Genomic DNA, 57671 nt, shown 5'->3' with positions numbered 1-57671 from the left:
CGGATTGTAGTGAATGCGCTGTGCAGGGAGGGTGCCGGGGCAAGGCCAGCCGGAGTCAGGAGGCTCTGGGCTCTGGACGTTGGCCGTGCGCTCAACCGTCGCGATCGATCAGCGAGGTCTTCTTGGTGTCGGGCATCCAGACGTACACCAGCAGCGAGCACGCGATGCAGACGGTGACGTACCAGTAGAAGCCGCTCTCCAGGCCGATGTCCTTGAACCACAATGCCACCAGGTCGGCGGTGCCGCCGAACACCGCGACGGTCAGCGCGTAGGGCAGGCCGACGCCGAGCGCGCGGATCTCGACCGGGAACAGTTCGGCCTTCACGACGGCGTTGATCGCGGTATAGCCGCTGACGATGACCAGTGCCGACAGGATCAGCCAGAACGCCTGCGCGGGGCTGGTGATCGACTGCAACTGGCTCAGGATCGGCACCGTGAACAGCGTGCCTAGCACGCCGAACGCGATCAGGATCGGGCGCCGGCCGATGCGGTCCGACAGGGCGCCCACAACAGGTTGCAGCAGCATGTACACGAACAGCGTGGACGCGTTGATCAGGCTTGCGGTCTCCGCGGCCATGCCGGCGCTGTTGACCAGGAACTTGTGCATGTACGTGGTGTAGGTATAGAACGCCAGCGTGCCGCCCATGGTCAGGCCGATGACCGTCAGCACCGCGCGCGGATGCTTCAGCAGCGCGCGCAGCGTGCCTTCCTTGCGCTGCACGCCGGTGTCGCCTTCCTGCTGGCGCTTGGTGAACGAGTCGGTCTCGACCATGTTGCGACGCAGCCACAGCGCGACGACGGCGGCGAGTGCGCCGATCGCGAACGGGATGCGCCAGCCCCAGTCGCGGAGTTGTTCGTCGGTCAGGAACACGCGTTGCAGCGCGATCAGCACGCCCAGCGCGATCAGGTGCCCCATCACCAGGGTGACGTACTGGAAGCTGGACCAGAAGCCGCGATGCTCGCGCGTGGCCATCTCGCTGAGATAGGTCGCCGAGGTGCCGTACTCGCCGCCGACGCTCAAGCCCTGCAGCAGGCGCGCCAGCACCAGCAGGATCGGTGCGGCGACGCCGATGGTGGCGTAGCCCGGCGTGACCGCGATGATCAGCGAGCCGGCGCACATCATCACCACCGACAGCATCAGCGCGCGCTTGCGCCCGTGGCGGTCGGCGTAGCGGCCGAGCAGCCAGCCGCCGAGCGGGCGCATCAGGAAGCCGACCGCGAAGATCGCCGCCGTGCTCAACAGCTGCGAGGTCAGGTCACCGTCGGGGAAGAACACCCGGGCGAAGTACAACGAGAACGCGGCGTAGACATACCAGTCGTACCACTCGACCAGGTTGCCGACCGAGCCGCTGAAGATGCTGCGCAGCCGTTGCGCGGGCGTCATCGTCGGTGCGGCCTGGGGCGTGGTGGACGTCTGCATGGGGCGTTCCGCGGGAGGTCGGGGGCCATTCTGCCCCAGGCGGGGCGGGGGACGGTGGTAGGCTTGGGTATACAGGAATTTCTCCCGCCCCGTCCCCGCCAGGCCGCCGTGTCCAGCGCCACCACCTTCGAGCTCCATGTCCGCAGCTATGCCGTCGATACCGGGCATGTGCGGCATGCGTTCGCGCAACTGGTACTGCCGCTGCACGGTGCGTTGGCGGTCGATATCGAAGGCCGGCAGCGCGAACTCGACGCGGCCACGGCGGCCTTCATCGAACCCGGCGCCGCGCACAGCACGCTCGGCCTGCGTGCCGATCGTTCGCTGATCCTGGATCTCGACGCCGCCATGCTCGGAGACGATGTGGCCGGGGCCGATCTGATCGGAGCCCTCGCCCGGCGTCGTTTCCTGCAACGCAACGAGGCGGCGTCGCGGCTGGTCGACTACATGCAACGGGTCGTCGATGGCGGCCGCGATCCGGCCACGCTGTTGCCGATGTGGGTGCCGCTGCTGCTCGACAGCCTGGCGGCGACGCCGGTGCGTCCGACGTCGCGCCTGCAGGCACTGCTGGCCTGCCTCGAGGCCGAGCCCGGCCTGCCCTGGACGACCGCCACGATGGCCGCGCGCGCCGCGCTCAGCATCAGCCGGCTGCACGCCCTGTTCGATGCCGAGCTGCAGACCTCGCCGCGCGCCTGGCTGGCCGGGGTGCGCCTGCGCCATGCCCGCGAACTGCTGGCCCGGACTGCGTTGCCGATCGCCGAGATCGCGCAGCGCTGCGGCTATGCCGACCAGAGCGCCCTGACCCATGCGATGCGCCGGATCGACGGTATCACGCCGGCCGCGCTGCGGCGCGCAGCACAGGAGTCCGCGACAGCAGACCGGTAGTCCCGGACAAGCGCGCGCGCCACGGCGTGGCGCATGCTGGCGGCTGGTTCGGTTCTCCGGAAGGCAGTGGGCGGCATGGCAGGTGGCAGGGTGGGTGGCGGCACAGGCGGCGTGACGGGTGGCGTGACAGGCGGAGCCCACGTCAAGGGAATCGTCGCGGGCGCGGTGGCCGGCGCCGCCTGGGGCGTCGTGTTCCTGGCGCCGGAACTGGTGCGTGCGTTCACGCCGTTCCAGCTTGCGGTTGCGCGCTACGTCGCCTACGGCCTGTTCGCCTTGCTGCTGGTGGCACCGCGGCTGCGCACGCTGGTGGCGCGGATCACGCCCGCGCAGGTGTTCGCGCTGGTCTGGCTCAGCATCCTCGGCAACCTGCTGTACTACGTGCTGCTGGCGACGGCCGTGCAGTTGGGGGGCGTGGCGATGACCTCGCTGGTGATCGGCTTCATGCCGGTGGCGGTGACCTGGATCGGCAGTCGAGGCGAAGGTGCATTGCCACTGCGGCGACTGGCGCCGTCATTGCTGCTCGGGATCGCCGGTATCGCCTGCGTGGCCTGGCAGTCGCTGGCGCAGGACGCCGGCCCGGAACGCACGTCCGGCCTGATCGGCCTGCTGTGCGCGATCGGTGCGCTGGTGTCGTGGACGGCGTATGCGATCGGCAACCGGCAATGGCTGCAGCGCCTGCAGCACGTCTCGGCCTACGAATGGAACCTGCTGACCGGGCTGGCGACCGGCGCGATGGCGCTGCTGTTGCTGTGGCCGGCCTTCCACGATGTTGGCGGTCGCCATGACGCCGCCGGCTGGTGGCACTTCATCGGCATTGCCGCCGGCCTCGCGCTGGTGGCGTCGATCGTCGGCAATGCGTTCTGGAACCGCGCCAGCCGCCTGCTGCCGCTGACGATGATCGGCCAGATGATCCTGTTCGAGACGCTGTTCGCGTTGCTCTATGGATTTGCATGGGAAGCGCGCTGGCCGACGCCGCTGGAACTGGCGGCGATGGTACTGGTGTCGGCCAGCGTGCTGACGTCGGTGTCGGCGCATCGCACGCCGGCATCCGCCTGAGCAGGTCGGGCGGTGCGGCTTCGATGATGCGGCCCATGCAGGCATGACGGCATCGTCGCGGGAAACCGTCTAGGCTGTCTGCCTCTTCCCTCCGGGCTGCCGCCGCGCAGCGTCTCCGCCATGACCGATTCCGAGAAGCGCCTCGCGCTGTTGATCGATGCCGACAACGCGCCGTCGTCCAAGATCGACGTGATCCTGACCGAGGTCGCGCGCCACGGCGCCGCCAATGTCCGCCGTGCCTACGGCGACTGGGCCAGCGACAACCTGCGCGGATGGACGCGCCAGCTGCACGAGTACGCGATCCGGCCGATCCAGCAGTTCGCGCAGACCAAGGGCAAGAACGCGTCCGACATCGCGATGGTCATCGATGCGATGGACCTGTTGTACGCGCGCAACCTCGACGGCTTCGCGATCGTGTCGTCGGACGCTGATTTCACGCCGCTGGTGATGCGGCTGCTGACCGAGGGCGTCAAGGTCTACGGTTATGGCGAGCGCAAGACGCCGATGCCCTTCGTCAACGCCTGCTCGACCTTCACCTACCTCGAAGCGCTGGCCGCGCCGAGCACCAGCCAGGCGGCCGGTGCCGAGCCCGACCCTGCGCACGCGGTCGCCAAGCCGCGGACCCAGAAGGAGCTGCGCGGCGACACCCGGTTGCTGCAGCTGCTGCGCAGCGCGGTCGAGGCCGCCAGCGACGACGAAGGCTGGTCGCACCTGGGGCAGGTCGGGCAGCAGATCGGCAACCAGGCGTCGTTCGACCCGCGCAACTATGGCTACGGCAAGCTCAGCAACCTGGTCGACGCGATCGGCCTGTTCGAGATCAAGCGCGAGGGCAAGCTGGTGCTGGTGCGCGAGAAGCAGAAGGGCCGGGCGAAGGCGGGCTGAAGGCGACAGCCTGAACGGCTTTGGCCAGCGCCGATGTTCCGTACTTCTGCGTACTGGCTGGCGGCAGGGCGCGCGACTAAGATGCCGCCAGCACATTCCACATTTTCGATGAGGTAGATACGTTGGTCATCCATCCCAAGGTCCGTGGCTTCATCTGCACCACCACCCATCCGCTGGGCTGCGAGCGCAACGTGCTCGACCAGATCGCCTCGACGCGCGCGCGTGGCGTGCGCAGCGATGGGCCGAAAAAGGTGCTGGTCATCGGCGCCTCCAGTGGCTACGGACTGTCCGCGCGGATCGCGGCGGCCTTCGGGTTCGGCGCGGACACGCTCGGCGTGTTCTTCGAGAAGCCGGGCACCGACAAGAAGCCCGGTACGGCCGGCTGGTACAACTCGGCGGCCTTCGACAAGGCGGCCAAGGCCGAGGGGCTGTACAGCAAGTCGATCAACGGCGATGCGTTCTCCAACGAGGCACGCGACCAGGTCATCGAGCTGATCAAGTCGGAGATGGGCGGCCAGGTCGACCTGGTGGTCTATTCGCTGGCATCGCCGGTCCGCAAGCTGCCCGATACCGGCGAGGTCAAGCGCTCGTCGCTGAAGCCGATCGGCGCGCCGTATGCGTCGACCGCGATCGACACCAACAAGGACGCGATCATCCACGCGACCGTCGAGCCGGCGACCGAGGAAGAGATCGCCGACACCATCACCGTGATGGGCGGGCAGGACTGGGAGCTGTGGATCGATGCGCTCGAGCAGGCAGGCGTGCTGGCCCCGAAGGCCCGCACGGTGGCCTTCAGCTACATCGGCACCGAGATCACCTGGCCGATCTACTGGCATGGTGCGCTGGGCAAGGCCAAGCACGACCTCGACGACACCGCGCAGCGTCTCGACAAGCGCCTGTCGGCGATCGGCGGCGGCGCCAATGTCGCCGTGCTGAAGTCGGTGGTGACCCAGGCTAGCGCCGCGATCCCGGTGATGCCCCTGTACATCTCGATCGTGTTCAAGGTGATGAAGGCGCAGGGCCTGCATGAGGGCACGATCGAGCAGCTCGATCGCCTGTTCCGTGAGCGCATGTACCGCGCCGACGGCCAGCCGGGCGAGACCGACGACCAGAACCGTCTGCGTCTGGACGACTGGGAACTGCGTGCGGACGTGCAGCAGGCCTGCGAGGCGATCTGGCCGACGATCACGACCGAGAACCTGTTCGAACTGACCGACTACGCGAACTACAAGCACGAGTTCCTGAAACTGTTCGGCTTCGAGCGCAGCGATGTCGACTACGATGCCGACGTCGATCCGGACGTCAGCTTCGACTGCATCGAGTTGTGATGCCCCGCGCCATGGCCTGACCCGGAGATCCCCTGCCTTGCAGGGGATTTTCGTTTCCGGGTCCGCGCTTTGGGTGCATCGCGCTGGCAGGCCGTCGCATCCGCGCCGCTCAGGCGGTCGGCGCGACGTTCGCATGGCGCTGAGGCCTGCGCTGGAGCCACAGTCCAACGGCGGTGCCGGCGATCGCGGCGGCCACGCAGGCCATCGCCTGCAGCCACTCGAGTAGGATCGGCCCGTCAGCCACCAGCCAGATGCCGAGAATCCGGTTGATGGCCTCGGTCAGCAGCAAGGACGAGAGGAGCGTCAGGCTGGCGTGCAGCAGCGGACGTCCAACCTGTCTGTAGACCAGGCGAGCGAACAGCGACGACCAGGCTGCGAATACCGCGAGCAGGGCCGCAGCCTCAAGGATCAGTTGCGCGCGGATGGACTGGGCCGGGTCGTCAACGATCCCCTGCGTCACGTGGATCAGGAACCGCAGCGCGAACAGCGTCGCTGCATAGCCCATGATCCTGCCCCATCGAATGGCGGCGCGGGGTCCGAGGTTGTTCACCTCGCTGGACGGTGGGGCGTATGGATCCCTGCTCATGGTGGGGATCCGCGCAGCAGTCGCCATGCCGCCTGCGCTGTCGTCCATACCCTAGGCATCAGGGTGCCGTCGCCGTCGCCGCCGCGTCCAGCGGCAGCCGCACGATCGCGATCGTCAGGTCATCGGGATCCGGCGTGACCGAGAACCCCAGTTGCCGGCACATCGCCAGCATCGTGGTGTTCTCGCGCAGCACCTGGCCTTCGATCGTGGTCAGGCCCTGCCAGCGGGCGTACTCGATCATGATGCCCATCAGCTTCCAGCCGATGCCGCTGCCCTTGAGGTCGGAGCGGACCATGATCCCGTACTCGCCGGTGTCGTAGTTGGCGTCGGCCAGCAGACGCACGGCGCCGAGCATCTCGCCGGTGTCGGGATCGATCGCGGTCAGCGCCATCGCGCGCGCGTAATCGAGCTGGGTCATCCGCGCGATGAATTCATGGCTGAAATGGCGCACGGCGTTGAAGAAGCGCAGGCGCAGGTCTTCGTTGCTGACCTTGGCGAAGAACGCGCGCAGCAGCGCGTCGTCCTCGGGGCGCAGCGGGCGCACGAAGACCGGCTTGCCGTTGGACAGCAGGATCGTGCGCTCCCATTCCTTGGGATACGGAAAAATCGCGAATCGGGGATGGCCGCGTCCCTTGTGCAGCGCGCGCGAGGGCGCGACGGCGACACGCGCATCGACGACGATGACGCCGTCGCGGTCGGCCAGCAGCGGGTTGACGTCGAGCTCGCGGATCTCGGGGATGTCGGCGGCCAGCTGCGCCAGCTTGACCAGCAGCAGCGCGACCGCGCGCTCGTCGGCGGCGGGCACGTCGCGGTAGGCCTTGAGGATGCGCGACACCCGCGTGCGGCCGATCAGCTCGTGCGCCAGGCGCAGGTCCAGCGGCGGCAGCGCGAGCGCCTTGTCGTCGATGACCTCGACCGCGGTGCCGCCACGGCCGAACACGATCACCGGGCCGAACACCGGGTCGTCGGCGATGCCGGCGATCAGCTCGCGCGCTTTCGGCCGCACGATCATCGGGTGCACGGTGACGCCATCGATGCGTGCGCCCGGATGCGCGGCGCGCGCGCGCTGCAGGATGCCGTCGGCGGCTTCGCGCACGGCCTGCACGCTGAACAGGTTCAGGACGACGCCGTCGATGTCGGACTTGTGCGGGATGTCCAGCGACGCGATCTTGACGACCACGGCGTTGCCGGCCGCCAGCAGCGGTTCCGCCGCGCGCGCAGCGGCTTCGCCATCGGCGGCGGGATGGGCCGGTGTGATCGGAATGCCGTAGGCGCCCAGCAGTTGTGCGGTCGCGACCGGGCCCAGCCAGGTCTGGCCTTCGGCGAGGGCGACATCGACGACGGCGCGCGCGCTGGCGGTGTCGACGCTGAAGTCCTCCGGCAAGCTCGGCGGCGTTTCCATCAGCGCGGTCTGCGCTTCCTGGTATCGCGCGAGGTACATGAAGCCGCGCACGGCATCGGCTTCGCTGGCATAGGCCGGGATGCCGGCGTCGCCGAGGGTCTTCAATGCGGCCGCATCGTCGCCGAGCCAGACCGCGAGCGTGGGCTTGCGCGCGGCCTCGGCGCGGTGGGCCTGCAGGGTGCGTGCGACGGCCTCGGCGGTCTCGCGCGGTTGCGACAGGATCGTCGGCACGTTCATCGCCAGGATCGCGTCGTTGTGCGGGTCTTTCAGCAGGGCCTGCAGGGTCGCCGCGTAGCGCTCGCCATCGGCATCGCCGAGCATGTCGACGGCGTTGCGTCGCGACCAGCCGCGGACCAGCGCGGCATCCAGCGTTTCGAGCGTGTGCGGTGACAGCGTCGCGCGCTCGCCGCCGAGATCGGTCAGGCGGTCCAGCGCCAACATGCCGACACCGATGCCGTTGGTCATCACCGCCAGCCGCTTGCCCGGCAGCGAGCGGATATGCGCGAGGGTCTCGACGGCGGCGAACAGTTCATCGAGATCGTGCACGCGCAGCAGTCCGGCGCGACGGAACGCGGCGTCGTAGACGGCATCGGGACTGGCCAGCGCGGCGGCATGCGTCTGCGCGCCACCGCTGCGGCGGGCATGCCGTCCGGGCTTGACGACGACCACGGGCTTGGCGCGGGCAGCGGCGCGCGCCGCCGACAGGAACTTGCGTGCGTCCGGGATCTGTTCGACGTAGAGCAGGATCGCGCGGGTATGGCGATCGGTCGCGAAGTAGTCGAGCAGGTCGGCGAAGTCGACATCCAGCGCGTCGCCCAGCGAGGCGACGGCCGAGAAACCGATGCCGCGCGTGCGGCTCCATTCGATCATGCCGGCGGCGACCGCGCCCGATTGCGAAATCAGCGCGAGATCGCCGGCGGCCGGCGCATGCGCGGCGAAGCTGGCGAACAACCTGGCGTGCGGGGCCAGCACGCCAAGGCAGTTGGGGCCGACGATGCGCAGGCCGCGTTCGCGTGCGACCTCGGCGAGTTCGGCATTGTGCGATCCCGGCCCGCGGCCCATGTCGCGCGTCAGCACGATCGCCGCCTTGGCGCCCTTGTCGGCCGCGGCGCGCGCAACGCCGACGACATCCTGCGGCGGCGCCGCGATGACCACCAGTTCGGGCACGAACGGCAGCGCGTCCAGCGTGGCCACGGCGGGCACGCCATCGATGATCGGGTAATGCGGATTGACCAGCCCGATCCGACCGGCGAATCCACCCTCGCGCATTTGTTGTAGCACCAGCCGCCCGAGCGAGCGCGGGCGCGGGCTGGCGCCGACGACGGCCACCGAGGCAGGGCGGAACACGGAATCGAGTGCGTACAGTCCCATCGGCATCCATGGCGGGCATCCGGATGACACGATACACGCTGGCGGCGTGGGTGCTGTGTTGCTGCGTGCTGTGTGGTCGTGTTGCCGTTCCCGCGACGCGGTGCGCGCGTGGCGCGTCAGTACAGATCCACCGGATCCACGTCCAGCGACCAGCGCACCTTGCGCGCTTCGGGCAGGGCATGCAGTTGCGCGACGACCTGTCCCAGCGCGCGATGCAGTTCGCGGCGGTCGGCGCACGACACCAGCAATTGCGCGCGATGCATGCCGGCGCGGCGCGGCATCGGTGCCGGCATCGGGCCGTTGAGCTCCAATGCGAGCGCGAGCGCGGCCGCGGCCTGCGGTGTATGGCCTGTGGATGCGCGCGCGGCCGGCGCGCGTCGCCCGGCCCAGGGCTCGAACAGTTGCCGGGCCGTGCGCAGGAACTGCAGCGGTGCATCGGCCTGCTTGGTTTCGGCGCGCAACAGCGCCAGGTGCACGAACGGCGGGAAGCCGGCATCGCAGCGCTGCTGCAGCTCTTCGCCGGCGAAGGCGTGGTAGCCGCCGTTGATCAGCGTCAGCAGCAGGGGATGCTCGGGGTGATGGGTCTGCAGCAGCACGGTGCCGGCCTTGTGTGCGCGGCCGGCGCGGCCGGCGACCTGGATCAGCAGTTGCGCCAGTTTCTCGCGACTGCGGAAGTCGGCCGAGAACAGGCCTTCATCGATGCCGACCACGCAGACCAGGGTCAGGTTGGGCAGGTCGTGGCCCTTGGCCAGCATCTGCGTGCCGACCAGGATGCCCGGTTGCGTGCCGAAACTGGCCAGGTGCTGTTCGAGCGCGTCCTTGCGACGCGTGTTGCCGCGGTCGATGCGCAGCACCGGCACGTCGGCGAACTGTTCGGCCAGCAGTTCCTCGATGCGCTCGGTGCCCACGCCCTGCGGTTGCAGGGCGAGGCTGGCGCAATCGGGGCAGGCCATCGGCACCGACTGTCGGTGTCCGCAGTGATGGCATTGCAGGCGGCGTCCGCCGGCATGCACGGTCATCGGCGTGGCCTGGTCGGGCGTGCTGCAACGCGGGCAGGCCGCGCTCCAGCCGCAGTCGTGGCACAGCAGCACCGGTGCGTAGCCGCGGCGGTTCTTGAACACCAGCACCTGGCCGCCGGCATCGAGTGCGTTGCGGACCGCTTGCAGCAGCTCGGCCGACAGCCCGGCCTGCAGCGGGCGCTTGCGGATGTCCTGCACGCGCACGACCGGCGGCCGTGCATCGCCGGCGCGGCGCGACAGCCGCAGGTGCGCGTAGCGGCCGCTGGTGGCGTTGTACAGCGACTCCAGCGAGGGCGTCGCGCTGCCCAGCAGCACCGGCACGTCCAGCGCCTTGCCGCGCACCAGGGCGAAATCGCGGGCGTGGTAGCGGATGCCGTCCTGCTGCTTGTAGCTGCCGTCGTGTTCCTCGTCGACGACGATCAGGCCGGCCGCCGGCAACGGGATGAAGATCGCCGAGCGGGTGCCGACGATGACGCGGGCCTCGCCGCGCCAGGCCGCGGCCCAGACGCGCGCGCGTTCGCCATCGTTGAGGCCCGAGTGCAGCGCGTGCACCGGCACGCCCAGGCGCGCGCGGAAGCGCGTCAGCATCTGCGGGGTCAGGCCGATCTCGGGCACCAGCACCAGCGCCTGGCGGCCGCGCGCCAGGCAGTCGGCGATCGCCTGCAGGTAGACCTCGGTCTTGCCGCTGCCGGTGACGCCATCGAGCAGCAGCGCGGCAAAGCCCTGGCAGTCGCGCACGCAGTCGATCGCCCGGGTCTGTTCATCGTTGGGGGGCGGCCCCGGCTGCGGGGTCGGCGCCAGTTGCGAGGCCGGGATCGCGATGCGTTCGGCATAGCCGCGCTTCTCGAGCGCGCGCGCGGCGCTGCGCCAGTCCTCGAGCAGGCCCGGCAGTTGTTCTTCGTCGCGCGGGGTCGCCAGCAGCGTGGCCAGCCGCTGCGGGCGGGTGCCGTTGCGCAGGCTGGCGGCGCCGGTCTGGCCGGCCTCGGTCAGCCGCCAGGCCCAGGCGTGGGTGTCGGGCAAGGGCTCGCCGCGCCGCAGCGACGACGGCAAGGCAGTTGCCAGCACCTCGCCCAGCGGCGCATGGGTATAGCGCGACAGCCAGTGCAGGGACTCCAGCAGCTCGCCGCCGAACAGCGGGCCGTCGTCCAGCCATTCCAGGGCGTCGCGCAGCTCCGGCCCGGCCTCGCCATCGGCCGCGGCCGGCAAGGCCGACGCGACGATGCCGACCAGTTCGCGAGCGCCGAACGGCACCCGCACCCGGCGGCCGACATCGGCGGCGCCGGCGGTCTGGCCGGGCGGGGCGCGGTAGTCGAACAAGCGGGGCAGCGGAACCGGCAGGGCGACCTGCAGATGGAGGTTGGCGGTGTTGCTCACGCGCAAAGTCTACCCACTGCGGGCGGGGTCGGCAGGGCCGGACACCGGTTGCCCGACTTGCGCGCACAAGTTGCCCCCGGGCACACCATATTCACGCAACTCATCGCCACGCATAGGATTTTGGTTTATCCACACAAACTGTGGATAAGTCTGTGCATGGACGCCGGGCAGCATCGTCGCGAGCCGGTAATCCCTGCGTTCATGACGGTTTGGTGAAAAAAGCGCCATGCGACTCATTGCCTTTGGAATCATGCACTTATCTGTGAAACATGAGTGAAACATGGTGCACCACGGCGAAGTCCCGCGATCGCCCCCCGGCTTGGGTCCGATTGTGCACAACCGCGGACGAAAGGAACTGTGCGAACCCCATCCGGAGGCAAACGTCAAGGGCGCGGGCGATGCCGGGGGCGGCTTATGATGCCCACCTGCATCCCCCTGTTTGCCCCCTGGCTGGCCCTTGAACCCCCGTGCTCCTTCCGCAGCCCTGACCGCGTTCCTGCGAGGCGTCGAACGCCGCGGCGCGGTGTTCGCGCAGTGGCAGTGCGGCGATGCCGCGACCGGGGATATGGCGCTGGCGGCGACGCTGAAAGCCTTCGTCGCGGGTGCCGGTACGGTCGCGTTCGGGGAGTGGCCGCAGCGGTTCTGGTCGATGCTGCTGGCCGCCCCGGCGCTGCGTACGCCCCCGGGCAGCGCTCGCTGGCCCGACGCGCTGGCATCGCTGGCGACGCTGGGCACCGGTCCGCGCGCGGCCCTGCTGCTGCGGCTGGTGGCCGGCTTGTCCGAAGGCGAAGGGGCTGCCGTGCTGGGCGTGTCGCGACCGACCTATCGGCTGGCGCTGCAGCGGGCGCTGCCGCACCAGGCCGACGGCAAGGCCGATCCTGCGCAGTGGCAGGCCCTGCACGAGGCCGCGCAGCAGGCGATCCGTGGGCTGCCGGCCGAACGCCTCGACGCGCTGACGCGGCCGCCGCCGCCTCGACCGTCGCGCTGGAGCGCCGCCAAGGCGCGCCCGGCGGCCAAGGCCGCGACTGCGGCCACGCCGCGCGCGCGCTGGATGTGGCCGTGCATCGTCCTGGTCGCTCTGGCGACGGCGCTGTTGCTGGCGGCCACCTGGTGGATGCCCGAGCGCTTCGGCGCGCTGGTCGTCGACGAGCACACGCCACGCATCCAGGTCGAGTCCTTGCCCGAAGCTGCGGATCCGGCCGGCCGCTACGACGCCGAGACCGCGCTGCTGACCCATCGCGACCTGCCGCTGCTGCTCGACGCCGGTGCCGGCGCCGCGCCGCCGGACGATCCGGCGTTCCTGGCCTGGCTGACGGTGATCCTGGAAACCCCCGGCGCGCTGGATGCGGCCAGCAGCGCGATCGAACCGCCGGCAGGCGAGACGGCGTCGGAGACGCCCGCCGACAGTGCCGAGCCCGGCACGGAGATGCTCGATGACCCCTGAGCGCAGCCTCCGCATCGTGCCGGCACGGACCGTGCTGGCGTCGACCATGCTGTTGTCGATCCTGCTGACCTGCACGGGCGTGGCCGCACAGACCCTGCCTGAGCACCTGCCCGCAGCGTTGCGCGAACAACTCGTCGCGCTGCAGGCGCGCCTGGCGGCGCTCGATGCGCCGCAGCGCGAGCAATTGCGCCAGCGCGTCAGCGACTGGGACGCGTTGCCGCCGGCCGAGCGCAATGCGCGTCGCGAAGCCTGGCAGGCGTGGCAGGCGCTGCCCGACGCCGAACGCCAGCAACTGCGCGCGACCCATGCGAGGTGGAGCGCGATGTCGCCCGAGCAGCAACGGACATTGCGGCAACGCTTCGATGCGCTCGATGCCGGTGTCCGCCAGGGCTGGTTGCTGGGGCCGGTCGTCGGCACCGAATGGGCGGGACTCAATGGCCTGCACGGCCTGCTGATGCAGGTGCCGGTCGCGCATCGCGACGCCTTGCTGGCCGCATTGCGCGGATTGCCGGCGCAGGCGCGCGCGGACCTGGCGACCTTGTCGCTGCGCACGCCACCGCAGGACCGGGAGGCCCTGCGTACGGCCTTGCTGCAAACGCCTGATGCCGAACGCGCCGCCTGGCTGCGGGAGCGCGTGTCCGGTCCTTGACCGGCATCCCGTGATCCGCGTGTCCGGCGATGCGGGCTTGCCGGCGTTCATCGGCCTGCAGTGATTCGACGGTAAGATGACGCACCCTCACGGCCCGGCGCCAGCGCCCGACATTGGATCGGCAGCACGGCCGCAGCCGTCGACGCGAGTCGTCCATGTCTTCCCAAACCCCTCCCGTGCGCTTCCGCAGTGAAGTGCGCACCACGGCCGTTCTGGCCGCACCGCTGGTGGCGGGCCACCTGGCGACAGGCCTGATCGGCTTCGTCGACAGCGTCATCGCCGGCCACCACGGCACCAATACGCTGGCATCGGTCGCGGTCGGCACGGCGCTGTTCTGGCTGCCGATGATGATCCCGATGGGCACGCTGATGGCGTTGCCGGCCTCGGTATCGCAACTCGATGGTGCCGGCCGCCGCGAAGAGATCGGCCCATTGTTCCGGCAGGCCTTGTGGCTGTCGGCGGCGCTGGGCCTGCTGTTGTTCGGCTTTCTCAGCGGCGTGGTGCAGGTGCTCGAACCGATGGGCATCGCGCCGGAAATCCGCCCGGGCGCGACCGCATTCCTGCACGGCATCCGCTGGGGCGTGCCGGCGCTGACGCTGTACTTCTGCATGCGTTATCTCAGCGACGGACTGCACTGGACCTTGCCGACGATGGCGTTCGGTTTCGGCGGCCTCGCGCTGCTGGTGCCGCTGGGCTACGTCTTCACGTTCGGCAAGTTCGGCATCCCCGAACTGGGCGCGGCAGGCCTGGGCTATGCGTCGTCGATCATGATGTGGGCGCAGGCACTGGCGTTCGCGTTCTACCTGTCGCGCTCGCGCCGGTTCGCCGACATGCGCCTGTTCGGCCGCTTCGATCCGCCGCGCTGGGAGACGATCCGCGGCCTGCTGCGCACCGGCCTGCCGATCGGCATCACCGTGGCGATGGAGGGCAGCCTGTTCATCGTCACCGCGCTGCTGATCGGTCGCCTCGACGGCGTGTCCGCGGCCGCGCACCAGATCGCGATCAACGTCGCCAGCCTGTGCTTCATGATCCCGTTCGGCGTCGCCGAGGCGACCACCGTGCGCGTGGGCCATGCGATCGGCAGCGGGCGCGGCGCCGAGGGCGTGCGTCGCGCGGCGTTCGCAAGCCTGGTGCTGGTGCTGGCGACGCAGACGCTGTCGGGCATCGCGTTGCTGCTGGGGCACGACCACGTCGTCGGCCTGTACACCCAGGATGCGGCAGTGGCCGGGCTGGCGGCATCGCTGTTGTTGTTCGCGGCCGCGTTCCAATTCCCCGATGGCGTGCAGGTCCTGTCGGCGGGCGCGCTGCGCGGCCTCAAGGACACGCGCGTGCCGATGTTCATGGCGATGCTGGCCTATTGGGGCGTCGGCATGCCGCTGGGCGCCGGCCTCGGGCTAGGCCTGGGCTGGGGACCGCGCGGCATGTGGCTGGGCCTGATCGCCGGGCTGACGGTCGCCGCGATCCTGCTCGGCAGCCGGTTCCTGCGCAGCAGCCGGCGCGAGGGCATCGTCGGGGCGCGCAGGCTGGACGCGCCGGATGGCCCCGATTGCCCGGACGGCCCAGTGACCTCCGGGGCATGAAATCACCCCGCGTGGAGGTTAGGCTGTCGATCATGGCGGCCAATCCCGTCCCGCCACCGTCTTGCGGCCCCTCAGGCCAGGTCTTCCCGGAGTGTCATCCCCATGAGTGAAGCGTCACAGCGCGGTCCGATCCTGCGCGGCATCGTTGGTGTCTGGAACGGCATGAATTTCGTGCGCAGGCTGATCCTCAACCTGCTGTTCTTCACGTTGCTGCTGATCGTGCTGGCGATCGCGCTGGGCAGCCGAAGTGGTTCGCTGACGCCGCTCGACGAGCGCACGACGCTGGTGATCGCGCCCGAGGCCGAACTGGTCGAGCAGTACCGCTCCGATCCGGTGACGCGCGCACTGACCCAGAGCATGGGCCAGACCGTCGGCGAGCTGCAGTTGCGCGACCTGCTGCGCGCGCTGGAGGCCGCCCGCACCGATACGCGCATCGAACGCGTGGTGCTGCGGACCGACGCGATGATGTTCTCGGGCTACGCCTCGATCCGCGAGGTCGCCAAGGCGGTCGCCGCGCTGCGCGCAGCCGGCAAGCAGGTCGTCGCCTTCGGCGAGACCTTTGGCCAGGCGCAGTACTTCCTGGCGGCGCAGGCCGACGAGGTGTTCCTCGATCCAGAAGGCATGATCGAGATGACCGGGCTTGGCCGCTATCGCCAGTACTACCGCGAAGGCCTGCAGGACAAGCTCGATGTCGACGTGCACCTGTTCAAGGTCGGCGAATACAAGTCCGCCGCCGAGCCGTACATCCTCGATGCGGCGTCGCCGGAATCCAAGGAAGCCGATCTGTTCTGGATGAACGACATCTGGCAGCGTTACCTGGGCGATGTCGCGGCACTGCGCAAGACCACGCCGGAAGCGCTGCTGGCCGGTATCGAGACCCTGCCCGAAGGCGTCACCGCGGTACAGGGCGATACCGCCAAGTACGCCGTGCAGCAGAAGCTGGTCGATGGCCTGAAGACGCGCGAGGAATTCGAAGCGCTGCTGCTCGAGCGCGGCGTCGCCGACGAGGATGCCGAGGGCGGCTTCCGCCAGGTCTCGCTGGACGACTACCTGCGCCATGTCGACAGCGCGCTGAGCCCGATGGACCCGCGTCCGCAGGTCGCCGTGGTCGTGGCCGAGGGTGCGATCAGCGGCGGCGAACAGCCGCCGGGCAACATCGGTGGCGTGTCGACCGCTGCGCTGCTGCGCGAGGCGCGCGACAACGAGGACGTCAAGGCGCTGGTGCTGCGCGTGGACTCGCCCGGTGGCGAAGTGTTCGCGTCCGAGCAGATCCGCCGCGAGATCGATGGCCTGAAGAAGGCCGGCAAGCCGGTGGTGGTGTCGTTCGGCGATGTCGCCGCGTCCGGCGGCTACTGGATCAGCATGAACGCCGATCGCATCTACGCCGACGAGTCCACGATCACCGGGTCGATCGGCATCTTCGCGCTGATCCCGACGTTCCCGCGCACGCTGGAGAAAATCGGCGTGCGGACCGATGGCGTCGCTACGACAAAAATGGCCGGCATGTTCGATGTAAGCCGGCCGCTGGCACCGGAGCTGGGTACGCTGATCCAGTCCATCATCGACAAGGGTTATCGCGACTTCACCGGCAAGGTCGCGCAGGCGCGCAACCGCAGCGTCGAGCAGATCGACGAAGTCGCGCGCGGTCGCGTCTGGAGCGGTGCGCAGGCAAAGGAACGTGGCCTGGTGGATGCGTTCGGTGGCCTCGATGTCGCCATCGCCGATGCCGCCAAGCGTGCCAAGCTGGGCGAGGCCGACAAGTGGCAGACCCGCTACGTCGAGCGCCAGGCGTCGCCGTTCGAGCGCTGGTTCACCGGCTTCGTGCAGGGCCGGATCGGCCAGGCCTGGCTGGCCGACAGCGATCTGACGCGCACGCTGCTGATGCGTGCGATGCCCAACGCCGGGCAGGACCTGAAGATGCTGGAAGCGGCGATGACGCCGACGCCCGGCAAGCCGGTCAAGGCGCTGGCCTACTGCTTCTGCGGCCTTTGAGGCAGCAGGTATCGAGGCAGAGGCGTTGAGGCGGAGGCGGCGGGCCTGACCTGCTGCTTCCGACACAGCGTGCAGGAAGTAGCGTGAAAGAGGCGGTGCGCCCGATGCGGCCGACACGCCGCCAGCGTGCCCGACAGGGCCGCCATTGATTCGATGACACCTCGTGCGTGACGCCGACGCCGGACGCATTGTCCGGCGTGCCGTTGACGCCGTGCGGATGGTTGCCGTCAGCGCTTCACGTCGAGGCGTTCCTCGCGCATCAGCGCGCTGACATCGTCGACGCCGACCAGGTTGAAATCGCCGGGGACCGCGTGCTTCAGGCAGGCCGCGGCCAGTCCGAAACGCAGGCTGTCGGCGTCGTCGAAACCGCTGGCCAGGCCATGCAGGACGCCGGCGGCGAAGGCGTCGCCGCCGCCGATGCGGTCGACGATCGACGGCAGTTCGCGATCCTCGATGCGATGCACATCTCCGGCGCGCGTGACCATGATCGCGCCGAGCGCGTGGTGGTCGACGCTGTGCTGGCTGCGGATCGTCGAGGTGATCCGCTGCAGGCGCGGGAACGCCGCGAACGCGCGCGCGGCCGCTGCGATCACGCGGGTCTCGTGGCGTTCGGCAGGCGCCTGCGCACTGTCGCCGAGGATCACGTCGATGTCGCGATGATCGGCGAAGGCGATGTCGGCATGCGCCAGCAGGTCATGCAGGATCGTGCGCGGATCGCCGTCCCAGGCCGCCCACAGCTTGGGCCTGAAATTGCCGTCGAACGACACCCGCACGCCGGCCGCGCGCGCGGCCTGTACCGCCGCCTGCGCGATGCCGGCGCCGTTGGCGCCCAGCGCCGGCGTCACTCCGGAGACATGGAACAGGTCGGCACCCTGCAGCGCCGCCGCGAAGTCGTACCGGTCGTGCGTCGACAGCGCGAACGCGGAATCGGCGCGGTCGTACAGCACCTCGCTGGGACGATGGCCGGCACCGGTGGCGAGGAAATAAAGGCCCATGCGGCCGGCGAATCTGCGCACGTGACGGGTATCGACCCCATGCCGGCGCAGCTCGCCGACGGCGGCTTCGCCGAGGGCATTGTCGGGTGCGCCACTGATCATCGCGGTATCGTGTCCGAAGCGCGCCAGCGACACCGCGACATTGGCTTCCGCACCGCCGACATGTACGTCCAGTACAGGGCTTTGCAGCAGGAATTCGCGGCGCGGGGCGCCCAGGCGCAGCAGCAACTCTCCAAGACAGACGATTCGGGCCATGACGCTTCGAGACTCCAGGTTCCGGTGTGGTATCCGCGCTGCCAGGGGCAGGGCGCGCATGTGACATTACTAAGGTGCGTCGCAAGCCGGTTTGCGCACCGCAGCATGCCTTGGGGAAGAATGTTTGTTAGGGTTTTGACCAGCGGTGTCATTTCTGCCGCCGACACCATATCAAGCACAGTCAACGAGTCAAGAACCGCGCGTAGACGGGGTCTGGCCACCAACGGGAGGGGTTATGCGTCGCACATCGGCTTCAAAAAAGACACCGGTTACCTTGCTGGCGATTTCGATCGGCATCGCCCTCGGCGGCTACGCGGGTGGCGTCATGGCGCAGGACGCGGTGGCTCAGGACGACACGCCGACGCCGGCGGATGCGTCCACCCGGACGCTGGATACGATGACCGTGGTGGGCTATCGGGCCAGCCTGGAAAAGGCCGTCGACATCAAGCGCGGCGAAGCGGGCATGGTCGATGCGATCGTGGCGGAAGATATCGCTGACTTCCCCGACCTCAATCTCGCCGAGTCCCTGCAACGCATCCCAGGCGTGTCGATCACGCGCGAAGGCGGCGAAGGCCGGAACATCTCGGTGCGAGGCCTTGGCCCGCAGTTCACCCGCGTGCGCATCAATGGCATGGAGGGTCTGGCCACGGGCGGCGGTACCGATACTTCCGGCGGCGTGAACCGAGGGCGCGCGTTCGACTTCAACACATTTGCATCCGAGCTTTTCACACAACTGGTGGTACGCAAGACATCGGCTGCGGAAGTCGAGGAGGGCTCGCTGGGCGCCACGGTCGACCTTCGCACCGCGCGTCCATTCGACTTCGACGGTTTCACGATGGCCATCGGTGGGCAGATGGGCTACAGCGACCTGGCGGAGGAGTACGCGCCGCGAGGAACGTTCCTGGTCAGCAACACATTCGCCGACAACAAGCTCGGCGCGTTGCTGTCGTTGGCCTATACCGATCGCACCGTGCTCGAGGAGGGCTCCGACTCGGTACGTTGGGCCGGCGGCACGTCGAACGGAGGCTTCAGTGCAGCGTCTCCGTTTGCGCAGGCACGCGGTGCAGGCGTTTTCCATCCCCGCATTCCCCGCTACAACTCGTTCCGTCATGAGCAGGAGCGTGTGGGCATCACCACCTCGCTGCAGTTCCGTCCCAACGACAGGACCGAGCTGGTGTTCGACGGACTGTTCGCACGTTTCGACGCAAACCGCTGGCAGGACAATATCAACGCAGTGTCGTTCAGCCGCACGGGCGCCACCGGCAAGCCGCAGACGGTAGTGCTGGACGGCGAAGTGGACGATCGCGGCAACCTCGTCTATGGCGTGTTCGACAACGTGGACATCCGTTCCGAAGGGCGTTACGACGAGCAGAGCACCGAATTCCAGCAATGGAACTGGTCGCTCAAGCACGATTTCTCCGATGCGTTCCGGTTGAACGCCCTCGTCGGAAGCTCCAGGTCGACGTACGACAACCCCATCCAGACCACCGTCATCGCCGACAAGTTCGACGTCGATGGCTACTCGTGGGATTACCGTGGAAACAGCCGTTTGCCTGTGTTCGACTACGGAAACCTGGATCCCACCGATCCCAACGGTTGGACCCTTGCGGAGATCCGTCTGCGCCCGCAATGGGTGGAGAACAGCTTTGATACCGCATCGCTCGACCTGTCATGGATTGCGTCCTCCTACTTCACCCTCAAGGGAGGCGTGAACTACAAGGATTTCACCTACGAGAGCCGGGAATGGGGGCGTGGTACGCCAAATGGAACCCGCAATGAGAACGCGCCCGCCGGCCTCGTCAGCAGTGCCGCCCTTGCGCAACTGATGCGTCAGTTCTCGATCAGCGCGGGAAATGCGGGAAGCACGGTGGTGCCGAGCGTCGCTGACTTCGCGCGCGTCTACGGCATTCACGACAACACTGGTGCGTTCCAGGTGTATGACAATCTCAGCAGCCTCATCGCCAACAACCGGACCACCAATGAGGAGGTGCTGGGCTTCTACCTGCAGGGTGATTTCAACTTCGACATCGGTCCCGTGCCGGTGCGCGGCAACATCGGTGTGCGCCGTGTGGATACCGAGCTGACCAGCGATGGCTATTCGATCGTTGGTGGTGCCTTGGCGCCGACCCGCGTGGTGCACAAGTACAGCGATACGCTGCCGTCGATGAACCTCGTGGCGGAAGTCACGCCGGACATCCTCGTACGCCTGGCGGCTGCCGAAGTGATGAGCCGTCCCAACCTGGGCTTCCTGAATCCCGGAGCGACCGTCAGCGTTGCCGGTGGCGCGCGCAGCGTGACCACGGGCAACCCGAAGCTCGATCCGTTCCGCGCCAAGACCCTGGACCTGGGCGTCGAGTGGTACTTCGGTGAAGGCGCGCTGCTCTCCGTTGGCGCGTTCTACAAGGACATCGACAGCTACATCCAGACCTCGCGCGAGACGCGTCCGTACAGCACATCCGGACTGCCGGTTTCGTTGCTTCCTCCGGGCGTGAGCGCGAGCGATGATTTCGATTTCACACAGCCGTTGAACACGCCCGGCGGTGACCTGACCGGCTACGAGATCAGCTACCAGCAGCCGTTCACATTCCTGCCGGGCTTCTGGCAGGACTTCGGTGTGCAGCTCAACTACACCTACGTGGACTCGGAAATCCAGTATCTGAGCTCGACCGGTGCACCGAGCGCGAAGGGTCCGATGGTCGGTCTTTCCAAGAATGCGTGGAATGCGACGTTGTACTACGACAACAACAAGCTCTCGGCACGTGTGTCGGCCGCGTATCGTGACGAGTACATCAATACCATTCCCGGTCGAGAGGGCAGCGACATGGAAGGGACCAAGGAAAACACCACGATCGACGCCTCGATCTCCTACAACTTCAACGACAACTTCAGCGTTTCATTGGAAGGGCTCAACCTGACGGACGAGTGGAGCGACATGTGGATCGACAGTCTGGGTGATCGCAGCATTTCGTATACCCATACCGGGCGTCAGTACATGGTGGGATTCCGCTACAAGTTCTGATGACGACGACCTGATGTCCGTCAGACCCTGCCCTGGCTCCCTCAATGGAGGGAGCCAGCGCGGTTGTGGGCGAGCTGGCATGAGTCACCCGGGACGTCACGGGGCGAGCAGTGCTGGGGTACGGAGATGGCGCGGGCCGTGTGAAGCGGATCCGCATGAACACCAGGGATGCCGGGACAGTCGTGGAGGGGGATGCTTCGCGAGCCTGTTCCTTGTTGACAAATGAACCCTCGGGAGGGGAACGATGCATGATGGAAATCCACGGCCACAGTTGCCGTTGACCGCACTCGCAATGGGAATCGGCCTGGTCTTGCAGGTCGCCACCACAGCGGCACTGGCGCAGGACGCAAGCACGCGCAGCGAAGATCCGACCAACCTCGACCGTATGGTCGTCACCGGCACCTACCGTGCCAGTCTCGAAGCATCGCTGGATGCCAAGCGCTACAGCACCGACCAGATCGATGCCATCGTCGCCGAAGACATCGGCAAGTTCCCCGACCTCAACCTCGCCGAAGCGCTGCAGCGCGTGCCGGGCGTCACCATCGACCGCGATGCGGGTGAGGGACGCTCGATCAGCGTGCGCGGGCTTGGCGGGGATTTCTCGCGCGTGCGCATCAACGGCATGGAAGCGCTGAGCACCACCGGCGCCACCGACAGTTCCGGCGGCGCCAACCGCAGCCGCGGTTTCGATTTCAACGTGTTCGCGTCCGAGCTCTTCAGCAACGTGCGCGTGCGCAAGACCCAGTCGGCGCAGATCGACGAGGGCTCGCTGGGTGCGACTGTCGACCTGCGGGTGTCGCGCCCGTTCGACTTCAATGGCTTCACCGCGACCGTCGCCGCCAAGGGCGGCTACAACGATCTCAACAGCGACCTGCATCCGCGTTTCTCCGGGCTGGTCTCCAACACCTGGGCCGATGGTCGCATCGGGGCCCTGCTGTCGGCGTCCTATAGCGAGCGTTCGATCTTCGAGGAAGGTTTCAGCAGCGTGCGCTGGGCCGAAGGCGGAACCTCGGGCACGACCACGTTCTGCAGTCCGCTGGGCTACGACCCGCGCCTGCCCGGTAACAACGGTGGACGCGGTTCGTCGGCGACCCATTGCGCGAACGCGGGCGGTGTGGTCATCCCGCGTCCGGCAGGCACGGCCGGCAACATCGCCGCCTACGAGACCGCACGTGATTCCTTCCATCCGCGCCTGCCGCGTTACGGCCGCCTGAGCCACGACCAGGAGCGCCTGGGCGTCACCGGCTCGTTGCAGTTCAAGCTGGCCGACCAGACCACGCTCAGCGTCGACGGCATGTATTCCAAGCTGCAGGCCACGCGCCAGGAAGACTTCCTGCAGACGATCTCCTTCAGCCGCAATTCCTCGCAGGGCGGCAAGGCCCAGACGATCGTCCGCGCGGCCGAGGTCGACGAGCGCGGCAACCTGGTCTACGGCGTGTTCGACAATGTCGACGTGCGCTCGGAGTCGCGCTACGACGAACTGGAAACCGAGTTCAAGCAGCTCGGCTTCAATCTTGAACACCGCTTCAACGACCGCCTCAGCCTGGAAGCGCTGGTCGGCACGTCGAGCTCGGATTTCCGCAATCCGCGCCAGACTACGGTGACCTTCGACATCCAGAACCTGCAGGGCTACAGCTGGGACTTCCGGCGCAACGCGAACCTGCCCGACATCAACTACGGCACGCTCGATCCCGGCAACCCCGATGCCTGGAACTGGATCAGCTCGCCGCCGTCCAACAGCACCGGCTCGGAGATCCGCATCCGCCCGCAGGCCACCAGCAATGATTTCGACAACGCCAAGGTGGACCTGGCCTTCATCGTCAACGAGGCGTTCACGGTGCGCGGCGGACTGTCGTGGAAACAGTTCGACATGAGCTCGGTGGATTCGCGGCGCGCGCTGGAGACCGTGGTGCCGGCGTTGCCGGCAGGTGTCAGCATGGCCGACATCAGCACCGTGATCAGCGGTTTCGGCAAAGGACTGGGCGCCAGCGCGCCGTCGTCGTGGGTGATCCCGGACCTTGGTGCGATCGCGGGACTGTTCGACATCTACTGCAACTGCGATACCGGCATCCCCGGTGGCGATTTCCGCCTGGAGAGCTTCACCAACGGCAGCGCTCGCATCAACAACTTCGGCATCTACGAGAAAGACACCGGCGGCTACCTGCAGCTGGATTTCAACCTCGACCTGGCCAACCGCCCGCTGCGCGGCAACGTCGGCGTGCGCTATGCCCGCACCGAGATCATCGCCAGCGGCTATACCTCGGTCGGCGGCGGCACCGAGGTGACCTACGACCACAGCTACAGCGACGTGCTGCCCTCGCTGAACCTGGCCTGGGACCTGCGTGACGATCTGGTGCTGCGCTTCGGTGCGGCCAAGGTCATGGCGCGGCCGCAGCTGGCGTCGTTGAACCCGGGCTCGGGCCTGACCTTCAATACCAGCGGCCAGCACACCGCGCGCATCGGCAATCCGTTCCTGGATCCGTTCCGTGCCAAGACCTACGACCTGAGCCTGGAGTGGTACTTCGCCGAGGGCGCGCTGCTGTCGGCGGCGGTGTTCTACAAGGACATCGACACCTACATCCAGGAGTTCCGCGCCGCGCTGCCCTACGACCAGACTGGCCTGCCACTGGAATGGCTGCCGCCCACCGCCGATCCGACCGATGAAGTCGATTTCCGCCAATGGGTCAATTCGCCGGGCGGTCCGCTGAAGGGTTTCGAGCTCAACTACCAGCAGCCCTTCACCTTCCTGCCCGGGGTCTGGAAGGATTTCGGCATCCAGCTCAACTACACGCGCGTTGCGTCCGAGATCACCTACGGCAATGCCGATGTCGCCAATTCGGACATCACCTTCGTCGAAGACCTGGTGAACCTGTCGCCGACGTCGTACAACGGCACGCTGTACTACGACAACGGCAGGTTCAGCGCCCGCGCGTCGCTGGCCTACCGCGACGACTACCTGCAGCGCGTGCCCGGGCAGAACGGCAACGATGTCGAAGGCAAGCGTGGTACGCGCAGCGTCGACGCCAGCATCCAGTACAAGCTCAACAAGCAGCTGACGCTGACGCTGGAAGGCCTCAATCTCAACGACGCCTACAACCACCAGTACGTCGATTCCTATCGCGGCAGTACCTCGGTCTACCACCATACGGGCCGGCAGTACTTCGCGGGCGTGCGTTATCGCTTCTAGATCCAGATCGTTTACAGGCATGCAGAAAGCGGCGAGCAATAGAGACCGTCATCGATCCGATGTCCTCCCGGGGCCCCCCGTGGGCCCCGTTCTTTTTGGGGCGCGATGGCCTGCCGCCTGCATGCTGGCGGTCCTGGCCCTGTGCCTTCTGCTGCAGGCCTCGCCTGCCGGCGCCACTGATCCCGCCGGCACCACCGGAGCCAGGGAGCCCGATCCGGTCGCGGAGAACATGCTGCTGTTGCAGACCGCGTCCGGCGGCTGGTCCAAGCACTACAACGGTAAGGCGGTCGATGACGCCCGCCACTACGACGCGCGCGAGCGTGCCGCGCTGCGCGATCCGGCGCGCGTCGATGATGCCACCATCGACAACAAGGCGACCACCCGCGAGATCGCGTACCTGGCCGGTGCCTGGCAACGCAGCGGCGATCCACGCTATCTGGCTGCGGCTGAACGTGGCGTCGCCTATCTGCTGGCCGCGCAGTACCGCAACGGCGGCTGGCCGCAGTTTTATCCCGATCGTTCGTCGTACCGCCACCAGATCACGTTGAACGACGACGCGATGACGCGCGTGCTGGCGTTGCTGCAGGACATCGTGGAAGGCAAGGGCGCGATGGCCGCGCTGTCGCCGACGCTCGCCGAGCCCGCCGCCGAGGCGCTGGCGCGCGGCCTGCAGTGCCTGCTGGCGACACAGGTCCGGGTGCAGGGCGTCGTCACCATCTGGGCGGCGCAGTACGACGAGGTCTCGCTGCAGCCGGCACGGGCGCGCAGCTATGAGCTGCCGGCGCTGGCGACATCGGAATCGGCGGGCGTCGTGCGCCTGCTGATGCGCCAGCCCACGCCGTCGCCTGCAATGATCGAGGCGGTCGAGTCGGCGGTACGCTGGTTCGAGGCCAGCCGTCAGCGCGACGTCGCGCTCGATACCGTCGAGGCGCCCGGCCAACCGACGGACCGCGACGTGGTCGTGGTCTCGGCGCCGGGGCAATCGTTGTGGGCGCGCTTCCACGACCTCGAACAGGGCCGGCCGCTGTTCTCCGATCGCGAAGGTAGGTGGCTCACGCGGCTGGACCAGGTCCCCCACGAGCGCCGGGTCGGGTATGCCTGGTATGGCACTTGGCCCGACAAGCTGCTGCGCCAGGAACTGCCACGTTGGCGCAACCGACTGAAGGCGGGGGGTGCACGTGCCGGTGCCGACACCGCAGGCGACGGGGCGTTCGATCCCGGCGACAATCCATGAACAGGTCGGCCGTGGTCGACGGGCGGTGCCGGCGCGCTGGTTGCGCAGGGCGTCGCGTGTTCGCATTCCTGAAGGAAAGACGATGACTGTGCTGTTGAAGCGATGCCGTGCCGCCGCCCTGTTGGCGCTGTGCCTGCATGCACCGGCCATGGCCGGCGGGCCGCCGGCACTGCTGTTCCATGTGTCGGCCGACCAGGGCTTTGTCGCCGATACCGCGGCCGGCGACGCGGTGCCGAACTTCCAGGACAAGGTCGCTATCGTGCCGACCGGCGTGCGCGGCTCGGCGATCGAGTGGGCCGACGATGGCGTGCTGGCATGGAACGCACCCGGCAACATCCAGGCACAGCGCGGCACGCTGTCGTTCTTCTGGCGTCCGCGCTATGCCGTCGGCGAAGCGCCGTTCGTGATCTTCCGCGTCGGCTATGCCGACCACAGCAGCTGGGACATGGCCTGGCTGCGCATCGACTGGAACGGTCACGGCTTCGATGCCTTCGTGACCGACGCCAACCTGGCGCGTACGCGGGTGTCGTTCAAGCTCGATGCCCTGCCGGCTGCCAGCGACTGGACGCACCTGGCGTTCGCGTGGGATGAGGCGCTCGGCGTACGCCTGCATGTCGATGGCCGCGAGGTCGCGCGCGTCGATACCACGGCCGACTACGACGCCGCCCTCGACCAGCTCGGGCTGGCCGGACGCGTGATGGCGCCGTACCAGGTGCAGAGCCGCTATAACTTCCTGCGTGGCAGCGACTTCGACGAGATCCGCGTCTACGACCGCATGCTCGATGCGCCGGGCATCGCCGCGCTGGCCAGGCAGGCCGAGCCGCGCAGCGCGCAGGCCGATGGCGACCGCCGCCAGGCGTGGCTGCACCGGCATGGCTGGGACCATGGCCGCGCGCCGCCGCTGTTGCGCGCGTCGACGACGACGATCCGCAAGATCGAGTTCGCCGATACCAAGGACAAGAAGCAGTGGATGTGGAAGGCCACCGACGGCATCGCCGAGACCACGTGGCCGGGCGTCTACAACCGCTCGCGTCTGGCCGGCCGCAACGATTACTTCCAGCTGCCGGACTGGAATACCTACGTCGAGGGCGGCAAAGCGCTCGACCTGGCGATGCCCGACGAACCGTTCAACCGCATCGAGCTGCGCGGCGCCGCCTTCGGCACGATGAGCCATGGCGCGCAGTTCGATCCGCAGCAGCCGTTGTTCGAGCGTGGCCAGGGCATCGTGCGCAGCGTCGATGAGTTCGACGCGCGGCGTGGCGGCCACCTGCGCTTCACCAATGCCGCGCAGGAGACCCCGATCCAGGAGATCTGGGCGTATCGCGTCAGCGATGCGGCCGAGCCCGAAGGCACGGTCAAGCAGCGTTATGTCATCGACAGCCAGGCGCTGCCTGACTATCTCAACATCGCCGCCTTGCGCGACTACATCGCTGGGCGCTATCCGGCCGCGGAGCGCAGCACGGTGATGGCGCTGCCACGCGGCGCCGGCTCGCGCCGACGCGAGGCCGCCACGCTGCCGGCGTCGCCGGAGCCGATCGTGCATGTGCTGATCCCGTCCGGGGTCGGCGATGCGCCGGCCGCGCAGCCGCTGATCCGGAGCTGGGCGCACAGCTGGGAGAACATGTACGACGGCCTCGATGGTGTCGCCATCGACCTGCCGGCGCTGGACCTGCCGGCGACGCACGACGGTGCGATCGCGTTGAACATCCGCGTCAAGGACCCGATCTGGCCGGCGCGCGACATGATCGACGTGTCGGTGTCGGTCAAGCCGGGACAGAAACGCACGCTGTGGCTGGACCTGCGCGACCGTATCCTGACTGCCGACAGCCTGTGGATCAGCATCGCGTCGGCGGCGCCCGGGTTCAATGCTGCGTCGCTGGATGGCGCCGAAGTGCGCATGGTGTTCAAGCCTCGCGACGAGGCGCTGCGCGAGCACGTGGCCGACCGCTTCAACCAGGTGCGCGACAACTGGGGCTTCCTGGTCGAGGAACACACCACGTCGAAGCGGCAGCGCCTGTACGCGCGCGTCTATGCCGACCTCAGTGATCTGCTGCGCGTGGATCCCGACCACGCACTCGGACGCCTGTACTGGAACTACATCAGCTACAACAGCCAGGGCAAGCCGCCGTTCGAGCAGCCACAGGCGCCGGCCGGCGTGCCGTTGTGGGCGTTCCGCCAGACCGAGGACCTCAAGCACGTGCGTCGCTTCATCGACTGGTGGATCGACCACCGCCAGGTCGCATTCGGCGATTTCGGAGGCGGCCTGTCCGACGATACCGACCTGACCCAGCAATGGCCGGGACTGGCCTTGATGGGCGTGCAGCCCGACAGGATCAACGCCTCGTTGACCGCCCTGGCCGAAGCGGTCTACGCCAATGGCATGTTCAGCAACGGCCTCAGCACCATCGAGACCGACGAGCTGCATGCCTATGAAGAAGGCATCAACAGCAACAGCGCGATGCTCTACCTCAACTGGGGCGATCCGTTGACGCTGGAGCGGTTGATGGAAACGGTCAAGGCCTACGACGAACGCATCATCCTGCCCAATCCACAGGGACACCTGTTGTGGTCGAGCAACTGGTTCGGCGGCAACAAGGTCTATCGCGAACCGAACTGGCAATGGCAGAAGCCGTATTCGTTCCCGGCGCTGCACCCGGCCTTCCTGCTGGGCGACTACAACGCCGATCCCACCGGACGCAAACTGGTCACCGGCCTGGCCGATGGCTATCTCGCGCATGCCTACACTGCCGAGGACGGGCAGTGGGCGCTGCCCAACGAGATCAACTGGGCGACCGGGGAAACGCGCGGCGGCGAATTGCTGCAGGGCTCCGGCGGGGGCGACACCATGCACCTGTTCTGGGCCGCGTGGCGCTGGACCGGCGACAACAAATACCTGCAGCCGCTGGAGTATCGTGTGGCCCGCGGCGGCCCCGGCGGCCTGTCGAACCTGGGCGAAAATTTCATCGACATCCTCGGCAGGCAGCAGGACTGGGGCAAGCGGCTGGTCGATGCGGCTGACAAGGGCAGCCTCGGTTTCCCGAGCCTGGTCGCGTGGCAGCAGACCGGCGACAAGGCCTACCTCGAAGCGCTGCACGCCGATGGCATCCAGGCCAAGGCGCAGCGCGAGTACATGAACACTGAAGGCCATTGGTGGTCGGATCGCGTCGAGGCGCCGAGCGAGTTCCTGCAGCGCGCACGCCTGGGCGGCATCGCGTTGAAGCGCAACCAGAGCTGGCCCGGGCATACGGTCAGCTGGCGCTTCGAACAGGAGGAAGGCGCCGAGCAGGTGGCGATCCTGGTGCCGGGCCCGCGCCGCGACCGCTTCAAGGTCGTTGGCTACAACCTCGGCAACAGGCCGCAGCGTGCACAGATGACCGGCTGGAACATCGAGGCCGGGCAGTGGCGGATGACGTCGGGGATCGACCGCGACGGCGACGACCGCATCGACGGCAAGGCCAGCACGCGCGAGTTCATGCTGGAGAAGAGCGCGGCGGTCGACGTGGTGTTCCCGCCCGGGCAGACCGTGGTGATGGAATTCGAGCGGCTGCAGCCGGGCACGCCGGTGGAGCAGCGTCCCGACCTCGGCATCGGCCGTGGCGACCTGCGCGTGGTCGAAGGTGCGATCGAACTGACCGTGCACAGCCTCGGCCATGTCGGTACCGGCATCGGTTACGCGGCGCTAGAGGATGCGCGCGGTCGCGTGCTGTCGCGCGTGCCGTTGCCGGCACTGGAGGCCCCCGCAGACCTGGTGCCGCGGACGACACAAGTGCACCTGCCGGCGAGCCCGGGCGCGGTCCGCGTGCGGGTCGGCCTGGACGGTGCGGGTGGCGCGGGCGATGCGGAGGAAGTCACCCGGCTCAATAACACGCTGGCGTTGCCTTGATCGGCAGCGCCATGGCGCGCGTGTTGCCGCAGGACTGACGCGCCGGTGGCGTGGACTGCGCCGCCGGCGTCATATCGCGACCCTCAGTCCAGCAGCCACTGCCGCATTAACGCGGTCGTCCGTTCCGGTTGTTCCATCGACGGCAGGTGGCCGCAGACCGGGAGGCGATGCAGGCGGGAAGACGCGATGCCGGCGTGGATCGCCTCGGCTTCCTCCGGCGGCGTCATCACGTCGTCGTCGCCGACCACGATCAAGGTTGGTATTCGGATGTCGCGCAGGAACGGTCGCGAGTCCGGGCGGCCCAGGATCGCGTTCTGCTGGCGCAGGTAGGCCTCCGGGCCGACGCGTCGCGTCATCGCCTGCACCTGCTCGCCCACCTCGCCGCCGACATGCTGGGCATGCACCAGCCGTGGAAGCAACTGCCGGGTGACGCCGACAAACTTGCCCAGGCGGATCGCCCGGATGCCCATGCGCCGCTGACGCGCACGTTCTGGCGAGTCCGGTGCGGCACTGGTATCGAGCAAGGCCAAGCGCTGTACACGTTCCGGCTGCTGGCGCAGGATCTCGAACGCGACATAGCCACCCATCGACAGGCCGGCCAGTGCGAATTGCGGCGGCGCCTGCGCCAGCACGCGCGCTGCCATGGCGGCAACACTGTCGTCCTGGCCTAGGTCGGCGACCTGCATCCGCGCGATGTCGCCGAGCCCGTCGATCTGGTCGCGCCACAGTCGCGCGTCGCACAGCAGTCCGGGCAACAGCATCAGGGGAATGGGTTGGATCAATCGCTTGCTCCGATATCGATCGTGCAAGTCTAGCGGTACGGTCGTCCACGTTCGATCAGGGGGGGCGTGTTCGATGCCGCGTGCTTGTTGACTCGACGATGGCGGCCCAGGGAATTAGTGAACCCGACCCGTGCATCGGTCTCAGGGAATCAGGTTTGCTTGCAGCGCCGGCACTGCGCGTGCGAGCTCATCGGCGACGACGGCGGCAAACAGCGCCGCGCCCTCCGGCCCCAGGTGGGTGTAGTCGAAGGCAAGCCTGGCCTGGCCCATCGGCTCGAACACCGCATGGTTCTGCAACGCTGCAGGCGACGCTGCGGCCGCGTCGACAGGCGGCGTCTTGCCGACCGTCGTGCCGCCCTGCGCGGCAGTGACCTGGTGCGGTTCGGGCGGGCGCTGCGCCAGCCGCATCGATGCGACCGGCCCCAGCCCCTGGACTACGCGGCGGCTGCGCGCCAGCAGATCGACCAGCGGCACGTCGAGTTCGGCGGCCACCGCGCGCGTGGCGTCGGCCCAGTCGCCGAGATCGTCGATCAGCACACCGTCCTTGAACTGGCGGCGGGTCAAGGGCGTCAGCAGCACCGGTTGCGCGCCGGCCGCGCGGATCTCCTGCACGTAGCGACGCAGATTGGCGGGGAATTCGCGGGCCAGGTCGGTGGACCGGCCCGGCTTTCCGGGCTGGTCGTTGTGTCCGAACTGCAGCAGCACGTAGACCGCGTCGTAGGGTCCCGCGCGCATCTCGTGCAGGGCGATGTCCCAGGAGCCTTCGGCACGGTAGCTGTCGCTGCTGCGACCGCCGCGCGCGAGGTTCACGCAGGCCAGGAACGATTGCACGTGCTGGTCGCAGAACGCACCGCCCCAGCCGCTGAGCACGGACGTCGTGGAATCGCCGACCAGCACGATCTTGCTGGCGCGGACCGGCGTGGCGGCAGGGCGGTCGGGGTCGGCAGGCGGCGGCGTGCGGGCGATCGCGGAGGCGGTCATGGCCGCCATGGCGCAGGCGACGAACAGCAGGGAGGCGAGGCGGGGTGTGTCCATGTCGGTGGGGGCAGTGTCTGGTCAGGGCGCGATGGTGCGGTGGAGGGGCGGGGCAGGCATGCAGTGGAGCAGGCGCGCAGTGGAGGACGGGGCTACTGCGTTCCGCGCTGCAGGAACGGCGCCTGCTGGTAGAGCGCTCTCTCGCCGCCACGCGGATCGTCCTCCATGCGCGCGGTGTCGGCGAACACCATGGTCTCGCGCCTTGCCAGCGAATACGGCGACCAGCCGGCGGTGGCGCCGCTGCGCGGGTCGCCATGACGGGCGAACGCCAGCAGGGCGTCGCGCATCGTGGAGGCGACACGTTGCGCCTCGGGACCGTGGCCGGTGCGTGCGTCGGGATGCGCGACGTTGCCGAATACCAGCGGGATGTCGAGCGCGTGGAAGGCACGCAGGCGATCGCCCTCTTCGCCGCGGGGATGCCAGTCGAGCTGGTAGGCCCAGGTGTTGCGGCCCTGTCGCGCACGCGCTTCGAGTTCCTCGACCGCGCCGCGCCAGGAGCGCCCGGCCGTCGTCGCCGCGAAGAAGACCTCGGACGGCGTGCTATCCGGATACAGCCGGCGATAGCCGTCGATGATCATCTGCGGATCGATGTCGACGAACTGCTGCCTACGCAACCGCTCTGGCAGCGTCTGCCAGGTCAGCGTGAAGTTGTCCGGGTCGTTGCCGAGGAAGGCGCGCGTCTCGTCGCGGGTATTGCCGATGACCATCGGGATGTCGGCGGACTGCGGCGGGGCGTCGGGCCAGAACGGATGCCGCGGCAGCACCACGGTATCGACGACCGGCCCGAAATACAGCGCGCTGTCCTCGACGCGCGACGGGTCGCGCACCGACTGCGCGTCGAGCAGTTGCTGCATCGGCAATGTGCGCAGGCGATCGACGTCGCCGGCCGTCAGGCCCAGTGCGCCGAGATAGATCTGTGCGCGCTGCGTCGCCGCGCGCGGGCCGGCGGCGGTGACCTGCTGTCCGCTCATCGTCCACGCACGATGGAACAGGCCGCGCGCGGCCGGCATCGCCATCAATGTGGCGATCTTCGCGCCGCCGCCGGACTGGCCGAAGACGGTGACGTTGTCCGGGTCCCCACCGAAGGCCTGCGCATGCTGCCGCAACCACTGCAGGGCCTGTACCAGATCGAGCTGGCCGACATTGCCCGATTGCGCCAGTGTGGCATCGCCCAGGTCGCGCAGGTAAAGGTAACCGAAGGCGTTGAGCCGATGGTTGACGGTCACCACGACGACATCGCCATGCCGGCACAGTTCGCCGCCGTCGTACAGCGGATCGCTGCCGGAGCCATTGTTGTAGCCGCCGCCGTGGATGTAGAACAGGACCGGTCGGCGCGCCCGGTCGCCGACGGCGGGCGTCCAGACATTGAGGAACAGGCAGTCTTCGCTGCTCGGGCGCTCCCTGTTTGCACCGTCGTTGCCGCGCTGCGGCGCGGGGGAGCCGTAGGCGAGGGCATCGCGCACGCCGCGCCAGCCCGCCTCCTGCAGCGCCGGCTGGAAGCGACGTGGCGCGGTGTCGCTGCCGTAGGGGATGCCAAGGAACACCTGCACGCCATCCTCGACGACGCCACCGATGCGACCACTGCGGGTATTGGCGACGACATGGCGGGGCGACGCGGCGGCCGCGACCGCCGTAGCCCAGGGCGCGCCGGCAACCGTCAGGCCGGCGGTGCCGAGTGCGGCCCACTGCAGGAATTCGCGGCGATCGGTCATGGCGACGAGGTGCTCGCGACGATGATTGAATGGGCCCGGCGCGGGCCCGAAAAGACACGATGCCGATGGCTTGTCCAGCGCTGGTCATCCGGATGCCGGAACGGACGGGTCGCGCGGACGGTGCATCGGTCGCGAGCAGGCAGGCGGACGCCCTGGGGAGCAGGCATCGACCGGCTGTCGACAGCGTGACGACCGGTGGTGCAGTGCAGCGAAGGCGCGGAGGTACTTGTCGCCTGCGTGTCGCGGATGCGCCCTGCGCGCTCGCCGTGGATCGGCATGGAAATCCGTGTTTTCAAGGCGAATCCATCCATGCCGGCAACGTTCGCTGTGGTCGTCGACGCGCCGATGCGGCAGGCACTGTCGCGGTTCCAGTGGACAGTCTGGGGAGGGCGATCGGTGATCGGCATGCGGCGGGGCCTCCAGCGGCGGGTCGGGCTGCAATCGCGGTAGATGGTGATTTTTGCCGCACTGCACATTGAAAATGACACCGGTTTACCATACAAGACATTCCAGTCATCCGCTTTCTGCAACGCAGCATCGATCGCCAGGGAGATCCAGTTGAGCATCGACACCCACAACCCCCCCCCACAGGCAGCGCCGGGCGAGGCCGCCGACACGATCGTCGAGAGCTTCCTGCGCGCGCGCCGGCAGGGCAGCTTTCTTGCCGACTTCCCGGCCGAGATCCCGGCCGACCTGGCCACGGCCTACCGCATCCAGGACCAGGCGATCGCCGGCTGGAACGACACGGTGGTGGGCTGGAAGGTCGGCTACATCGCGGCCGAGAAGCGCGACGCGTCCGGCGACGACCGGTTGCTGGGGCCGATCTTCCACCGCAACCTGCAGGCCGCCGAAGAGGCGCATTCGTTCCCGGTCTTCGTGGGCGGATTCGGTGCGATCGAAGCCGAGTACGTGCTGCGCCTGCATGCCGATGCGCCCGCCGGCAAGTCCGACTGGACGCCGGAAGAGGCCGCACAACTGCCGGCATCGCTGTACCTGGGCGTCGAGGTGGCCAGCAGTCCGTTGGCGACCATCAACGTCCTCGGTCCGCGCGTCGTGGTGTCGGATTTCGGCAACAACAACGGCCTGATCCTGGGCAAGGAAATCCCGGACTGGCATACGATCCCGGAAGTGGACCTGATCGCGCGCAGCTATATCGATGACCAGCTCGTCGGCAGCGGTGGCGCGACCACGCTGCCGGGCGGCCTGCTGGCCGCGTATGCGTTCGCGCTGTCGCGTTCGGCGCGGCGCGGGCGTCCGCTGAAGGCCGGCGACCTGATCGCCACCGGCAACGCGACCGGCATCCACGACATCACGCCCGGGCAGCGCGCTCGCGTGGCGTTCGAGGGCTTCGGCGAGATCACGGCGGTCGCGGTGGCGGCCGGGGAGCAGGGCTGATGAACGGTCGTCGTCGATTGCTGGCGGCCGGTGTCGGCGCCCTGTGCGCGGCGCCACTGGCGTCGCTGTCGCTGCGCGCGCAGGACGACAGCCACGTGCTGACCGCCACCGACGTACACGTCAAGGATTATCCGACCGTGGCCGCGGTGGAATGGATCGGCCAGACGATGGCGCGCGAGACCAACGGCCGCGTCCGCCTGCGCCAGTACCACTCCGGGCAGCTGGGACGCGAGTCGGAAGCCATCGACATGGCGCGCTTCGGCGCGATCGACATCACCCGCGTCTACGGCGGGGCCTTGAACAACGCGTTTCCGCTGACGCGCGCGTTGTGCCTGCCGTATGTGTTCGACTCGGTGGCGCACATGCGCCATGCACTCGATGGCGGCGTCGCCGACGCCGTGCTCAAGGGGTTCGAAGCTCGCGGGCTGGTCGGCCTGGCAGTCTACGACAGCGGTGCGCGCTGCTTCTACAACACCAAGCACCCGATCGTGTCGCCGGCCGACCTGGCCGGGCTGAAACTGCGCGTCGCCTCGTCGGACATGTTCATCCAGCTGATGCGCCTGCTCGGCGCCAACCCGACGCCGATGTCGCTGGGCGACACGTTCTCGGGCATGGAGACGCACATGATCGATGGTGCCGAGAACAACATGCGCAGCTTCCACTCCAGCCGCCACTTCGAGGCCGCACATTACTGGTCGCAGAGCGATCACTCGTACGCGCCCGACATCCTGCTGATGTCCCGCCAGTCGCTGGACGCGTTGCTTGCGGACGACCGCCAGCTGCTGCTGGACACCGCGCGCGCATCGGTGGCAGTGATGCGCGAGCAGTGGGACGCGTCGGAAGGCGCGGCCCGCCAGGCCGTGCTCGATTACGGCGTCAAGACCAACGAGGTCGACATGCCGGCGTTCCGCAAGGCCGCCGAACCGCTGCGCGAGCAGTACCTGCGCCAGTCCGAGATCCAGACCCTGTATCGCCGCATCCGCGACCTCGCCTGAGCGGTCACCGCCGCGCTAGCCTCGCCCGACCAACGGAATCCTCGATGTCAGACCCTATCGCCGCCCCTCCTGCCAGCGTCGCGCAACGTGCGCTGGACCTGGTCGCCAACATCGTCATCGGCCTCGCCGCGACCGCCCTGCTGGGGCTTGTGGTAGTACAGGGATGGCAGGTGTTCGCGCGCTACGTCATCAACGACTCGCCGAGCTGGACCGAGCCGGTCACGCTGCTGCTGCTGAGCGCGTCGATGAGTCTGGGTGCCGCCGCCGGCGTGCATACCAACCGCCATTTCGGCTTCTTCCTGCTGCACGACCATGTCCGTCCGGGCGTGCGCAAGGCGATCGACCTGCTGGTGCCGCTGGTGATCGCGTCGATCGGCGCGGTGATCGCCTACTGGAGCGTCGTGCTGCTGTTCGACGGCCTGCACATCAAGACTGCGGGGGCCAACCTGCCGCAGAGCATCAACTACCTGCCGCTGTCGCTGGGCGGCGCCCTGATGGTGCTGTTCTCGTTGAATCGATTCGCGCTGGTGCTGGGCCGGATGCAGACACAGGGAGCCCACTGACATGGCCATCACCCTCCTGTTCCTCGTGTTTGCCGCCCTGCTGATCATCGGCGTGCCGGTGGCATTCGCGCTGGCCGCCGCAGCGTTGGCCGCGCTGCTGTACCTCGACCTGCCGACGATCGTCATGGTCCAGCAGATCTCGGCGGGTACCGGGTCGGCGTCGCTGATCGCGATTCCGCTGTTCATCTTTGCCGGCGAAATCATGATGCGCGGCGGCATATCCGAGCGCCTGATCTCGCTGGCGTCGTCGCTGGTCGGACGCATGCGCGGCGGACTGGGCCAGGTGTCGATTCTGTCGTCGCTGTTCTTCGGCGGCGTGTCGGGCTCGGCGATCGCCGACGTGTCGGCCGTTGGCGGCACGATGATCCCGCAGATGGTCAAGCGCGGCTACGACCGCGATTTCGCCGTCAACGTCAGCATCACGGCTGCGCTCGTCGCACTCCTCGTGCCGCCGTCGCACAACCTGATCCTGTTCTCGGCGGCGGCCGGTGGCGGTCTGTCGATCGCCGACCTGTTCGCGGCCGGTATCGTGCCCGCGCTGCTGATGACGGTCGCGCTGATGATCACCGGCTACGTGGTGGCCCGCAAACGCGGTTATGGCGTGGAAGTCTTCCCGGGCTGGCGCGCGGTGCTGGTGCGCCTGGTGTCAGCATTGCCGGGCCTGGGCCTGGTGGCGCTGATCTTCATCGGCATCCGCGCCGGCATCTTCACCGCCGTCGAGAGCGCGGCGATCGCGGTGGTGTATGCGTTGCTGGTGACGATCGTGCTCTACCGGCAGCTGCGGCTGCGGGAGTTCATCGAGACCGTGGTGCATGCCGCGCGCAGCACCGGCGTGATCCTGTTCGTCATCGCCACCGCGTCGGTGTTCGGCTGGTTGCTGGCCTACCTGCAGGTGCCTGCGGCAGCCGTCGAGTTCCTGCAGTCGTTCGCGCACAGCCAGTTCATGGTGCTGCTGATGATCGTGGTGATGTTGCTGCTGCTGGGCACCTTCATGGACCTGGCGCCGATGATCCTGATCTGCACGCCGATCTTCCTGCCGGTCGCGCGCGCCTACGGTATCGATCCGATCCATTTCGGCCTGGTGCTGGTGCTGACCGGTGGCCTGGGCCTGGTCACGCCGCCGGTGGGCTCGGTGCTGTTCATCGGCACCTCGATCGGCAAGATCAGCGTCGGCGAAAGCATGCGCACGATCTGGCCGTTCTGGTTCGCCGGCCTCGGCGTGCTGCTGGTGGTGACGTTCTTCCCGGAACTGTCGCTGTGGCTGCCGAAACTGCTGCGTGCCTGATGCTGACGGGGCCGGTCGTCACGGGACCGGATGGTGACCCGACGGGCGCATCGCCCCAAGGCTGATACGAAGGGCGGTACCTCGCACCCCGATGACCCGGGCGCATCCAATGGCGGGCCGCCTTGTGCGGCGGGCAGCCTGGATCAAGCCATCTGAATCAGTCCGCCTGCGGACACCGCAGCACGGCGGCCTGGGCCCAGCGATGCGCCACCTGCGGCGAGGTCATGCAGACCGCGTGGTCGGTCACCGTGGTCACCGCCCGCTCCAGCAGCTGGATGTCGGCTTCGTGCTGGCGCGCGACGTGCGGGTCTTCGAAGAACACCACGCGATGGCAGCGCTGTTCGAGGACCAGGTCGGCGATCTGCGCGTCGCCGCCCATCGGCCCGCTCTGGTAGCGCTCGGTCCACGACCGGTCGCGCGGCCAGCCCCGCGTCCAGGCCAGTTCGTTGAGGCGCTGTCCGGTGGTGCCGGTGGCCACGCGCGTTGCGAAGCGCGACAGCAGCTCGAAATGGGTGTCGGCGAAGGCCAGCATCTGCGGCTTCATCGCGTCGTGCGCGATCAACGCCAGCGTCTGCGTCGCGAACGCATGCAGGTCGTCGGCGCCCGGGTCGGACGGCAGGCCGGCATGCACGCGCTCGTTCTCGATCCAGTCGCGCGCCGAGGCCACCGTCGACAGGAACGGCTTGCCATGGATCACGCACTGTCGCTTCAGGGCCTGCGCTTCGGGGAAGATCGACGACGGATCGACCGGATCGATCAGGTAGACCGCGCCATTGAGCGTGCGCCCCGGCCCGAGTCCGACGACTTCGGCGACCAGCTTCATCAGGCCGCCATCGCGGCCGTAGGGATAGCCGCGCAGTTGCGGATAGTCGGCCAGCAGGGCCTGGGCACGGATCGCGTCATGCGTACGCCCGACCGCGTGCAGGCCCAGCTGCAGCTCGCGGATGCCGGCCTCGCTGGCGCGCAGCCAGCGGAACAGCGCTGCATCGGGAGTGCCGTGGTGTCGCCGGTTTGCCGCCAGTCCGATCCGCATCCGCTCTCCGCCTGGGCAGGTGTCTGGTCCTGTATGCGTGGACCGGGCGTCGAAGGATAGCAAGCTGCGCGGGGTCGATGACGGCGAGGTACGACGACTGCTGCGATGCGGAATGCCGCGGGTCGCCTGCACTGCTACAGTGTATTGACCATCGGTGTCATTTTCCGGTGGGCACCTTTGCGCCACCCCAGCCCGAGATCCCCGATGTCCGTTTCCGTCTGCTCCCGTGCCGCGTCGAGCCACGCTGCGCCGAAGACAAGGTCCTTGCCCGTCCTCCCGTCTGTCGAGCGTGCAGCGGGCGTTGCTTCGGGACCCTGCGCAGAGGCCTTATGGATACAATCCCGCCCATGACCAGGAAAGCAGCAGACAAGCCGGAACTGGCGGACGATACCGCCACCCGAGTAGTGGCAGGACGCACCCGCAGCGGCATCAGCAAGGCCGCGACCATCAACGACATTGCCCGCTTGGCAGGCGTGTCCAAGAAGACGGTCTCACGGATCATCAACCGGTCGCCGTTGGTCCGCCAGGACACCCGCGAGAAGGTCGAGGCGCTGATGCAGGAGGTCGGCTACACGCCCGATCCCATGGCGCGCGGCCTGGCCTTCCGGCGCTCGTTCCTGATCGGCATGGTCTACGACAATCCGACCGCGCAGTTCATCGTCAACATGCAGTACGGCGCGCTCGACACGCTGCGCAATTCCGGCTTCGAGCTGGTCGTGCATCCCTGCGACAGCCGCAGCCCGGGTTACATCGACGGCGTGCGCCGGTTCGTGCAGCAGCAGAAGCTGCATGGCGTGATGCTGGTGCCGCGCGTCTCCGAGGACCAGGCGCTGGCCGACATGCTGGCCGACATCGGCTGCCGCTACGTGCGCATCGCGGCGGTGTCGATGGACAACCCCGAGCGCATGGTGGTCACCCACGACCATGACGGCGCTGCCGAAGTGGCCGATTACCTGCAGACGCTCGGACATCGCGACATCGCACTGATTACAGGTCCGCGCGATTACCGCTCGTCGATCGAGCGTACCCAGGGCTTCCTTGGGGCGCTGCAGCGTCGCGGCATCGAGCTGCCGAAGGCGCGCGTGGTCGAGGCCGGTTACACCTTCGAGTCCGGTGTCGCCGCTGCCGAGAAGCTGCTGTCGTCGAAGAAGCGCCCGACTGCGATCTTCTGCGGCAACGACGAGATGGCCGCCGGCGTCTACCGCGTCGCGCTGCGCGCCGGCATCAACGTGCCGCGCGAACTGTCGGTGGTGGGTTACGACGACAGTCCGCTGGCGTCGCGGCTGTGGCCGCCGTTGACCTCAGTGCGCCGCGATACCCGCGATACCGGCCGGATCTCGGCGGCGATGCTGCTTCAGCCCGAGGATGCGCCCCGGCAGATGTCCAGCGTGCGCCCGCACCTGATCGTGCGCGACTCCTGCCAGCCGCCGGAGTCCTGATGTCCTGAGGTCCCGACCGTCCGGGCAACGCGCCCGGCGCGGTTTGGCGCAGTGCAGTATGACACCGGTTACCAAAACCCCTAGAATGGCGCCGTCCCCGCTTGTCGTGCCCGAGTCCCGTCGTTGCCAACATCCGGCAGGTGCCGTCCGGGCTACCGTCGCCGGCCGGTTGCTCCGGTCCCGCCACGTCGCACCGCACCTGCGCCTTCACGGAGTCCGCCATGTACTACAAGACCTATTACGCGACCCATCCGGGCGTGATGCAGGACATCGGCAACGACCAGTTGCGCGATCTGTACCTGTTCGACGGCCTGTTCGTCGATGACGCGCTGCGCCTGGCCTATACCCACTACGAGCGCATGGTGCTCGGCGGTGCCGCGCCGCGCTCGGCGCCGTTGTCCCTGCCCCGGCAGACCGAGCCCGCATCGGCGGAGGGCAAGCCCTTCCTGGAGCGCCGCGAGCTGGGCGTGATCAATGTCGGCGCGGGCGCCGGCACGGTCACCGTCGATGGCGTCGTGCATGTGCTCGCCCCCAACGACGGACTGTATGTCGCGATGGGCAGCGCCGAGGTCGCGTTCGCCAGCGATGACGCCGCGACGCCTGCGCGCTACTACCTGGTGTCGACGCCGGCGCATGCGCGCTTCGAGACCAGGAAGATCGCCATCGAGGACACCGTGGCCCTGGAGCGCGGCGCGCTGGAAACCAGCAACGAGCGTACGATCCACCAGTACATCGTGCCCGCGACCTGCGCGTCGTCGCAGCTGTTGCTGGGCCTGACCGTGCTGAAGCCGGGCAGCGTCTGGAACACGATGCCGCCGCACCTGCACGACCGCCGTTCCGAAGCGTATTTCTACTTCGGCCTGGGCGACAACGACCGCGTCTACCACTTCATGGGCGAGCCCGATGCGCAGCGCCACATCGTCGTGCGCGACAACGAGGCGGTGATCTCGCCGCCGTGGTCGATCCACATGGGCGCCGGCACCCGCAACTACAGTTTCATCTGGGCGATGGGCGGCGAGAACCTCGACTACACCGACATGCACGTGCTGGATATCTGCCAGCTCAAGTGATCACCACCGGCGCGCGTCGCGCCAATCAGAACGTTTCCAACAAGGAGAATCAGATGGCGACCAATCCATTCAGCCTAGAAGGCAAGATCGCGCTGGTGACCGGTGCCAACACCGGCCTGGGCCAGGGCATCGCGCTGGCGCTCGCCGCCGCGGGTGCCGACATCGCCGGTGCCGGCATCGTGCCGGCCGACGATACCGCCGAAAAGGTGCGCGCACTGGGTCGCCGCTTCCTCAACATCGAGGCCAACCTGATCACCATCGATCCGGTCACGCGCGTGGTGCAGGAAGCCGTCGACGGCCTGGGCGGGCTGGACATCCTGGTCAACAACGCCGGCCTGATCCGCCGCGCCGATGCGGTGGACTTCAGCGAGAAGGACTGGGACGACGTCATGAACGTCAACATCAAGTCCGCGTTCTTCATGTCGCAGGCCGCGGGCAGGCATTTCATCGCCCAGGGCCGCGGCAAGATCATCAACATCGCGTCGATGCTGTCGTTCCAGGGCGGCATCCGCGTGCCGTCGTACACCGCCAGCAAGTCCGGCATCGCCGGCATCACCCGCCTGCTGGCCAACGAGTGGGCCAGCAAGGGCGTCACCGTCAATGCGATCGCGCCCGGCTACATGGCGACCGACAACACCGCGCAGCTGCGCGCCGACGAAGACCGCAACAAGGCGATCCTCGACCGCATCCCGGCCGCGCGCTGGGGCGAGCCGTCGGACCTCGGCGGCACGGCGGTGTTCCTGTCCAGCAGCGCGTCGGACTACGTCAACGGCGCGGTGATCCCGGTCGACGGCGGCTGGCTCGCGCGCTGAGCCGCGGCCGCGCGTGAGCCTACCCGGCAACGCTTCCTTTTCCATTCGCAAACGTAAAGAGAGATGTCATGAAAATCGCTTTGATGCAGGAGTTCAGCCAGGCCGCCAAGAACCCGGTGATCCTGCAGCAGCTCAACGACGTGGCCGGCGCGCAGGGCCACCAAGTATTCAACGTAGGCATGGACGGCGACAACGACCACCGCCTGACCTACATCCACCTGGGCATCGTCGCCAGCCTGCTGTTGAATGCGAAGGCGGTCGATTTCGTCGTCGCCGGCTGCGGTACCGGCCAGGGCGCGATGATGTCGCTCAATGCATGGCCGGGCGTGTTCTGCGGCTACTGCATCGACCCGACCGATGCCTTCCTGTTCGCCCAGGTCAACAACGGCAACGCGCTGGCGCTGCCGTTCGCCAAGGGCTTCGGCTGGGGCGCGGAAATCAATGTCCGCTACATCTTCGAGAAGGCCTTCAGCGGCGAGCGCGGCCAGGGCTATCCGGCCGAGCGCCGCGAGTCGCAGGTCGCCAATGCGGGCATCCTGGCGCAGGTCAAGCTGGCCTCGTCGAAGGCCTACATCGACGGCCTGCGCGCGCTCGATCCCGAGCTGCTGAAGCAGGCCATCGGCGGCGAGCGTTTCCAGAAGGCGTTTTTCGACAATGCGCAGGATGACGAGATCCGCGCGTTCGTCAGCGGCGTGCTCGGCAAGTAAGCCGGCGCGGTGCTTGCGTCCCCTCTGTCCGCACGGAAGAGGGGACGGTCCAAGGAGTCCACGGCCATGTCGATCCCGCGTCTTGCCTCATGCCTGCTGCTGCTCGCGGTCATCGCGGGCGCGGGCAGTGCCGCTGCCGACGCCGCTGCGCGCAGCGCCGTCCATGGCGCGGCCGGTCCCGCCACGCGCCACGTGTTCATCGCGGGCGACTCCACCGCCAGCGAGTATCCGGCCGAGCGCGCGCCCAGGACCGGCTGGGGACAGAAGCTCGGTGCCCGGCTCGGCGACGGCTGGGACGTGCGCAACCATGCCAGGAGCGGGCGCAGCGCCCGCAGCTTCATCGAACAGGGCTGGCTGGATGGCATCGCCAATGAGCTGTCCGCGGGCGACGTGCTGCTGATCCAGTTCGGCCACAACGACGCCAGGCGCGAAGATCCCGCCCGCTACAACGAACCGCGGCAGGCCTATCCGCAATGGCTGATGCGTTATGTAACGCTGGCACGCGAGCGCGGCGCCACGCCGGTGCTGGTGACGCCGGTGGCGCGACGCATCTTCGACCATGGGCAACTGCTCGACACGCACGGCGCCTACCCGCAGGCCATGCGCGACCTGGCCGAGCGCGAAGACGTGCTGCTGGTCGACCTCAACGACAGCTCGATGGACTGGCTGCGCGCGCTCGGCGACGACGCGTCCAGGCCGTACTACATGCACGTGCCGGCGCAGCAGCAGGCCGACGACACCCATTTCAACGAAGACGGCGCGACCGCGGTCGCCTGCCTGCTGGCATCGGCCTGGAAGGCCGCTGATCCGGCGGCCCCGGTGGGCGCGGTCGGGCGCGACGACTGCATCGCGCTGACGGCGCGCACGCCGACGCCGGTGTCGCCATCGGTGGTCGTCAACGAACGCGACATCGCGATCGAACAACCCGGGCCGCATGACGGCGAAGGCACGACCACCGCGTATCCGTTTTTCGCCGATGCCACCGGCTTCGACCTGATCTTCCGCAAGCGCGCGATGCATCCGGGCGCGACCATCGGCGACCACGTCAACGACAAGGACGAGATCTACTACGTGCTGTCGGGTCGTGGCGTGCTGACCCTCAACGACGAGGTCCGCGAGGTCGGTCCCGGCGACGCCATCCTGACCCGCAATGGCGATCGCCACGCGCTGGTGCAGCAGGGCCACGAGGATCTGGTGCTCTACATCGTCTACCAGCGTCCGCAGCGCTGAGCGCGGTGCACACCGGAAACGCCCGGCACGCACCGCCGCACACCTCGCACGCATCGACGCGTCGCAGGCGGTCTCAGCCGCCGGCGGCCTCGAGGTCGGCGCGCTGCTTGTCGACGGTCTCCTTCAATGCGGCTTCGGCGGCCCTGGCCTGGTCCAGCGGCGCCCGCATCGCATCGTGCAATTGCGTGGCCTGCGGCTGCGCGGCCTGCGGTTCGGGGGGCTGCTCGGTCGGTGGCGGCTTCGGCGGCTGGCAGGCGGCGAACAGCAGCAGTGCGGGGGCGATGAACAGGATCGGACGCATGGCGGCGGCACTCGGTTGGGCCCGGCGCTATGCTACGCCAGTCCTGATATCGAGGCATGACACATGGATCCACACCGCTGGCGGCTGGACGGACAGCTTGCACTGGTGACCGGCGGCAGCGCCGGGATCGGCCGCGCGATCGCGCGCGAACTGCTGGGCTTCGGCGCGCGCGTGCTGATCGTCGCCCGCAACGGCGATGCGCTGGAATCGGCGCGCGACGAACTGGCCGAGGAGTTTCCGAAGGGCGACATCCGCGCACTGGTCGGCGACGTCGCCGACGAGGAGCAGCGGCGCGAGATCCTCGACTGGATCGAGGACCAGGGCGATGGCCTCAACATCCTGGTCAACAACGCCGGCGGCAATGCCACCAAGCCCGCTAACGACTACACCGAGGACGAGTGGCGCGAGGTCTTCGAGGTCAACCTGTTCAGCGCCTTCGAACTGTCGCGCTACGCGCATCCGCTGCTGGTGCAGCATGCGGCCTCGTGCATCGTCAACGTCGGCAGCGTGTCCGGACTGACCCATGTCCGCAGCGGCGCGCCGTATGGCATGAGCAAGGCGGCGATGCACCAGATGACCCGCAACCTCGCGGTCGAGTGGGCCGAGGACGGCGTGCGCGTCAATGCGGTCGCACCCTGGTACATCCGCACGCGGCGCACATCGGGTCCGTTGTCGGATCCCGACTACCTCGATGAAGTGCTGATGCGCACGCCGATGGGTCGCATCGGCGAGCCCGAGGAAGTCGCCGCGGCGGTCGCCTTCCTGTGCCTGCCGGCCAGCAGCTACGTCACCGGCGAATGCATCGCCGTCGATGGTGGCTTTCTGCGCTACGGGTTCTGACGCCGGTCGCCAGCGTGGCAGGTCACTGGCGGCCTCGCATCGCCATGCCGCCAGCCCACGCCCATCAAGGCGGCGTCAGTGCGCGACCTGCAGTTCGATCCGGGAGGGATGCGTGCGGCTGGTGTGGATGCGGTGCGTCGCCTTGCGGTACTGGCCCGGCTCGACGTCCATGATGCTCGGGATGAAGGCCTGCGGATTGCGGTCGTAGAGCGGGAACCAGCTGCTCTGGACCTGCACCATGATCCGGTGGCCCTGACGGAAGGTGTGGTTGACCTGCGGCAGCCGGAATGCGTACTCCAGCGCCTGGCCGGCCGCGACCGGGCGCGCCTGCTCGAAACCCTCGCGGTAACGGCCGCGCAGGATGTCGCCGGAGATCATCAGCTGGTAGCCGCTCATCGTCGGCTCCTGCGGATCCTGGTCGGGGAAGACATCGATCAGCTTGACGACCCAGTCGGCATCGCTGCCATCGGTCTCGGCGAACAGCGTCGCGGTCACGGTGCCGCGCACGGTCACCGCATCGGTCAGCGGCTCGCCGACGAAGGTCAGGACGTCGGGCCGTCCGTCGACGAAACGCTGGTCGCCGACCAGCCAGCTGCGCCATGCGGCATAGCCGAGGTCGTCGTCATAGATGCGGCGGATCGGCCGCGGCTGGTACGGCACCGGCTTGGCCGGATCGGAGACGAAGTCCTGCGTGCTGCCGTCGGCCGCGACCGGTGCGGTCCAGCCGGTCGCGAGGTCGGGCTGCAGGAACAGTGCGCGCGGACGCGTGTCCTCGGCGCGCGGCCAGTGCTCCAGCCGCTCCCAGCGACGCGAGCCGGTGTTGAACACCGTGACCGGCGCCAGCCGATGGGCGGGCGCGTCCTTCAGGTAATGCGCGAGGAACGGCGCCAGCATGTCCTGGCGCCAGCGCAGCGCGGTGTCTTCGTTCCAGGCCATGTTGCCGAGGCGGTCGCCGCTGGCCCAGTTCTGACCATGCGCCCACGGGCCGGCGACCAGGAAGTTGCTGTCGTTGCGGCGGTCGCGCGGCTCCAGCGCGGCGTACGCGGCCGGTGCGCCGTAGAGGTCTTCCTGGTCGAACCAGCCATGCACGTGCATCGTAGGCACCTGCCGGCCCTTGCTCGCGACCAGCGCCTTGTCCAGCGCGCTGTTCTGCCAGTAGCTGTCGTAGGTCGGGTGCTGTGTCAGCGTGGTCCAGTATTTGTGACGCGCGGGATCGAAATAACGACGGCCGATCGCGGTCGGCGAGCCGGCACGCAGCCACCAGTCGTAGGTGTCGTAACGGTCGAACGGGAACGGGCTCCATGCACTGAGATCGGTTTCGAGCGCATGCACGTACTCGAAGGCATAGGCCGGGCGGAACGCGCCGTTGTGGAACCAGTCGTCGCCCATCCAGAAATCCACCGCCGGATTGACCGGTACCGCCACCTTCAGCGCCGGGTGCGGATCGATCAGCGCCATCAGGCTGGTCCAGCCATCGTAGGAGGTGCCGTAGATGCCGACGCGGCCATTGTTGTGGTCGACGTGCTTGACCAGCCAGTCGATGGTGTCCCAGGCATCGGTGGTCTCGTCGGTGGCGCTGGTGTTGAACGCGCCGCGCACCGGGCGTTGCAGCACGAAGTCGCCGCTGGAACCGTGGCGTCCACGGATGTCCTGGAAGACGAAGATGTAGCCCTCGAGTTCGGCCAGGCTGGTGCCCAGCAACGACTGCAGTTTCGGCTGGTGCAGCGTCTTCAACTTGGACGCGGCGCGATACGGCGTGCGCTGCAGCAGGATCGGCAGGGAACGTGTGATCTGCTTCGGGGCCACGATGAAGGTGCGCAGGCGTTCGCCATCGCGCATCGGCACCATCTCCTCGATCAACACGAAGTCGTCGTCCGGTGCCGCTTGGCGCACGACAGCCTGGGCCGACCCCGGCAGCAGGTGCATTGCCATGACGCTCAGCGCGAACAGGCACAGCGCCAGCAGGTGGGGCGGGGCCCATTTCCGGGTCGCCCGCAGGGACGTTGCGTGGGTCACAGACATGCCGGGATTCCAGAGGCGAAGGCGCTGGATTGTAGGCACGACCGCGCTGGGCTTGCCAAATGCACCGGCACGGCCTGCGCCGAACGTCATTTTTTCGCGGCCGCTGACGCCGGTGTGGCGTGCGCGGTCGCTGTCCGCGTTGCGCGTGCCGGAAAGAGGTTGGCGGAACGCGCGCGGGCTACGCCATCAAGCGCCCCGCGCGAGCCGCTGCGAACGCGTTCCCCGCAGCAGGCAGGCCGATCGAGGATCGGCCCGCCTGCCTGACGTCGTGGCCTGACGCGTCAGCGCGTGCGTCGGCACTGGCCGCCGCGGCACTGGCGCTCTTCGTCGGCCAGCCCGTTCTCGGGATCGGCCAGGGTCGTGCGCGCCGCGCCTGCGGCGGATCCACCCGAGCCATACGAAATCGACAGGCCGATGCTGTTGGCGCGGGTCGCGTTGCGGCCCTGCTCGTGGCCGAGCTTGAACGAAAACAGCCAGCCCGCGTCGAGCTTGATGTCCATGCCGGCGCTGATCGACAGGCGGTCGTCGTAATAGCTGCGCAGGCGCAGGCCGTAGTCGTTGAGCGCCGACTGCTGGACGTAGTTGATGCGCGCCATGCCCTGGTTTTCCAGGGCCTGCGCGTATTCCACGTTCCAGAACGGGCGGTAGCGCGCCGACAGTTCGCCGAACACGAAGCTGCCTTCCACACCGATCGCCAGCGCGGTGTTCTGCACCTCCTGGTTCCGATAGACCAGGTCGTAGAGGCCCAGTCCGCGTTCCCGGTAGGCATCCAGCGTCGTGCGGCTGCCGTCGAGGCGGCCGTAGCCGGTCAGCGACAGGCCCTTGTCGTTGCGGTGCTCGTAGCCCAGCGTCAGCGATCCGAAGACCTGGTCGCCGTCGCGTTGCGCGGCGGCGGCGCGGCCGGCCGGATCGCTCCAGCGCACGAGGTCGAAGTCGAGCTGGCCGTACGCCAGCATGCCGTCGACGAACACGTGCCTGCCGGCGCCCCAGAGGCCGTAGACCGCGAGCGATCGCTGGTCGGCCTTGACGCTCGACGGCGAACCGGAGGCATCGCTGTCCTGTCGTGCAACGCTGCCGGCGATACCGATCAGCGCGTGTTCGCCGAGGGCGCGGTCGGCACCGACGGTGACGCCATCGCTCTGGAAATCGTATTTGCGTCCGCCACCGCTCTTGCCGAAGTTCACGGTGCCGGCCATCCAGATGCCCCAACCGTTGCGCACCGCCGGCCAGCGCGAGCCGACGGCCTGCCCGACCGGCAGCGCCATGCCCGGGATGCGTTCGTCACCGGCATAGTTCAGCGACAGCGCATTGCTGGACGCGTTGTTGCCGTTGCGGATCTGGCGCAGGCGATCGCGGATATTGCCCTGCTGCGCGGCCGCGAAGCGGATGCTGGCATCGACCTGCGCCTGCAGTCCGGCCACGACTTCCGCGTCGAGTGTGGGGTCGGGACGGTCGGTGACGACCAGGCGCATCTGCACGCTGGCGTCGGCGAAACCGCCCGCCGCGGCCTGCGTCGCGACCAGGGTCGCGGTGCCGGCGCCGACCAGGGTCACGGTGCGGCCGTTGACGGTGGCGACCCGCGGATTGTCGCTGCTGTAGCTGAAACTGCCCTCGCTGTTGCTCTGTGGTTCGGGCAGGTCGAAGGCCGCTTCGCCGAAGATCTTCTGCAGTTCTTCGGGCCATTGCAGCACCGGTGTTGCCGCGGCGATCGTCACCTCCAGTACGGCCTGCGCGGCGGCGCTGTAGTTGTCGTCGCCGGCCTGGTCGGCGGTCAGTCGGCACAGGCCTGCCGCCAGCATCGTCACGCGGGCGCCGGTGACCTGGCAGACGGCGGGCGTGGTGGCTGCAAAGACTAGCGGCATCGTTGAAGTCCCGCCGCTTGCCGACACCTCGAAGCTGCCATTGGGGACGTAGACGGGCGTCGCCGGGAGGGTGACGAACTCGGCGATGACCTGGGCCGCGCGTTCCACCACCAGCGTGGTGGCCTGGTTGGCGCTGAAGCCGTTGGCATCGCTGACCTGCAGCGTGAACGCATAGCTGCCGGCCTGCGTCGGCTGACCGGACAGCTTGCCGTCTGTGCTCAGGCTCATACCGGCCGGCAGCGCACCGGAGACCAGCGTGAACGTGTAGGGCGCCGTGCCACCAGAGGCCTGCAGGGTCTGGTCGTAGGCCGTGCCATGGCTGGCGGGGCGCACGCTGTCCTGCTGCAGTTCGATCTGTGGAGCGGCCACCGTCAACGTGTAGGCGCGATCGACCGAGAACGGACCGGTGCCGGTGCTGCTGTCGGTGGCGCGCAACGTCAGGTTGAAACTGCCCGCGGCCGTGGGCGTGCCGGACAACTCGCCATCGCTGGCCAGCGTCAGTCCTGCCGGCAGCGTTCCCGAGATCAACTGCATCGTGTAGGGCGCCGTGCCGCCGCTGGCGATGAGCTGCTGCTGGTAGACGCTGCCACCGACCGCATCGGCAAGGCTTGCATTGTCGAGCGTGATCGCTGGCGCCTGCACGGTGATGCTGACCGTGGCCGCGGCCGACGTCGTGTAGGCATCGGTGGCGGTGTAGCTGAAGCTGTCGGCGCCGGCGTAGCCGGGCGCAGGCTGGTAAGTGATCGTGGTGCCGGTCGCGATGGCTGTGCCATGTGCGGGCGTGCTGGCGACCGCCACCGATGTCGGCGTGCCGATGATGTCCAGCGTGATCGCCGTGGCGGCGGCCGCGTAGGGCACGTTGGCGCTGACCGCTGATGCTACCAGCGCGGGAGCAGGCGTCAGTGCGTTGGACGCGATCGACGACGCACCGCCGCCGACCGGATTGATGGCGCGCACGGTGAACGTGTACGAGGTGCCGGGCGACAGTCCGCTGACGACGATCGGCGACGCTGCGCCGGTGCCGGTCAGTCCTCCTGGAAGCGAGGTCACGGTGTAGCTGGTGATCGCCGTTCCACCGCTGGACGTGGGCGCATCGAAACTCACGCTGACCGCGCCGGGGGTGTCGAGGGTGGCGACCGGATTGGAGGGGGCGCCCGGAAGGACCGCATTGACGGCGAAGGTGTGCGTGACCTGTTGGGCTGGCAGGTAACTGCCATTGCCGGGCTGGTCGGCATGGATGGTGCAGGCGCCGGCAGCGACGAAGCTCAGTACGCCGCTGCTGGTGATCGTGCAGACCGCGGTGGTCGACGACGTGAACACCGGCGTCAGTCCGGAATCGGAGGTCGCAGTGAAGGTCGGCGTCGTGCCGAAGTTCTGCGCACCCGGCGCGGCGAAGGTGATGGTCTGCGACGCTGCGGTGTAGATCGGGTTGGAGGAGGACGACATGCTGCCGGTACCTGCAACGTTGGTCGCGGTGACGGTGAACGTGTAGGCGATGCCGTTGGTCAGGCCGGTCACGACGATCGGCGAGCCGCTGCCGTCGGCGGTAAGGCCATCCGGGCTCGATGTGACCGTATAGCTGGTGATCGGCGCGCCACCGGTAGAGGTGGGCGCCGTGAACGAGATCGACGCCTGGGTGTCTCCCGCGGTCGCGGTCACGGCGGTCGGCGCGCCCGGCGACACTGCGGCGACGGTGAAGGTCTGGCTGACCTGCTGAGCCGCCAGGTAGCTGGTGTCGCCGGCCTGGTTGGCGTTGATGGTACAGCTGCCGGCGCTGACGAAGGTCAGCGCACCACCGGCTGTGGTGGTGCAGACGCCGGTTGTTGATGATGTGAAGCCGATCGGGTAGCTGCCACCTGCGCTTGAACTTGCGGTCAGCGTGGGCGTGGTCCCGAAGTTCTGCGTGCCGGGATTGCCGAAGGTGATGGTCTGGGGCGAGGCTGGCGTGATCGCGTTGCTCGCGGCCGAGGCCGCGCCGGTTCCGGCCGCGTTGTCCGCGGTCACGGTGAAGGTGTAGGCAACGCCGTTGGTCAGCCCGGTTACGGTGATCGGGGAACTGCTCCCGGTCGCGGTCGCGCCCCCTGGACTGGCGGTCACGGTATACCCGCTGATCGCATTGCCGCCGCTGCTGGCAGGTGCCGTGAAAGTGATCGTGGCCTCGGTGTCTCCCGCGGTCGCGGTACCGATGGTCGGTGCGGCGGGCGTCACCGCGTTGACGGTGAACGTTTGCGTGATCGTGGTCGCGGCGTTGAACGTGGTGTCGCCGGCCTGGTCGGCATCGATGGTGCAGGTGCCCGCGGTGACGAAGCCCAGCGTACCGTCCGAAGTGATCGTGCAGACGCCGGTCGTCACCGAAGAGAACGTGACCGGCAGGGCGGAGGTGGCGATCGCAGTCAGTGTCGGCGCGGTCCCGAAGTTCTGCGCACCAGGGTTCGCGAAGGTGATGGTCTGTTGGCCCTTCGGCGTTGCCAGGTTGGAGGCGCTCGATGCCGGGCTGGTACCGATGGCGTTGGTCGCGGTCACGGTGAACGAGTACGCGGTGCCGTTGTTCAGTCCGGTCACGGTTGCGGTGCATGCCGCTGGGCCGGCACAGGTGCCGAAGGCGCCGCCCGGGCTGGCGGTGGCGATGTAGGTGGTGATCGCCGCACCGCCATTGCTGGCCGGTGCGGTGAAGGTGACGCTGACCTGGCCGTCGCCTGCGGTGGCGGTGCCGATCGTGGGGGCGCCTGGCGCGGTCGGGATGGCGACCGAGTGCGTACTGCCGCTGGTGTATGCCGCCGGTCCCGCATTGCCGGCGGCATCGGTGATGTTGGTAGAGGCGTTGAGGTTGAGCTTGAGGGTGCCGACGCCGCTGATGGCGTTCACCGTGACATTGAATGTCGTTCCGGATCCGGAGACGCTGGTGACGCTGCCGCTCGCACTGCCGGTCGTGGCCAGGGCGAAGTCATCGGTGGACACGTTGCTGACGGACTCGCTGAAGACGACGGTGAAGCTCACCGTTGTAGCGCTGGAGGCCGGCGATCCTGTCACGGTGATGCTGGCGACCGAAGGCATGACACCGTCGATCACGAGGGCCTTGTTGGCGCCCAGCGAGTTGGCGGTGCCCGGCGTGGCCAGCGTCAATGTCGCGTTGTTGCCGGCGGCGTCGCGGAGGGTGCCGCCATTCAGGGTCAGCGACGAGGTGCCGGCGTAATCCAGGTCGGCGGAGCTGTCGCCGGCCTGCACGGTGTAGTTGAAGCTCAGCGTGCTGGTGCCGCTGCCGCTGGTGTAGTTGACCGCGCGGTCGGTGGCGCCGGTTTCCAGCGTCAGCTGCGGCGTACCGGTGACGGTGACCGTCTCGCTGAACGCGATCTGCAGGCTGATCACGTCGCCGACCTTGTAGGTACCGTTGGCTGTCGACGCATTGACCGAGGACACCGTCGGCACGATGCCGTCGATGACCAGGTTCTTGTTGGCGCCCAGCGAGTTGGCCGCACCCGGCGATGCCAGCGTCAGGATCGCGCTGTTGCCGGCGGCGTCGCGGATCGTGCCGCCATTGAGCGCCAGTGCGCTGGTGGCGACGTAATCCAGGTCGGCCGTGGCGTCGCCAGCCTGCACGGTGTAGTTGAAGCTCAGCGTGCTGGTGCCGCTGCCGCTGGTGTAGTTGACCGCGCGGTCGGTGGCGCCGGTTTCCAGTGTCAACCGCGGGGTGCCGGTGACCACGACGTTCTCGCTGAAGTTGATCTGGACGGCAATCACGTCGCCGATCTTGTAGGTGCCGTTGGCGGTGCTGGAATTGATCGACGTGATGGTCGGCGGCGTGGTGTCGGGCACCACGGCGTCGTCGATGACGATGTTGTTCAGGGAATGGAAGCTGCCCGCGTCGCCCGTGGTGCCGCCGGCAGACTGGAACAGCCTGACGTCATCGACATTGCCGAAGTCCGGGAACGCTGCCAGTGAGATGGTGCTCGGTTCAGCGGAAGGGTTGTAGCCCTCGAACGTCATGGAAGCGACCTGTGCGCCGTCCCGGTAGCCGACCACGCTGATGGTGGTCGAGATCGTTTCGCCCCAGTTGTAGTACCGGAACGTAGTCAGCTTGAACTCTTCTCCACCGGCTGAGCGGATGGCCATGCCTCTCATCGGGGTGTTGGCGCCGTCGTCGTAGGTCAGTCCCGAATAGGAGGCGTCGGCACTGAACATGAATCCGGGGTCGCGCCAGTGAATGACCCCCGCGCTGGTGCCTGCGACGTCGAGGATATTGACGACGTTGATGGTGATGCCGGGGATGCTGGCCGATCCGCCGTCGCCGTCAGATGCGGTGCCGTCGCCCAGTCCCGTGTCGTTGGAGAACGTCAATGTCGTCGGCGCGGCGTAGGCCGGCGTCAGTGTCGCGACCGTTGCCAGCAGCAGGACGCAGGCCATGCGCATGAAGGCGTTGCCGCGTCGCGCGGCAGCGGAGGGGAGACGTGGCATGGCGTTGGCTTTCATTGGAACCCGAGCATCGAAGTGGATATCAGCGTTGAAGGCCGGGCGTCGCTGCGCGCGCTCCGGGGAAGGGTTTGTGGTGGTATGGCGATAGGTGGCCGGCCATGGCGTTGCGCATGGCGGGCGGGCGTCGATCGGTGCGACGTGTCGTGGCGACGGGACGTTGCCGTTGAAAACGGCAGGTCCGTGCAGGCAACGGCGTGCGGCGGCTGCGGGCCGGTGCGTGATGGTCATCCCTGGATCCCCTGAATCCTTGCGTGCGGCGCCTGCGAGGCACCCTTGCTTGTTTCGAAAACGAGCGCGGACGGTCACCTGCCCGGAGAGGCCGATGTCGCAAGCGCCCTGCTGTCTGTATCCCGCACACACCTTCGCCCCACCGCGTCACGCGGAGGCGATGGAGGTCCGGATCTGTTTCCCCCCGAGATGACGTCACTTCACTTCATGCCATATCCCGCCTCCCCGAGGCGGGCTGTTCATCGATGGCACCACGACAGGTCACGGGGTACCCGACGAGGCGCGGAAGTCTAGCACCGCTCCCTTGTCGCGAGCCTGCAGGTCCCGTGCCAGCCGTCCATCACCGACGCATCCATGCCGGATCGGCGGGCAGACAAGCGCAAGACGCGAAAAACTGCCGTGCCTGGATCAGCGCGTGCGCCGGAAAGTGCGTCACGCCCCCGCATCTCATCTCGCATCTCATTCCGCGTCTCACCCCATGAGACGTCTCATCTCCAGCATCTGGCTTTTCCCGTGATGCGGAGTCTGCTCTGAACGCGATCCTGAAACCGATGCCGCCGTCGCAGTCTGGAGGTGCGGGTGCCCTGTTGCCGGTCGACGACGCGCGTTCACCCCACGTGGATGGCGGTCGACTCGCCGCGCGACTGGCCGCGAAGTATCCCGGGCGCATCACCGGCAACCTGCTGCTGCGCGGCCAGCCGGGTCGCTACGCGCCGATGCCCGACGATGTCCCTGCGGCGCTGGTCGAGGCGTTGCGTGCGCGTGGCATCGACCGGCTGTACAGCCACCAGGCCGAGGCCTGGGCCGCCACCCAGGCCGGCCGCCATGTCGTCGTCGCGACACCAACCGCCTCGGGGAAATCCCTGTGCTACACACTGCCGGTGCTGTCGGCGGCCCTCACCGCGCGCAGCAAGGCCTTGTACCTGTTTCCGACCAAGGCGCTGGCACAGGACCAGGTCGCCGAACTGCTCGAATTCAACGCCGCCGGTGGACTGGGCCTGCGCGCGGCGACCTTTGATGGCGATACGCCCGGCGATGCGCGCCAGGCGATCCGCGTCAGCGGCGACATCGTCGTCAGCAATCCGGACATGCTGCACCAGGCCATCCTGCCCCACCACACCAAGTGGGCGCAGTTCTTCGAGAACCTGCGCTACGTCGTCATCGACGAGATCCACACCTATCGCGGGGTGTTCGGCTCGCACGTGGCCAACGTGATCCGGCGGCTCAAGCGCGTCTGCGCCTTCTATGGCGTCAGTCCGCAGTTCATCCTGTGCTCGGCGACGATCGGCAATGCGCGCGCGCACGGGCAGGCGCTGATCGAAGCGCCGGACGAAGACGTCGCGGCGATCCTCGAAGGCGGCGCGCCGCGCGGCGACAAGCACGTCCTGCTGTGGAATCCACCGGTCGTGAACCCCGACCTCGGCCTGCGCGCATCGGCGCGCTCGCAGTCCAACCGTATCGCGCGGCTGGCGATCCGCTCCGGACTCAAGACCCTGGTGTTCTGCCAGACCCGGTTGATGGTCGAGGTGCTGACCAAGTACCTCAAGGAAGTCTTCGACCACGACCCGCGCAAGCCGCGCCGCATCCGCGCCTATCGCGGCGGCTACCTGCCGACCGAGCGCCGCGCCGCCGAGCGCGACATGCGTGCAGGCGACATCGACGGCATCGTCAGCACCTCGGCGCTGGAACTGGGCGTCGACATCGGCAGCCTGGATGTCGTCGTGCTCAATGGCTATCCGGGCAGCATCGCGGCGACGTGGCAACGCTTCGGTCGCGCCGGCCGCCGCCAGCAGCCATCGGTCGGCGTGCTGGTCGCTAGCTCCGAGCCGATGGACCAGTACGTGGTCCGCCATCCCGAGTTCTTCGCCGATGCCAACCCCGAGCATGCGCGCATCGAGCCCGACCAGCCGCTGATCCTGCTCGACCATATCCGCTGCGCCGCCTTCGAACTGCCGTTCGTCGATGGCGACGGCTTCGGCCCGGTGGCGCCGGCGCCGTGGCTGGACGTGCTGGCCGAATCGGGCGTGCTGCACCACGAGGGCGATCGCTGGGAGTGGATCGCCGACAGCTATCCCGCGCAGGCGGTGAACCTGCGCGCGGTCGCCGACGGCAACTTCGTCGTCGTCGACCGGACCGACGGCCGCCAGACGATCATCGCCGAGGTCGATTACTCGGCCGCGGCGCTGACGCTGTACGAAGGCGCGATCCACATGATCCAGTCCGAACCGTTCCAGGTCGAGCGACTGGACTGGGAAGGACGCAAGGCCTACGTCACGCGTACCCGCGTCGACTACTACACCGATGCGATCGACTACACCAAGCTCAAGGTACTCGACGATGCCGAGCAGGCCGAGGCCGGCGAGGGTACCGCGCACCTGGGCGAAGTCCACGTCGTGCGCCGCGTGTCGGGCTACAAGAAGATCCGCTTCCACACCCACGAGAACATCGGCTACGGACCGGTGAACCTGCCGGACCAGGAACTGCATACCAGCGCAGTCTGGTGGCGGTTGCCGCAGCACGCGCTGGATGTCGCGTTCGATGCGCGCCACGATGCCCTCGACGGATTCCTGGGCGCCTCGTATGCCTTGCACCTGGTTGCCCAGGTGGCAGTGATGGCCGAGAGCCGCGACCTGCAGAGGGCCGTCGGCAGCGGCGACGGCACCTGGTTCGCCACCGCCGACACGCGCGGCCGTGGCCAGTTGCGCGACGGTGACGGCGCCAGCACCGCGATCGAGCTGCTCGGCCGTTTCGCCCCGACGCTATACCTCTACGACAACTACCCCGGCGGCGTCGGATTGTCGCCGCCGTTGTACGAGCGCCGCGACGCGCTGCTGGCGCAGGCCATCGAGCTGGTCGACCGCTGCAGTTGCCGCGCCGGCTGCCCGGCCTGCGTCGGCCCGATCCTGGCGGCCGAGGAAGTCCAGCAGCGCACGCCCAGGCAACTGTCCGCGCGTGTGCTCGCCTTGCTGGCGCAGGCATGACCGCACTGGCGAAACGGCTTGGCCTGCTGCGTGGGCAGGCCGGGACGACGACGGCCCTGGCGACGCCGCAGGCGCGGTCGTTCGGTGCCCTCGGTGGCGATGCGGCGGCGACAGCCCCCACACCTGTGACGCCACGATGGCCAAGCGTGGGCGGCGGCGACCGCGAGCGTTCGCCGGAGGAGATCGTGGCCCAGCTGCGCAAGCTGATGCGGTTGCGCGTGCCTGTCGTCGAGCGTCCTGAGGCGCCGATCGATCGCGTGCTGCCCGGCGAGGAGATCGCGCCGGGACTGCGCTACCTGGAGCAGTGGACGCCGTGGCCGCATCGTGATGCGTCGCTGGACCTGCACGAGATCCGCCACGACACCGCGCAGCGCGGCGACCTGCTGGCCTTCGATACCGAGACCACCGGACTGGCGGGTGGCACCGGCACGCGTGCCTTCATGATCGGCGCCGCCGACGTCCGTGACGACGGCCTGCGCATCCGCCAGTTGTGCATCACCACGCTGGGCGCCGAGAGCGCGATGCTGCGGGCGTTCTCCAGCTGGCTGTCGCCGACGACGGTACTGCTCAGCTACAACGGCCGCAGCTACGACCGCCCGCTGCTGTCGACGCGCTACCGGCTTGCGCGGCTGCGCGATCCGCTGCCGGACCTGCGCCACATCGACCTGTTGCATCCGGTGCGCCGACGCTATCGCGGCGTCTGGGCGAACTGCAGGCTCGCCACCGTCGAACGCGAACTGCTGGGCGTGCTGCGCGAGGACGACCTGCCCGGCAGCGAGGCCCCGGGCGCGTGGCTGGCTTACCTGCGCGGCGGCAGCGCCGACAAGCTGCGTCGCGTCGGGCTGCACAACGCACAGGACCTGCGCAGCCTGTTCGGCGTGCTGGAAGCGATGCGCGACGACCACGGCAATGCGCTGGCGTCGTTGCGGGCGTCCCTGCCTGGCTGAACACCGGAGCAGATGCGATCTGATCCGGTCTTTCCGTGCGCAATTGATGCTTATCGGCGGGTGGCCACAGGCATACGCTGCGCGCATCCCCACACCGCGCCGCGCGCCATGAACCCCGTCGTCGAATTCAACCTGGCCCTGATCCTGTTCCTGCCCTGGTTCGTGGTGCTGGCGGTGCTGTACTGGATCTTCCCGCGCCAGCCCCGGCATCTCGCCCGCCGCCTGTTCGACCTGGCCGCGCTGGCGCTGGCCGTTGCGCTGGCGGCCTGGGGGATGTGGTGGAGCATGGAGAATGCCGACCCGACCGCCGGCGCGATCTGGAAACAGGTGCTGGCGACATCGGTGTCGTACGGTCTGTTCCTGGGCGTGATGACGGGGCTGGCGCGGGAAGATCCAGTACAGCA

Annotated in this window: 38 protein-coding genes; 25 read left to right on the top strand and 13 right to left on the bottom strand. The window is 68.2% G+C overall.

Going from position 1 to position 57671, the window contains the following annotated elements; translation table 11 throughout:
• Positions 1 to 91: 91 nt before the first annotated feature.
• Positions 92 to 1420, bottom strand: coding sequence for an MFS transporter (locus ACYX7E_RS18390; RefSeq protein ID WP_462082064.1), 1329 nt, complete (start codon positions 1418 to 1420; stop codon positions 92 to 94).
• 108 nt (positions 1421 to 1528) lie between these two features.
• On the opposite strand from ACYX7E_RS18390, the gene ACYX7E_RS18385 reads away from it, so the two are divergent.
• The 4 genes from ACYX7E_RS18385 to fabV all read left to right on the top strand — a co-directional run bounded on the left by ACYX7E_RS18385 (position 1529) and on the right by fabV (position 5568).
• Positions 1529 to 2302 carry an AraC family transcriptional regulator gene (locus ACYX7E_RS18385; protein ID WP_462082063.1) on the top strand — a complete coding sequence of 258 codons (774 nt, stop codon included), beginning with the start codon at positions 1529 to 1531 and terminating at the stop codon, positions 2300 to 2302.
• 123 nt (positions 2303 to 2425) lie between these two features.
• On the top strand, positions 2426 to 3358 hold the full coding sequence (locus ACYX7E_RS18380; protein ID WP_462082062.1) for a DMT family transporter: 933 nt from the start codon (positions 2426 to 2428) through the stop codon (positions 3356 to 3358).
• Between the two features lie 120 nt (positions 3359 to 3478).
• Positions 3479 to 4240, top strand: coding sequence for an NYN domain-containing protein (locus tag ACYX7E_RS18375; RefSeq protein ID WP_462082061.1), 762 nt, complete (start codon positions 3479 to 3481; stop codon positions 4238 to 4240).
• 122 nt (positions 4241 to 4362) lie between these two features.
• Complete coding sequence (fabV, locus tag ACYX7E_RS18370) at positions 4363 to 5568, top strand: enoyl-ACP reductase FabV (protein ID WP_462082060.1); 1206 nt, start codon at positions 4363 to 4365, stop codon at positions 5566 to 5568.
• Positions 5569 to 5677: 109 nt separating this feature from the next.
• Here the strand turns inward: fabV and ACYX7E_RS18365 are convergent, their stop codons facing one another.
• The 3 genes from ACYX7E_RS18365 to ACYX7E_RS18355 form a co-directional block, all read right to left on the bottom strand.
• On the bottom strand, positions 5678 to 6154 hold the full coding sequence (locus tag ACYX7E_RS18365; protein WP_462082059.1) for a hypothetical protein: 477 nt from the start codon (positions 6152 to 6154) through the stop codon (positions 5678 to 5680).
• 58 nt (positions 6155 to 6212) lie between these two features.
• Positions 6213 to 8927: a bifunctional acetate--CoA ligase family protein/GNAT family N-acetyltransferase gene (locus tag ACYX7E_RS18360; RefSeq protein WP_462082069.1), complete on the bottom strand. Its 2715-nt coding sequence runs from the start codon at positions 8925 to 8927 to the stop codon at positions 6213 to 6215.
• A 116-nt stretch (positions 8928 to 9043) separates the two neighbouring features.
• Positions 9044 to 11320, bottom strand: a complete 2277-nt coding sequence (locus ACYX7E_RS18355; protein ID WP_462082058.1) for a primosomal protein N' — start codon at positions 11318 to 11320, stop codon at positions 9044 to 9046.
• Between the two features lie 457 nt (positions 11321 to 11777).
• Between ACYX7E_RS18355 and ACYX7E_RS18350 the strand changes: the two genes are divergently transcribed.
• The 4 genes from ACYX7E_RS18350 (at position 11778) to sppA (ending at position 16985) form a co-directional block, all read left to right on the top strand.
• Positions 11778 to 12764 carry a sigma factor-like helix-turn-helix DNA-binding protein gene (locus tag ACYX7E_RS18350; RefSeq protein ID WP_462082057.1) on the top strand — a complete coding sequence of 329 codons (987 nt, stop codon included), beginning with the start codon at positions 11778 to 11780 and terminating at the stop codon, positions 12762 to 12764.
• A complete protein-coding gene (locus tag ACYX7E_RS18345) occupies positions 12754 to 13413 on the top strand; it encodes a DUF3106 domain-containing protein (protein ID WP_462082056.1) in 660 nt (219 codons plus the stop codon). The genes ACYX7E_RS18350 and ACYX7E_RS18345 overlap by 11 nt, the downstream gene beginning before the upstream one ends.
• 155 nt (positions 13414 to 13568) lie before the next feature.
• Complete coding sequence (locus tag ACYX7E_RS18340; protein WP_462082055.1) at positions 13569 to 14993, top strand: MATE family efflux transporter; 1425 nt, start codon at positions 13569 to 13571, stop codon at positions 14991 to 14993.
• A 102-nt stretch (positions 14994 to 15095) separates the two neighbouring features.
• The gene (sppA, locus tag ACYX7E_RS18335; RefSeq protein WP_462082054.1) at positions 15096 to 16985 is read left to right on the top strand and encodes a signal peptide peptidase SppA; all 1890 of its coding nucleotides are present in this window, start codon (positions 15096 to 15098) and stop codon (positions 16983 to 16985) included.
• A gap of 227 nt (positions 16986 to 17212) precedes the next feature.
• On the opposite strand, the gene ACYX7E_RS18330 is transcribed toward sppA, so the two are convergent.
• Positions 17213 to 18235 carry a sugar kinase gene (locus tag ACYX7E_RS18330; protein WP_462082053.1) on the bottom strand — a complete coding sequence of 341 codons (1023 nt, stop codon included), beginning with the start codon at positions 18233 to 18235 and terminating at the stop codon, positions 17213 to 17215.
• A 235-nt stretch (positions 18236 to 18470) separates the two neighbouring features.
• Here ACYX7E_RS18330 and ACYX7E_RS18325 point away from each other — a divergent pair, with 235 nt between their 5' ends.
• The 4 genes from ACYX7E_RS18325 (at position 18471) to ACYX7E_RS18310 (ending at position 29558) form a co-directional block, all read left to right on the top strand.
• On the top strand, positions 18471 to 21254 hold the full coding sequence (locus ACYX7E_RS18325) for a TonB-dependent receptor (RefSeq protein ID WP_462082052.1): 2784 nt from the start codon (positions 18471 to 18473) through the stop codon (positions 21252 to 21254).
• 244 nt (positions 21255 to 21498) lie between these two features.
• Positions 21499 to 24441, top strand: coding sequence for a TonB-dependent receptor (locus ACYX7E_RS18320; RefSeq protein WP_462082051.1), 2943 nt, complete (start codon positions 21499 to 21501; stop codon positions 24439 to 24441).
• A 121-nt stretch (positions 24442 to 24562) separates the two neighbouring features.
• A complete protein-coding gene (pelA, locus tag ACYX7E_RS18315; protein ID WP_462082050.1) occupies positions 24563 to 25675 on the top strand; it encodes a pectate lyase in 1113 nt (370 codons plus the stop codon).
• Between the two features lie 82 nt (positions 25676 to 25757).
• A complete protein-coding gene (locus ACYX7E_RS18310) occupies positions 25758 to 29558 on the top strand; it encodes a LamG-like jellyroll fold domain-containing protein (protein WP_462082049.1) in 3801 nt (1266 codons plus the stop codon).
• Positions 29559 to 29641: 83 nt separating this feature from the next.
• Here ACYX7E_RS18310 and ACYX7E_RS18305 read toward each other — a convergent pair whose 3' ends face one another.
• The 4 genes from ACYX7E_RS18305 to ACYX7E_RS18290 form a co-directional block, all read right to left on the bottom strand.
• Complete coding sequence (locus tag ACYX7E_RS18305) at positions 29642 to 30319, bottom strand: alpha/beta fold hydrolase (RefSeq protein ID WP_462082048.1); 678 nt, start codon at positions 30317 to 30319, stop codon at positions 29642 to 29644.
• A gap of 162 nt (positions 30320 to 30481) precedes the next feature.
• Complete coding sequence (locus tag ACYX7E_RS18300) at positions 30482 to 31375, bottom strand: rhamnogalacturonan acetylesterase (protein WP_462082047.1); 894 nt, start codon at positions 31373 to 31375, stop codon at positions 30482 to 30484.
• Between the two features lie 92 nt (positions 31376 to 31467).
• Positions 31468 to 33087, bottom strand: a complete 1620-nt coding sequence (locus tag ACYX7E_RS18295; RefSeq protein WP_462082046.1) for a carboxylesterase/lipase family protein — start codon at positions 33085 to 33087, stop codon at positions 31468 to 31470.
• The gene (locus tag ACYX7E_RS18290; protein ID WP_462082045.1) at positions 33084 to 33653 is read right to left on the bottom strand and encodes a hypothetical protein; all 570 of its coding nucleotides are present in this window, start codon (positions 33651 to 33653) and stop codon (positions 33084 to 33086) included. The genes ACYX7E_RS18295 and ACYX7E_RS18290 overlap by 4 nt, the downstream gene beginning before the upstream one ends.
• On the opposite strand from ACYX7E_RS18290, the gene ACYX7E_RS18285 reads away from it, so the two are divergent.
• Genes ACYX7E_RS18285 through ACYX7E_RS18270 form a run of 4 tightly spaced genes read left to right on the top strand, consistent with a single transcriptional unit; the run spans position 33646 to position 37325 of the window.
• Positions 33646 to 34482, top strand: coding sequence for a 2-keto-4-pentenoate hydratase (locus ACYX7E_RS18285; protein WP_462082044.1), 837 nt, complete (start codon positions 33646 to 33648; stop codon positions 34480 to 34482). The genes ACYX7E_RS18290 and ACYX7E_RS18285 overlap by 8 nt on opposite strands.
• Positions 34482 to 35477 (top strand): TRAP transporter substrate-binding protein, encoded by a 996-nt coding sequence (locus tag ACYX7E_RS18280; RefSeq protein ID WP_462082043.1) that lies wholly within the window; start codon positions 34482 to 34484, stop codon positions 35475 to 35477. The genes ACYX7E_RS18285 and ACYX7E_RS18280 overlap by 1 nt, the downstream gene beginning before the upstream one ends.
• Positions 35478 to 35521: 44 nt before the next feature.
• Positions 35522 to 36040 carry a TRAP transporter small permease gene (locus ACYX7E_RS18275; protein WP_462082042.1) on the top strand — a complete coding sequence of 173 codons (519 nt, stop codon included), beginning with the start codon at positions 35522 to 35524 and terminating at the stop codon, positions 36038 to 36040.
• Position 36041: 1 nt separating this feature from the next.
• Positions 36042 to 37325, top strand: a complete 1284-nt coding sequence (locus ACYX7E_RS18270; RefSeq protein ID WP_462082041.1) for a TRAP transporter large permease — start codon at positions 36042 to 36044, stop codon at positions 37323 to 37325.
• A gap of 157 nt (positions 37326 to 37482) precedes the next feature.
• On the opposite strand, the gene ACYX7E_RS18265 is transcribed toward ACYX7E_RS18270, so the two are convergent.
• A complete protein-coding gene (locus ACYX7E_RS18265; RefSeq protein ID WP_462082040.1) occupies positions 37483 to 38358 on the bottom strand; it encodes a methylglyoxal synthase in 876 nt (291 codons plus the stop codon).
• Positions 38359 to 38762: 404 nt separating this feature from the next.
• Here ACYX7E_RS18265 and ACYX7E_RS18260 point away from each other — a divergent pair, with 404 nt between their 5' ends.
• The 5 genes from ACYX7E_RS18260 to ACYX7E_RS18240 all read left to right on the top strand — a co-directional run bounded on the left by ACYX7E_RS18260 (position 38763) and on the right by ACYX7E_RS18240 (position 43616).
• Positions 38763 to 39797 (top strand): LacI family DNA-binding transcriptional regulator, encoded by a 1035-nt coding sequence (locus ACYX7E_RS18260; RefSeq protein ID WP_462082068.1) that lies wholly within the window; start codon positions 38763 to 38765, stop codon positions 39795 to 39797.
• 221 nt (positions 39798 to 40018) lie between these two features.
• Entirely contained in the window at positions 40019 to 40867 is an 849-nt protein-coding gene (gene kduI, locus ACYX7E_RS18255; protein WP_462082039.1) for a 5-dehydro-4-deoxy-D-glucuronate isomerase, read from the top strand.
• A gap of 53 nt (positions 40868 to 40920) precedes the next feature.
• Complete coding sequence (kduD, locus tag ACYX7E_RS18250; RefSeq protein ID WP_462082038.1) at positions 40921 to 41679, top strand: 2-dehydro-3-deoxy-D-gluconate 5-dehydrogenase KduD; 759 nt, start codon at positions 40921 to 40923, stop codon at positions 41677 to 41679.
• A gap of 68 nt (positions 41680 to 41747) precedes the next feature.
• On the top strand, positions 41748 to 42386 hold the full coding sequence (locus ACYX7E_RS18245) for an RpiB/LacA/LacB family sugar-phosphate isomerase (RefSeq protein WP_462082037.1): 639 nt from the start codon (positions 41748 to 41750) through the stop codon (positions 42384 to 42386).
• A gap of 66 nt (positions 42387 to 42452) precedes the next feature.
• Complete coding sequence (locus ACYX7E_RS18240; RefSeq protein ID WP_462082036.1) at positions 42453 to 43616, top strand: GDSL-type esterase/lipase family protein; 1164 nt, start codon at positions 42453 to 42455, stop codon at positions 43614 to 43616.
• 73 nt (positions 43617 to 43689) lie between these two features.
• Here ACYX7E_RS18240 and ACYX7E_RS18235 read toward each other — a convergent pair whose 3' ends face one another.
• Positions 43690 to 43917, bottom strand: coding sequence for a hypothetical protein (locus ACYX7E_RS18235; protein ID WP_462082035.1), 228 nt, complete (start codon positions 43915 to 43917; stop codon positions 43690 to 43692).
• A 63-nt stretch (positions 43918 to 43980) separates the two neighbouring features.
• Between ACYX7E_RS18235 and ACYX7E_RS18230 the strand changes: the two genes are divergently transcribed.
• Entirely contained in the window at positions 43981 to 44757 is a 777-nt protein-coding gene (locus tag ACYX7E_RS18230) for an SDR family oxidoreductase (protein ID WP_462082034.1), read from the top strand.
• A gap of 75 nt (positions 44758 to 44832) precedes the next feature.
• Here ACYX7E_RS18230 and ACYX7E_RS18225 read toward each other — a convergent pair whose 3' ends face one another.
• Positions 44833 to 46779: a CocE/NonD family hydrolase gene (locus ACYX7E_RS18225; protein WP_462082033.1), complete on the bottom strand. Its 1947-nt coding sequence runs from the start codon at positions 46777 to 46779 to the stop codon at positions 44833 to 44835.
• A gap of 281 nt (positions 46780 to 47060) precedes the next feature.
• Positions 47061 to 53093 carry a fibronectin type III domain-containing protein gene (locus ACYX7E_RS18220; RefSeq protein WP_462082032.1) on the bottom strand — a complete coding sequence of 2011 codons (6033 nt, stop codon included), beginning with the start codon at positions 53091 to 53093 and terminating at the stop codon, positions 47061 to 47063.
• A gap of 797 nt (positions 53094 to 53890) precedes the next feature.
• Here ACYX7E_RS18220 and ACYX7E_RS18215 point away from each other — a divergent pair.
• The 3 genes from ACYX7E_RS18215 to ACYX7E_RS18205 form a co-directional block, all read left to right on the top strand.
• Positions 53891 to 56320 carry a DEAD/DEAH box helicase gene (locus ACYX7E_RS18215; RefSeq protein WP_462082031.1) on the top strand — a complete coding sequence of 810 codons (2430 nt, stop codon included), beginning with the start codon at positions 53891 to 53893 and terminating at the stop codon, positions 56318 to 56320.
• Positions 56317 to 57267: a ribonuclease H-like domain-containing protein gene (locus ACYX7E_RS18210; protein ID WP_462082030.1), complete on the top strand. Its 951-nt coding sequence runs from the start codon at positions 56317 to 56319 to the stop codon at positions 57265 to 57267. The genes ACYX7E_RS18215 and ACYX7E_RS18210 overlap by 4 nt, the downstream gene beginning before the upstream one ends.
• Before the next feature lie 108 nt (positions 57268 to 57375).
• A partial coding sequence (locus tag ACYX7E_RS18205; protein ID WP_462082029.1) for a hypothetical protein occupies positions 57376 to 57671 on the top strand: 296 nt, incomplete at its 3' end.

Source organism: Luteimonas sp. RIT-PG2_3 (assembly GCF_054902115.1).
The sequence above is the reverse complement of the archived record's forward strand: the minus strand, read 5'-3'. Positions and strand labels throughout refer to the sequence as shown.

Coding starts and splice junctions, on each gene's coding strand:
- ACYX7E_RS18365 (WP_462082059.1), bottom strand. CDS start 6,154: ATGAGCAGGGATCCATACGCCCCACCGTCCAGCGAGGTGAACAACCTC.
- ACYX7E_RS18240 (WP_462082036.1), top strand. CDS start 42,453: ATGTCGATCCCGCGTCTTGCCTCATGCCTGCTGCTGCTCGCGGTCATC.
- ACYX7E_RS18360 (WP_462082069.1), bottom strand. CDS start 8,927: ATGGGACTGTACGCACTCGATTCCGTGTTCCGCCCTGCCTCGGTGGCC.
- ACYX7E_RS18345 (WP_462082056.1), top strand. CDS start 12,754: ATGACCCCTGAGCGCAGCCTCCGCATCGTGCCGGCACGGACCGTGCTG.
- ACYX7E_RS18225 (WP_462082033.1), bottom strand. CDS start 46,779: ATGTCTGTGACCCACGCAACGTCCCTGCGGGCGACCCGGAAATGGGCC.
- ACYX7E_RS18235 (WP_462082035.1), bottom strand. CDS start 43,917: ATGCGTCCGATCCTGTTCATCGCCCCCGCACTGCTGCTGTTCGCCGCC.
- ACYX7E_RS18305 (WP_462082048.1), bottom strand. CDS start 30,319: ATGCTGTTGCCCGGACTGCTGTGCGACGCGCGACTGTGGCGCGACCAG.
- ACYX7E_RS18215 (WP_462082031.1), top strand. CDS start 53,891: ATGCCGCCGTCGCAGTCTGGAGGTGCGGGTGCCCTGTTGCCGGTCGAC.
- ACYX7E_RS18295 (WP_462082046.1), bottom strand. CDS start 33,087: ATGACCGATCGCCGCGAATTCCTGCAGTGGGCCGCACTCGGCACCGCC.
- ACYX7E_RS18210 (WP_462082030.1), top strand. CDS start 56,317: ATGACCGCACTGGCGAAACGGCTTGGCCTGCTGCGTGGGCAGGCCGGG.
- ACYX7E_RS18265 (WP_462082040.1), bottom strand. CDS start 38,358: ATGCGGATCGGACTGGCGGCAAACCGGCGACACCACGGCACTCCCGAT.
- sppA (WP_462082054.1), top strand. CDS start 15,096: ATGAGTGAAGCGTCACAGCGCGGTCCGATCCTGCGCGGCATCGTTGGT.
- ACYX7E_RS18330 (WP_462082053.1), bottom strand. CDS start 18,235: ATGGCCCGAATCGTCTGTCTTGGAGAGTTGCTGCTGCGCCTGGGCGCC.
- ACYX7E_RS18390 (WP_462082064.1), bottom strand. CDS start 1,420: ATGCAGACGTCCACCACGCCCCAGGCCGCACCGACGATGACGCCCGCG.
- ACYX7E_RS18290 (WP_462082045.1), bottom strand. CDS start 33,653: ATGCTCAACTGGATCTCCCTGGCGATCGATGCTGCGTTGCAGAAAGCG.
- ACYX7E_RS18275 (WP_462082042.1), top strand. CDS start 35,522: ATGTCAGACCCTATCGCCGCCCCTCCTGCCAGCGTCGCGCAACGTGCG.
- ACYX7E_RS18245 (WP_462082037.1), top strand. CDS start 41,748: ATGAAAATCGCTTTGATGCAGGAGTTCAGCCAGGCCGCCAAGAACCCG.
- ACYX7E_RS18310 (WP_462082049.1), top strand. CDS start 25,758: ATGACTGTGCTGTTGAAGCGATGCCGTGCCGCCGCCCTGTTGGCGCTG.
- ACYX7E_RS18325 (WP_462082052.1), top strand. CDS start 18,471: ATGCGTCGCACATCGGCTTCAAAAAAGACACCGGTTACCTTGCTGGCG.
- ACYX7E_RS18220 (WP_462082032.1), bottom strand. CDS start 53,093: ATGCCACGTCTCCCCTCCGCTGCCGCGCGACGCGGCAACGCCTTCATG.
- pelA (WP_462082050.1), top strand. CDS start 24,563: ATGCTGGCGGTCCTGGCCCTGTGCCTTCTGCTGCAGGCCTCGCCTGCC.
- ACYX7E_RS18300 (WP_462082047.1), bottom strand. CDS start 31,375: ATGGACACACCCCGCCTCGCCTCCCTGCTGTTCGTCGCCTGCGCCATG.
- ACYX7E_RS18270 (WP_462082041.1), top strand. CDS start 36,042: ATGGCCATCACCCTCCTGTTCCTCGTGTTTGCCGCCCTGCTGATCATC.
- ACYX7E_RS18230 (WP_462082034.1), top strand. CDS start 43,981: ATGGATCCACACCGCTGGCGGCTGGACGGACAGCTTGCACTGGTGACC.
- ACYX7E_RS18375 (WP_462082061.1), top strand. CDS start 3,479: ATGACCGATTCCGAGAAGCGCCTCGCGCTGTTGATCGATGCCGACAAC.
- kduD (WP_462082038.1), top strand. CDS start 40,921: ATGGCGACCAATCCATTCAGCCTAGAAGGCAAGATCGCGCTGGTGACC.
- kduI (WP_462082039.1), top strand. CDS start 40,019: ATGTACTACAAGACCTATTACGCGACCCATCCGGGCGTGATGCAGGAC.
- ACYX7E_RS18340 (WP_462082055.1), top strand. CDS start 13,569: ATGTCTTCCCAAACCCCTCCCGTGCGCTTCCGCAGTGAAGTGCGCACC.
- ACYX7E_RS18320 (WP_462082051.1), top strand. CDS start 21,499: ATGCATGATGGAAATCCACGGCCACAGTTGCCGTTGACCGCACTCGCA.
- ACYX7E_RS18280 (WP_462082043.1), top strand. CDS start 34,482: ATGAACGGTCGTCGTCGATTGCTGGCGGCCGGTGTCGGCGCCCTGTGC.